This is a genomic window from Pseudomonas sp. ADAK21, assembly GCF_012935735.1.
GTDB lineage: Bacteria > Pseudomonadota > Gammaproteobacteria > Pseudomonadales > Pseudomonadaceae > Aquipseudomonas > Aquipseudomonas proteolytica.
In genome coordinates this window covers 65,172-119,901 of record NZ_CP052857.1, presented here as the reverse complement: position 1 = coordinate 119,901, position 54,730 = coordinate 65,172, and the positions used below count along the sequence as shown (strand labels likewise).

The 54,730-nt window shown below is 60.5% G+C and carries 58 protein-coding genes and 1 pseudogene (2 of these 59 only partly in view); 31 read left to right on the top strand and 28 right to left on the bottom strand.

The annotated features are described in order from the left end of the window. Together HKK57_RS00560 and greB are read left to right on the top strand one after the other, a co-directional pair. On the top strand, positions 1-1,058 hold the 3' portion of the coding sequence (locus HKK57_RS00560) for a hypothetical protein (RefSeq protein ID WP_169389616.1). It extends 127 nt beyond the left edge of the window; 1,058 of the gene's 1,185 nt are visible here — the last part of the coding sequence; its start codon lies beyond the left edge, outside the window; its stop codon occupies positions 1,056-1,058. A gap of 138 nt (positions 1,059-1,196) precedes the next feature. After that, a complete protein-coding gene (gene greB / locus HKK57_RS00555) occupies positions 1,197-1,670 on the top strand; it encodes a transcription elongation factor GreB (protein WP_029297967.1) in 474 nt (157 codons plus the stop codon). A gap of 67 nt (positions 1,671-1,737) precedes the next feature. On the opposite strand, the gene HKK57_RS00550 is transcribed toward greB, so the two are convergent. Together HKK57_RS00550 and HKK57_RS00545 are read right to left on the bottom strand one after the other, a co-directional pair. Then, positions 1,738-4,248 carry an ABC transporter permease gene (locus HKK57_RS00550; protein ID WP_169389615.1) on the bottom strand — a complete coding sequence of 837 codons (2,511 nt, stop codon included), beginning with the start codon at positions 4,246-4,248 and terminating at the stop codon, positions 1,738-1,740. Beyond that, on the bottom strand, positions 4,248-4,931 hold the full coding sequence (locus HKK57_RS00545) for an ABC transporter ATP-binding protein (RefSeq protein ID WP_029297972.1): 684 nt from the start codon (positions 4,929-4,931) through the stop codon (positions 4,248-4,250). The genes HKK57_RS00550 and HKK57_RS00545 overlap by 1 nt, the downstream gene beginning before the upstream one ends. A 10-nt stretch (positions 4,932-4,941) precedes the next feature. Between HKK57_RS00545 and HKK57_RS00540 the strand changes: the two genes are divergently transcribed. Genes HKK57_RS00540 through HKK57_RS00530 form a run of 3 tightly spaced genes read left to right on the top strand, consistent with a single transcriptional unit; the run spans position 4,942 to position 6,928 of the window. Beyond that, complete coding sequence (locus HKK57_RS00540) at positions 4,942-5,547, top strand: arylesterase (RefSeq protein WP_070995449.1); 606 nt, start codon at positions 4,942-4,944, stop codon at positions 5,545-5,547. A 56-nt stretch (positions 5,548-5,603) separates the two neighbouring features. Further along, positions 5,604-5,900 (top strand): hypothetical protein, encoded by a 297-nt coding sequence (locus tag HKK57_RS00535; RefSeq protein ID WP_029297976.1) that lies wholly within the window; start codon positions 5,604-5,606, stop codon positions 5,898-5,900. A gap of 59 nt (positions 5,901-5,959) precedes the next feature. Beyond that, positions 5,960-6,928, top strand: coding sequence for a L,D-transpeptidase family protein (locus HKK57_RS00530; RefSeq protein WP_029297978.1), 969 nt, complete (start codon positions 5,960-5,962; stop codon positions 6,926-6,928). Between the two features lie 134 nt (positions 6,929-7,062). Here HKK57_RS00530 and oprI read toward each other — a convergent pair whose 3' ends face one another. After that, positions 7,063-7,314: an outer membrane lipoprotei OprI gene (gene oprI, locus HKK57_RS00525; protein WP_003172710.1), complete on the bottom strand. Its 252-nt coding sequence runs from the start codon at positions 7,312-7,314 to the stop codon at positions 7,063-7,065. A gap of 614 nt (positions 7,315-7,928) precedes the next feature. Here oprI and HKK57_RS00520 point away from each other — a divergent pair. Continuing rightward, the gene (locus HKK57_RS00520) at positions 7,929-8,210 is read left to right on the top strand and encodes a GNAT family N-acetyltransferase (RefSeq protein WP_029297992.1); all 282 of its coding nucleotides are present in this window, start codon (positions 7,929-7,931) and stop codon (positions 8,208-8,210) included. A 56-nt stretch (positions 8,211-8,266) separates the two neighbouring features. Here HKK57_RS00520 and HKK57_RS00515 read toward each other — a convergent pair whose 3' ends face one another. Beyond that, on the bottom strand, positions 8,267-9,343 hold the full coding sequence (locus tag HKK57_RS00515) for a 3-deoxy-7-phosphoheptulonate synthase (protein WP_029297994.1): 1,077 nt from the start codon (positions 9,341-9,343) through the stop codon (positions 8,267-8,269). Positions 9,344-9,488: 145 nt separating this feature from the next. Between HKK57_RS00515 and HKK57_RS00510 the strand changes: the two genes are divergently transcribed. From HKK57_RS00510 to cysB, 5 genes are all read left to right on the top strand, one after another. After that, positions 9,489-9,866: a hypothetical protein gene (locus HKK57_RS00510; RefSeq protein ID WP_029297997.1), complete on the top strand. Its 378-nt coding sequence runs from the start codon at positions 9,489-9,491 to the stop codon at positions 9,864-9,866. After that, entirely contained in the window at positions 9,863-10,825 is a 963-nt protein-coding gene (locus HKK57_RS00505; protein ID WP_070995450.1) for a putative 2-dehydropantoate 2-reductase, read from the top strand. The genes HKK57_RS00510 and HKK57_RS00505 overlap by 4 nt, the downstream gene beginning before the upstream one ends. A gap of 9 nt (positions 10,826-10,834) precedes the next feature. Then, complete coding sequence (locus HKK57_RS00500) at positions 10,835-11,752, top strand: 5'-nucleotidase (protein ID WP_029298003.1); 918 nt, start codon at positions 10,835-10,837, stop codon at positions 11,750-11,752. A gap of 70 nt (positions 11,753-11,822) precedes the next feature. Continuing rightward, entirely contained in the window at positions 11,823-12,323 is a 501-nt protein-coding gene (locus HKK57_RS00495) for a universal stress protein (protein WP_029298005.1), read from the top strand. A gap of 104 nt (positions 12,324-12,427) precedes the next feature. Then, a complete protein-coding gene (gene cysB / locus HKK57_RS00490) occupies positions 12,428-13,402 on the top strand; it encodes an HTH-type transcriptional regulator CysB (protein WP_010176165.1) in 975 nt (324 codons plus the stop codon). Positions 13,403-13,407: 5 nt separating this feature from the next. On the opposite strand, the gene HKK57_RS00485 is transcribed toward cysB, so the two are convergent. After that, the gene (locus HKK57_RS00485; RefSeq protein ID WP_029298009.1) at positions 13,408-13,890 is read right to left on the bottom strand and encodes a GreA/GreB family elongation factor; all 483 of its coding nucleotides are present in this window, start codon (positions 13,888-13,890) and stop codon (positions 13,408-13,410) included. 13 nt (positions 13,891-13,903) lie between these two features. Further along, the gene (locus tag HKK57_RS00480; RefSeq protein WP_092235220.1) at positions 13,904-14,272 is read right to left on the bottom strand and encodes a hypothetical protein; all 369 of its coding nucleotides are present in this window, start codon (positions 14,270-14,272) and stop codon (positions 13,904-13,906) included. A gap of 133 nt (positions 14,273-14,405) precedes the next feature. On the opposite strand from HKK57_RS00480, the gene earP reads away from it, so the two are divergent. Together earP and HKK57_RS00470 are read left to right on the top strand one after the other, a co-directional pair. Then, complete coding sequence (gene earP / locus HKK57_RS00475; protein ID WP_169389614.1) at positions 14,406-15,539, top strand: elongation factor P maturation arginine rhamnosyltransferase EarP; 1,134 nt, start codon at positions 14,406-14,408, stop codon at positions 15,537-15,539. A 49-nt stretch (positions 15,540-15,588) separates the two neighbouring features. After that, positions 15,589-16,161: an elongation factor P gene (locus HKK57_RS00470; RefSeq protein WP_029298017.1), complete on the top strand. Its 573-nt coding sequence runs from the start codon at positions 15,589-15,591 to the stop codon at positions 16,159-16,161. Between the two features lie 61 nt (positions 16,162-16,222). Here the strand turns inward: HKK57_RS00470 and HKK57_RS00465 are convergent, their stop codons facing one another. The 3 genes from HKK57_RS00465 to HKK57_RS00455 form a co-directional block, all read right to left on the bottom strand. Continuing rightward, the gene (locus tag HKK57_RS00465) at positions 16,223-16,642 is read right to left on the bottom strand and encodes an organic hydroperoxide resistance protein (RefSeq protein ID WP_169389613.1); all 420 of its coding nucleotides are present in this window, start codon (positions 16,640-16,642) and stop codon (positions 16,223-16,225) included. Between the two features lie 180 nt (positions 16,643-16,822). Beyond that, positions 16,823-17,266 (bottom strand): MarR family winged helix-turn-helix transcriptional regulator, encoded by a 444-nt coding sequence (locus tag HKK57_RS00460; protein ID WP_104911986.1) that lies wholly within the window; start codon positions 17,264-17,266, stop codon positions 16,823-16,825. Positions 17,267-17,343: 77 nt separating this feature from the next. Further along, on the bottom strand, positions 17,344-18,294 hold the full coding sequence (locus HKK57_RS00455; RefSeq protein WP_029298022.1) for a LysR family transcriptional regulator: 951 nt from the start codon (positions 18,292-18,294) through the stop codon (positions 17,344-17,346). Between the two features lie 107 nt (positions 18,295-18,401). Here HKK57_RS00455 and HKK57_RS00450 point away from each other — a divergent pair, with 107 nt between their 5' ends. Next, positions 18,402-19,151, top strand: a complete 750-nt coding sequence (locus tag HKK57_RS00450; protein WP_029298023.1) for a sulfite exporter TauE/SafE family protein — start codon at positions 18,402-18,404, stop codon at positions 19,149-19,151. Here HKK57_RS00450 and HKK57_RS00445 read toward each other — a convergent pair. After that, positions 19,141-20,022 (bottom strand): LysR family transcriptional regulator, encoded by an 882-nt coding sequence (locus tag HKK57_RS00445; RefSeq protein WP_169389612.1) that lies wholly within the window; start codon positions 20,020-20,022, stop codon positions 19,141-19,143. The two genes, HKK57_RS00450 and HKK57_RS00445, sit on opposite strands and share 11 nt — an antisense overlap. A 67-nt stretch (positions 20,023-20,089) precedes the next feature. Between HKK57_RS00445 and HKK57_RS00440 the strand changes: the two genes are divergently transcribed. Together HKK57_RS00440 and HKK57_RS00435 are read left to right on the top strand one after the other, a co-directional pair. Continuing rightward, complete coding sequence (locus HKK57_RS00440) at positions 20,090-20,299, top strand: DUF1127 domain-containing protein (protein ID WP_071610041.1); 210 nt, start codon at positions 20,090-20,092, stop codon at positions 20,297-20,299. Between the two features lie 42 nt (positions 20,300-20,341). Further along, on the top strand, positions 20,342-21,574 hold the full coding sequence (locus tag HKK57_RS00435; RefSeq protein WP_029298029.1) for a winged helix-turn-helix domain-containing protein: 1,233 nt from the start codon (positions 20,342-20,344) through the stop codon (positions 21,572-21,574). 43 nt (positions 21,575-21,617) lie between these two features. Here HKK57_RS00435 and HKK57_RS00430 read toward each other — a convergent pair whose 3' ends face one another. Continuing rightward, positions 21,618-22,964, bottom strand: a complete 1,347-nt coding sequence (locus tag HKK57_RS00430) for a class II 3-deoxy-7-phosphoheptulonate synthase (protein WP_029298031.1) — start codon at positions 22,962-22,964, stop codon at positions 21,618-21,620. A gap of 142 nt (positions 22,965-23,106) precedes the next feature. On the opposite strand from HKK57_RS00430, the gene HKK57_RS00425 reads away from it, so the two are divergent. Then, positions 23,107-23,862: a spermidine synthase gene (locus tag HKK57_RS00425; RefSeq protein WP_029298032.1), complete on the top strand. Its 756-nt coding sequence runs from the start codon at positions 23,107-23,109 to the stop codon at positions 23,860-23,862. A gap of 113 nt (positions 23,863-23,975) precedes the next feature. Here the strand turns inward: HKK57_RS00425 and HKK57_RS00420 are convergent, their stop codons facing one another. Further along, positions 23,976-24,767, bottom strand: a complete 792-nt coding sequence (locus tag HKK57_RS00420) for a crotonase/enoyl-CoA hydratase family protein (protein WP_029298036.1) — start codon at positions 24,765-24,767, stop codon at positions 23,976-23,978. Positions 24,768-25,189: 422 nt separating this feature from the next. On the opposite strand from HKK57_RS00420, the gene HKK57_RS00415 reads away from it, so the two are divergent. Beyond that, on the top strand, positions 25,190-26,863 hold the full coding sequence (locus HKK57_RS00415) for a DEAD/DEAH box helicase (RefSeq protein WP_017136163.1): 1,674 nt from the start codon (positions 25,190-25,192) through the stop codon (positions 26,861-26,863). Between the two features lie 116 nt (positions 26,864-26,979). Here the strand turns inward: HKK57_RS00415 and HKK57_RS00410 are convergent, their stop codons facing one another. Continuing rightward, on the bottom strand, positions 26,980-27,747 hold the full coding sequence (locus HKK57_RS00410) for a DODA-type extradiol aromatic ring-opening family dioxygenase (RefSeq protein ID WP_169389611.1): 768 nt from the start codon (positions 27,745-27,747) through the stop codon (positions 26,980-26,982). Positions 27,748-27,850: 103 nt separating this feature from the next. Here HKK57_RS00410 and HKK57_RS00405 point away from each other — a divergent pair, with 103 nt between their 5' ends. After that, positions 27,851-28,507: a thiopurine S-methyltransferase gene (locus tag HKK57_RS00405; RefSeq protein WP_169389610.1), complete on the top strand. Its 657-nt coding sequence runs from the start codon at positions 27,851-27,853 to the stop codon at positions 28,505-28,507. A gap of 55 nt (positions 28,508-28,562) precedes the next feature. Here HKK57_RS00405 and htpX read toward each other — a convergent pair whose 3' ends face one another. Together htpX and HKK57_RS00395 are read right to left on the bottom strand one after the other, a co-directional pair. Next, positions 28,563-29,450: a protease HtpX gene (gene htpX, locus HKK57_RS00400; RefSeq protein WP_029298042.1), complete on the bottom strand. Its 888-nt coding sequence runs from the start codon at positions 29,448-29,450 to the stop codon at positions 28,563-28,565. Positions 29,451-29,763: 313 nt separating this feature from the next. Further along, positions 29,764-30,975 carry a pyridoxal phosphate-dependent aminotransferase gene (locus HKK57_RS00395; RefSeq protein ID WP_169389609.1) on the bottom strand — a complete coding sequence of 404 codons (1,212 nt, stop codon included), beginning with the start codon at positions 30,973-30,975 and terminating at the stop codon, positions 29,764-29,766. A 203-nt stretch (positions 30,976-31,178) separates the two neighbouring features. On the opposite strand from HKK57_RS00395, the gene msrB reads away from it, so the two are divergent. The 3 genes from msrB to HKK57_RS00380 all read left to right on the top strand — a co-directional run bounded on the left by msrB (position 31,179) and on the right by HKK57_RS00380 (position 32,726). After that, positions 31,179-31,571, top strand: a complete 393-nt coding sequence (gene msrB, locus HKK57_RS00390; RefSeq protein ID WP_169389608.1) for a peptide-methionine (R)-S-oxide reductase MsrB — start codon at positions 31,179-31,181, stop codon at positions 31,569-31,571. A gap of 211 nt (positions 31,572-31,782) precedes the next feature. Next, a complete protein-coding gene (locus tag HKK57_RS00385; RefSeq protein WP_169389607.1) occupies positions 31,783-32,268 on the top strand; it encodes a glutathione peroxidase in 486 nt (161 codons plus the stop codon). After that, a complete protein-coding gene (locus HKK57_RS00380; protein ID WP_070995459.1) occupies positions 32,265-32,726 on the top strand; it encodes a MarR family winged helix-turn-helix transcriptional regulator in 462 nt (153 codons plus the stop codon). The genes HKK57_RS00385 and HKK57_RS00380 overlap by 4 nt, the downstream gene beginning before the upstream one ends. Here HKK57_RS00380 and HKK57_RS00375 read toward each other — a convergent pair. Beyond that, positions 32,710-35,034 (bottom strand): hybrid sensor histidine kinase/response regulator, encoded by a 2,325-nt coding sequence (locus HKK57_RS00375; RefSeq protein ID WP_169391163.1) that lies wholly within the window; start codon positions 35,032-35,034, stop codon positions 32,710-32,712. The genes HKK57_RS00380 and HKK57_RS00375 overlap by 17 nt on opposite strands. 165 nt (positions 35,035-35,199) lie before the next feature. On the opposite strand from HKK57_RS00375, the gene HKK57_RS00370 reads away from it, so the two are divergent. Both HKK57_RS00370 and HKK57_RS00365 read left to right on the top strand, forming a co-directional pair. Continuing rightward, positions 35,200-36,090 carry an ATP-binding protein gene (locus HKK57_RS00370; protein WP_029298058.1) on the top strand — a complete coding sequence of 297 codons (891 nt, stop codon included), beginning with the start codon at positions 35,200-35,202 and terminating at the stop codon, positions 36,088-36,090. After that, positions 36,087-36,569 (top strand): GAF domain-containing protein, encoded by a 483-nt coding sequence (locus tag HKK57_RS00365; RefSeq protein WP_092235263.1) that lies wholly within the window; start codon positions 36,087-36,089, stop codon positions 36,567-36,569. The genes HKK57_RS00370 and HKK57_RS00365 overlap by 4 nt, the downstream gene beginning before the upstream one ends. 114 nt (positions 36,570-36,683) lie before the next feature. Here the strand turns inward: HKK57_RS00365 and HKK57_RS00360 are convergent, their stop codons facing one another. The 8 genes from HKK57_RS00360 to HKK57_RS00325 form a co-directional block, all read right to left on the bottom strand. Beyond that, on the bottom strand, positions 36,684-40,310 hold the full coding sequence (locus tag HKK57_RS00360) for a transporter substrate-binding domain-containing protein (RefSeq protein WP_169389606.1): 3,627 nt from the start codon (positions 40,308-40,310) through the stop codon (positions 36,684-36,686). Positions 40,311-40,318: 8 nt separating this feature from the next. Then, positions 40,319-40,945: a response regulator transcription factor gene (locus HKK57_RS00355; RefSeq protein ID WP_029298064.1), complete on the bottom strand. Its 627-nt coding sequence runs from the start codon at positions 40,943-40,945 to the stop codon at positions 40,319-40,321. 353 nt (positions 40,946-41,298) lie between these two features. Next, entirely contained in the window at positions 41,299-41,700 is a 402-nt protein-coding gene (locus tag HKK57_RS00350) for a response regulator (RefSeq protein WP_029298066.1), read from the bottom strand. Positions 41,701-41,946: 246 nt separating this feature from the next. Next, complete coding sequence (locus tag HKK57_RS00345; RefSeq protein ID WP_029298069.1) at positions 41,947-43,278, bottom strand: deoxyguanosinetriphosphate triphosphohydrolase; 1,332 nt, start codon at positions 43,276-43,278, stop codon at positions 41,947-41,949. Positions 43,279-43,350: 72 nt separating this feature from the next. Beyond that, positions 43,351-44,514, bottom strand: a complete 1,164-nt coding sequence (locus HKK57_RS00340; RefSeq protein ID WP_169389605.1) for an EAL domain-containing protein — start codon at positions 44,512-44,514, stop codon at positions 43,351-43,353. 94 nt (positions 44,515-44,608) lie between these two features. Beyond that, positions 44,609-44,950, bottom strand: a complete 342-nt coding sequence (locus HKK57_RS00335) for a hypothetical protein (RefSeq protein ID WP_029298074.1) — start codon at positions 44,948-44,950, stop codon at positions 44,609-44,611. Continuing rightward, positions 44,947-45,333, bottom strand: coding sequence for a phage holin family protein (locus tag HKK57_RS00330; protein ID WP_029298076.1), 387 nt, complete (start codon positions 45,331-45,333; stop codon positions 44,947-44,949). The genes HKK57_RS00335 and HKK57_RS00330 overlap by 4 nt, the downstream gene beginning before the upstream one ends. Before the next feature lie 2 nt (positions 45,334-45,335). Continuing rightward, positions 45,336-45,650 carry a DUF883 family protein gene (locus HKK57_RS00325; RefSeq protein ID WP_169389604.1) on the bottom strand — a complete coding sequence of 105 codons (315 nt, stop codon included), beginning with the start codon at positions 45,648-45,650 and terminating at the stop codon, positions 45,336-45,338. A 354-nt stretch (positions 45,651-46,004) separates the two neighbouring features. Between HKK57_RS00325 and HKK57_RS00320 the strand changes: the two genes are divergently transcribed. Continuing rightward, the gene (locus HKK57_RS00320; RefSeq protein ID WP_029298081.1) at positions 46,005-47,213 is read left to right on the top strand and encodes an ammonium transporter; all 1,209 of its coding nucleotides are present in this window, start codon (positions 46,005-46,007) and stop codon (positions 47,211-47,213) included. Here the strand turns inward: HKK57_RS00320 and HKK57_RS00315 are convergent. Continuing rightward, positions 47,200-48,930, bottom strand: coding sequence for a cation:proton antiporter (locus HKK57_RS00315; RefSeq protein ID WP_029298083.1), 1,731 nt, complete (start codon positions 48,928-48,930; stop codon positions 47,200-47,202). The two genes, HKK57_RS00320 and HKK57_RS00315, sit on opposite strands and share 14 nt — an antisense overlap. 154 nt (positions 48,931-49,084) lie before the next feature. Here HKK57_RS00315 and HKK57_RS00310 point away from each other — a divergent pair, with 154 nt between their 5' ends. The 3 genes from HKK57_RS00310 to HKK57_RS00300 all read left to right on the top strand — a co-directional run bounded on the left by HKK57_RS00310 (position 49,085) and on the right by HKK57_RS00300 (position 50,672). Further along, complete coding sequence (locus tag HKK57_RS00310) at positions 49,085-49,321, top strand: glutaredoxin family protein (protein ID WP_029298085.1); 237 nt, start codon at positions 49,085-49,087, stop codon at positions 49,319-49,321. A 74-nt stretch (positions 49,322-49,395) separates the two neighbouring features. After that, entirely contained in the window at positions 49,396-49,731 is a 336-nt protein-coding gene (locus HKK57_RS00305) for a hypothetical protein (RefSeq protein ID WP_029298086.1), read from the top strand. A 50-nt stretch (positions 49,732-49,781) separates the two neighbouring features. After that, the gene (locus HKK57_RS00300) at positions 49,782-50,672 is read left to right on the top strand and encodes a pseudouridine synthase (RefSeq protein WP_169389603.1); all 891 of its coding nucleotides are present in this window, start codon (positions 49,782-49,784) and stop codon (positions 50,670-50,672) included. A gap of 68 nt (positions 50,673-50,740) precedes the next feature. Here the strand turns inward: HKK57_RS00300 and HKK57_RS00295 are convergent, their stop codons facing one another. Both HKK57_RS00295 and mobA read right to left on the bottom strand, forming a co-directional pair. Beyond that, positions 50,741-50,962, bottom strand: coding sequence for a YgdI/YgdR family lipoprotein (locus tag HKK57_RS00295; protein ID WP_029298091.1), 222 nt, complete (start codon positions 50,960-50,962; stop codon positions 50,741-50,743). A gap of 80 nt (positions 50,963-51,042) precedes the next feature. Continuing rightward, on the bottom strand, positions 51,043-51,645 hold the full coding sequence (mobA, locus tag HKK57_RS00290) for a molybdenum cofactor guanylyltransferase MobA (protein WP_169389602.1): 603 nt from the start codon (positions 51,643-51,645) through the stop codon (positions 51,043-51,045). A 76-nt stretch (positions 51,646-51,721) separates the two neighbouring features. On the opposite strand from mobA, the gene moaB reads away from it, so the two are divergent. The 3 genes and pseudogenes from moaB to yegS all read left to right on the top strand — a co-directional run. After that, entirely contained in the window at positions 51,722-52,261 is a 540-nt protein-coding gene (moaB, locus tag HKK57_RS00285) for a molybdenum cofactor biosynthesis protein B (RefSeq protein WP_029298095.1), read from the top strand. Next, complete coding sequence (locus tag HKK57_RS00280) at positions 52,245-53,471, top strand: molybdopterin molybdotransferase MoeA (protein WP_169389601.1); 1,227 nt, start codon at positions 52,245-52,247, stop codon at positions 53,469-53,471. The genes moaB and HKK57_RS00280 overlap by 17 nt, the downstream gene beginning before the upstream one ends. Before the next feature lie 87 nt (positions 53,472-53,558). Then, positions 53,559-54,483, top strand: a pseudogene (gene yegS / locus HKK57_RS00275) (lipid kinase YegS); the annotation flags it as partial. On the opposite strand, the gene HKK57_RS00270 reads toward yegS, so the two are convergent. Continuing rightward, positions 54,445-54,730, bottom strand: partial view of a response regulator transcription factor gene (locus HKK57_RS00270; protein ID WP_029298099.1) — the final stretch only. Its footprint extends 374 nt past the window's final position; only the last 286 of its 660 coding nucleotides appear in the window; the start codon falls outside the window, past its right edge; it ends in the stop codon at positions 54,445-54,447. The pseudogene yegS and the gene HKK57_RS00270 sit on opposite strands and share 39 nt — an antisense overlap.

Below are 54,730 nucleotides of genomic sequence, written 5' to 3'. Positions count from 1 at the left end.
AGGTCGAGCCTGGGAGTTCGCGGGTCTATATCGCCGCACTGCGCAGAAAGGCCGAGCGGTATTTTCTAGGAGGGATCGAGTCCAAGGAGAACCTGCAACTGGCGATGAGCGTGCTCAAGCAGATCATCACCCTGGCCACCGCATCCGGGGTCAAGGATGGCAATTGCTCGGCGTCGCAGGTGGCGTATCACTTCATTGACTTGAAGGGCAGCAAGCTACCGACGGCGAGGCCTGAGGATCACCACTCGCTGATGATCAAGAAGGTATTGGTGATGAAGGTCATCACCCTGGGGACTTCAGTCATTGGCCTGCCTGCGATCGAGAGCGCCGAGTTGATTGTGCCGTCCATTCGTTTCTCGTCAAAAATGGTGTCGCCGCCCAATCCGGCAAATCGTAATGAGGCTGTGACGCAGGAGCCGGACGATGAACCGGCCGTAGTTCTGCCGGCGTTAATCCCTGAGGAGCCATTACCTACTCCGACGAAGGCGCCGCAGCCCGAGGAGCCGGCTCCGCGAGTGCAGGAGCCTGTGGCACCTTCCGAAGTCGTCCCGCCATCCGTGGTGCCGGATCAGGCGACCCTGCATGAGGTGGATACCACACTGACCAATCTTGCCCGGGTGGCGCAAGAGTTGACGCAACAGAAGCGTGCGGCGTTTGAGCAGCAGGAGGAACTTGAGCAGCAGAGAAGCCAGTTGCTACGGGAAAAAAATGCATTGGCGCAGGCCAATCAACAGTTGGCGGCGCTGGAAACTGACTTGCAGCAAAGAACCCTGGCGTTGAAGGGGCGTGAAGAGCACCAGGCGCAGGTGCAGCAGGCAGAACAACGCCGTCTGGAGGGCTGGGCACGTCAGATCGAAGATGAGTCGTTCAGGCTGCAGGCGCTGGACCGTGCAACCCAGCAACAGGCTGAGCAACTGGCGAGCAGCATGGGGCAGTTATCGGGCCTGAGGGGCGATCTGCAGGCGGTGTTGAATCGCCTGGACGCCACCTTGTTTCCCGAGCAAAAGGTCGAGGTGCAGCGCGGCGTGGATGCAGGCAGTTTGCCTAGTCCCGGTTGACCCTGGGAATCAGGCCTGGCTACTTTCTGGCGTTCATTTATTATCAAGGCCGACCAGTTGCCGTCAGGCAGCCAGTGCATATTTGGTGGGTGTAGCGCTGGTTTGAACCAATGGAAGTTTGCGGGGGATGTGACGCTTTTGAGTACCAAGCTGATTACCAAAGAAGGTCATGAAGCGCTGAAGAAGGAGCTTGATTACCTGTGGCGAGAAAAGCGTCCTGATACCACGCGCAAAGTGACTTGGGCAGCTTCCCTGGGAGACCGCAGCGAGAACGCCGACTACCAGTACAACAAGAAGCTGCTGCGCGAAATCGATCGTCGGGTGCGTTATTTGCGCAAACGCCTGGAAGATATGCGCGTGGTGGAATACATGCCCGAGCAGGAGGGCAAGGTGTTCTTCGGGGCTTGGGTGGATATCGAAAACGAGCAGGGGGAGACCAAGCGTTTTCGAATCGTGGGCTATGACGAGATTTATGAGCGCATGGACTACATTTCCATCGACTCACCCATGGCCAGGGCATTGCTGCGCAAAGAGGTGGACGATGAAGCCATTGTGCAGACGCCAGGCGGTGAAGTGTGCTGGTGGATCACCGGCATCGAGTACATCAAGTAGCAGTCGGCTTGCTGGCGATGGCGCCTGTAGTAAGGCCGGCTCCCAGGGGGAGCCGGCTTTTTTTGTTTCAACCTTCGCGCAATACCGCCAGCGGGCTGGCGTTCAACGCCCGACGCGTACCGAATACCCCGGCACCACCGATCAACACGGCACCAATCACCGGAAGCACCAGCAACCACGGATGGGGGTGCCAGACCAGGTCGAAGGCATAGCGATACAGGACCAGCGTCACCAGTTCGGTACCCAGCGCCGCCAGCAGTCCGCTGACCGCACCCAGTAGCCCGAACTCGATGCGCCGGGCCTTGACCAGCAACTTGCGTTCCGCCCCCAGGGCGCGCAACAAGGCGCCTTGGCGGATACGTTCGTCCAGGGTGGCCTGAAGGCCCGAGAACAGCACCGCCATGCCAGCCGCCAGGACAAACAGCAGCACGTACTCCACAGCCAGCGTGACCTGGGCCAGGATGCTGCGCAATTGGGCCAGCAGCGCCTCGACCTGCAGGATGGTCACTGCTGGAAAGGCTCGGGACAGATCGACGATCTGCTGGTCATGGCCGGCGGCCAGATAAAAGCTGGTCAGGTAGGTGGCCGGCAGGTCCTTGAGGGTGCCCGGTTGGAAGATCATGAAGAAGTTGGGTTGGAAGTTGTCCCAGTTGATCTCCCGCAGGCTGGTGACCCGGGCCTCACGGTTTTCCCCGCCAACGGTGAAGATCAGGTGGTCGTTGAGCTTGAGCTTGAGGCTGTCGGCGACCTTGGCCTCGACCGACACGCCTGGTATGGCATCGCCCGGCTGATCAGACCACCAGGTGCCTGATGTGAGGGTGTTGCCTGGGGGCAGGTTGGCGGCCCAGGTCAGGCTCAGGTCCCGTTGTATCGCACGATCGCCACTGGAGTCCTTGCTGACAATTTCCTGCACCGGCTCGCCGTTGATGCTGATCAGGCGTCCCGGTACCACGGGATACAAGGGCGCTGCCTGCGCCTGTAGTTCAAGCAGGCGGGCACCGAAGGCGTCCTTGTCGGCCGGGAGGATGTTGAGGGCGAAATAGTTGGGAGCATCCTTTGGCAACTGGTTCTGCCAGGTGTCCAGCAACTCGCCACGCAGCAAGGCGATCAAACCCATCGATAGCAGGATCAGGCCAAACGCCAGGGACTGGCCCGCCGCGGCCAATGGGTGGCGTAACAACTGGCCCAGCCCCAGGCGCCAGGGCAGGGAGGCGCGTGCCAGCAGGCGGCGCAGGCTTTGCAACAACAGCAGGAGCAGGCCCCCGAGGATCAACGCGGCGATAACCCCACCGCCCAGTAGGGCGAAGGTCAGCACCAGGTCCAGGCTCAGGCGCCACATGATCAGGCCCAGGGCAAACAACGCGGCGCCATACACCATCCAGGTACTGGAGGGGATCGGCAGCAAGTCGCGCCGCAATACCCGCAGCGGCGGCACTCGGCCCAGGGCCGCCAGAGGGGGCAGGGCAAAACCGGCCAGGGCCACCAGCCCGGTACCGATGCCGGCTACGGCGGGTAGCAGCCCACCCGGCGGTACGTCTGCCGGCAGCAGGTCGTGCAGCAGGTAAAACAGCCCCAATTGTGCGAGCCAGCCCAATGCCGCGCCGGCAAGGCTGGCCAGCAAGCCCAGGACAGTCAGCTGCAGGCTGAACAACAGCATGGTTTCCCGGCGCGACAGGCCCAGGCAGCGCAACAGTGCGCTGGCGTCGAAGCGGCGGCTGGCAAAGCGGTTCGCCGACAGCGCCACGGCCACCCCGGACAGCAGCACGGCAACCAGGCTGGCCATGTTCAGGTAGCGCTCGGCCTTGCCCAACGCACCACCGATCTGCTGGTTGCCGTCCCGTGCGTCCTGCAGGCGCTGGTTGGCGGCCAGCCCCGGCGTTATCTGGTCGCGATAGGTCTGCAGGGCGGTACTGGCTGGTGGCGCACGCCACAGCTCGCGGTAGCTGACCCTGCTGCCCGGCTGGACTACGCCGGTGGCCTCAAGGTCAGCCAGGTTGATCATCACCCGAGGGGTGAGGCTATAGAAGTTGCCCGCCCGATCCGGCTCATAGGTGAGGACGCGCGCCAGGCGCAGGGTTTTCATGCCCACGTCGATGCTGTCGCCGACTTTCAGGTCCAGTGCTGTCAGCAGACGTGCCTCGACCCAGGCTTCACCGGCTTTCGGCCTGCCGCCCGGGGTTTCTTCGGCGAACGGTTCGGCCGCGCTTTTCAGTTGGCCGCGTAGCGGGTACTGCTCGTTGACTGCCTTGATGCTCGACAGCTGAATGCCGTTGTCGGTGGCGATGACGCTGGAAAACTCCACCACCCTGGCGTGCGTCAGGCCCAGTTGCGTGCCGCTGGTGACCTGCTCGGAACGGGCAGGGGAGCTGCCCTCCAGCACCAGGTCGGCGCCGAGGAACTCGGTGGCGCGCAGTAGCATCGCGCCGTTGAGCCGCGCCCCGAAATAACCGATGGCGGTGCTGGCGGCCACGGCCACCAGCAGGGCGAAGAACAACACGCGCAATTCACCGGCGCGGGCATCGCGCAATAACTGGCGTAGGGCAAGGCTGAACAGGCGCAACAGCGGCAAACGTGCCATCAAGGCTCCAGGGGCTCGACCATCAGGCCGGCTTCAAGGCGGATCAGGCGTCGGCAGCGATGGGCCAGGCGCTCGTCGTGGGTCACCAGCACCAGGGTGGTACCGTTTTCTTTATTGAGTTCAAACAGCAGGTCGCTGATGCGCTCGCCGGTGTGGCTGTCGAGGTTGCCGGTGGGTTCATCGGCAAACAGCACGTCCGGCTCGGCCGCGAACGCCCGGGCAATCGCCACGCGTTGCTGCTCGCCGCCGGAGAGCTGGCGGGGTGAATGGGTCAGGCGCTGGCCCAGGCCGACACGTTCGAGCAAGTGCCTGGCGCGCTCGCGGGCGTCTTTGCGCCCGTCCAGCTCCAGGGGCAGCATGACGTTTTCCAGGGCATTGAGGCTGTCGAGCAACTGGAACGACTGGAACACAAAGCCGACGTGTTCAGCGCGGATACGTGCCCGTTGATCCTCGTCCAGGACGCTCAGGGCCTGGCCGGCGAGGGTCACTTCACCGCTGCTGGGCAGGTCGAGCCCGGCCAGCAGGCCAAGGAGCGTGGATTTTCCGGAACCGGAGCTGCCGACAATAGCCAGGCTATCGCCCTTGTTCAGTTCCAGGCTCAGTTCGTGCAGGATGGTCAGTTCACCTTCCGCGCTGGGAACCACTTTGCTAAGGTTCTGCGCGGTGAGAATGCATGCGCCCATGGAGAATCCGATGCGAATATGGTTTTTGAGTGCTGGCCTGGCCCTGATGTGCATGGCCCAGAACGCAGCGGCGGGTACTGTCCTGATCGTTGGCGATAGTATCAGTGCCGGTTTCGGCCTGGATACCAGCAAAGGGTGGGTCGCACTGCTGGAGCAACGCCTCAAGAAGGAGGGTTTCGCCGATAAAGTGGTCAACGCCTCCATCAGCGGCGACACCAGTGCCGGAGGCTTGGCGCGGCTGCCGGCGGCGCTTGCAGAGCATAAGCCCGACGTGGTGGTTATCGAGTTGGGGGGGAACGACGGCTTGCGTGGGCAGCCGCCTGCGCAATTGCAACAAAATCTTGCGTCGATGATTGACCAGTCCAAGGCCGGTGGCGCCAAGGTGTTGCTGCTGGGGATGCAGTTGCCGCCCAATTATGGCCCGCGATATACCACTGCGTTTGCCCAAGTCTATGGTGCGCTGGCCAAGGAAAAAAACGTTCCGCTGGTGCCGTTTTTCCTTGAGGGCGTGGGCGGTCATCCGGACATGATGCAGGCCGATCAACTGCACCCGGCAGTCGGTGCCCAGGCCAAGTTGCTGGAAAATGTCTGGCCGACGCTAAAACCGCTGTTATGACGCTTTTCTAGCAGCGGTCTTTCGGCTAAGGTGGCGCCCCCGATTTGGAGCCCCCGATGTCGTCGCGTCCTGCCTGGTCCTTGTTTGCCTACCAACTGATCGAGCCCGACGAGCAGCTGGATCTGTTCGCCTGCCAGGAAGTGAAGGTGCATCTGGTGACGCGCCAGTTGGAGCTGGGCGGTACCATCGATCGCACGCTCTGCGGCACATTGCTGCCGGCCCAGCCACGCTGGTCTTCGGTGGATCGTTCGATCTTCCAGGACCAGCGCCTCTGCCCCTTGTGCCGGGCGATTCTCGAATCGCAAAAGCGGGGTACGCCGCCTATCTGGCCTGAACTGCGCTTCGAGCTTTAAGGGCAGGTACACGCTACAATCGCCATTTTACCCCCGTCGATCTGCGAAGGATTTTCCGGATGTTGTCGCGCCTGCCTGTCGTCACCCGCTGCCTGTCTCTCGCTGCCTTGTGTGCAGCCGGTCCTGTTGCGGCCCTGCAACTGCCCCTGCCACCACCGGGTGAAGACATTGTCGGCCAGGTCCAGGTGATCAAGGCCAAGTACGAAGACACCTTTGCCGACCTGGGGGTGACTTATGACCTGGGCTATTCGGAGATGGTCGCGGCCAATCCCGGCGTCGATGCCTGGTTGCCGGGTGCCGGGGCCGAGATTGTGCTGCCGACCCGTTTCATTTTGCCGCCGGGTCCCCGGGAGGGCATCGTGATCAACCTGGCCGAGTACCGTCTTTACTACTACCCCAAGGGCCAGGACGTGGTGTACACCTTCCCGCTTGGAATCGGTCGTGAAGGCTGGGGCTCGCCGATTGCCCATACCAGCATCATCGCCAAGACTCCCAATCCGACCTGGACCCCGCCAGCGTCAATCAAGGCCGAGCACGCTGCCGACGGCGACCCGTTGCCCAACGTGGTGCCGGCAGGTCCCGACAACCCCCTGGGGCCGTTCAAGTTCACCCTGGGCACGCCGGGCTACCTGATTCATGGTTCCAACAAGAAGTTCGGCATTGGTACCCGTACCAGCCATGGATGCTTCCGGATGTTCAACAACAACGTGCTGGAGATGGCCAAGATGGTCCCGGTGGGCACGCCTGTGCGAATCATCAATGATGCCTACAAGTTCGGCATCAGCGGCGGCAAGGTCTATCTGGAAGCCCATGCGCCATTGAACGACGATGGCACGCCGTCGGTGGTCGACAAGCACACGGCAGTCATCAATGCGATGCTCAAGCGCGAAGACCTGGCCAACAACCTGCGGGTCAACTGGGATGAAGTGCGTGATGTCGTCGCGGCCGAAGATGGCTTGCCGGCGCAGATCGGCGAGCCGGGAGCGGCGCCGATGGTCACCAGCATGCCGGTCGATTTGCAGCAGTAACACCTGCCGTCAATCGAAGCCCGCCATGGATTGCTCCTGGCGGGCTTTTTATTGCCTTGGATCCATAGCTGAATCCCAGGCAATAAAAAGCCGATCCAAAAATGGATCGGCTTGATAACAACCCCGAAGGATTATTACTTGCGGCTAGCTTTTTCAAGCATACGCAGAGCGCGCTCGTTAGCTTCGTCAGCAGTCTGTTGTGCTTTTTGAGCAGCAGCCAGAGCTTCATCAGCTTTACGGTAGGCTTCGTCTGCACGGGCCTGGGAGCGAGCTGCTGCGTCTTCAGTTGCAGTCAGACGAGCTTCGGTTTCTTTGGAGACGCTGCTGCAACCGGTAGCCAGAACTGCGGCCAGAGCCAGAGCAGAGAATTTCAGAACGTTGTTCATCGTGTTCCCCTTCAAGGACTTTCTATTTAATGGCTACTATCTCAGAGTGAGCTAATAGCCGGCGTACATACTACCCATTACTTGTAGTAAGTAAACTGACGTAGCGCAAGAAGCAAAAAAAATTCTTGTGCCGAATCTATTTTGGCTAATCTTTAGCGAGTTTGTATAAAAAATATCCAGTTTTTGCTGCGCAGGCAAACATTGGATCCAGGCTGAAAGCACCGCCTGGCAAGTGTTAAACGTTGTAAGCCGATGTCAATTTATATATCTGCGCAAATACTATTGTTCAGATTGCCCGGGCGCTGACGGGCATCTTTCGCGCATGTAGAGGTGACTTTAAAAGCGTCGGTTCGTCTCAAGCTTCAACTGCCGGCAATGTTCAGGCTATCGACCATCGGATGTTCGATCAGCCCTTTCTATGTCCGCCAGCCTGATGGATGACGAGCGTCCCTTGAGCAATGACAGGATTGGTGCCTACTATTCCTTGGTGCGGGGCGTGAGTGCTGTAGGGCTTTTCTCGTTGTCGAAACCGGCACGGGGTGGCGTAGATGTTCCTTCGCCGGAAAAACATCGGTAAGGTAGGGGTCAGAAACCAAGACCCGCGAGGAGTAGTGATGAGCGAGGCGTTGTCCATCCACCATGACCAGGCTGGTCATCAGTTCGAGACCAATGTGGACGGTCATCGTGCCTATCTGACCTACATGGACCTGGGGAAACAGACCCTGGATATCTACCGCACGTTTGTGCCCAATGCCCTGCGTGGGCGCGGCATTGCTGCTGCGCTGACCGAAGAGGCGCTGCAATACGCCGAGAGCATGGGTTATACGGTGATCCCGTCCTGTTCCTATGTGGAGCGCTACATGGAGCGCCACCAGCGCCATGCCGCGAAGCTGTGAAAGCAAATTTGCGCACATAAAAAAACGCCGGGCTTAGCCCGGCGTTTTTGTGTGCGTCAGGTACGTTTGCGCTTGGGCAATACGTCCTTGAGCTTGGCGTGCATGCTGCGCAGGGTGGTCTCGGTGGCAGACCAGTCGATGCAGGCATCGGTGATCGACACGCCGTATTGCAGGTCGGCCAGATCTTTTGGAATCGCCTGGCAACCCCAGTTCAGGTGACTCTCGACCATCAGGCCGATAATCGACTGGTTGCCTTCCAGGATCTGGTTGGCCACGTTCTCCATCACCAGCGGTTGCAGTGCCGGATCTTTATTGGAATTGGCGTGACTGCAATCAACCATGATGTTTGGCTTGATCTTCGCCTTGGTCAGCGCCTGTTCGCACAAGGCCACGCTGACCGAATCGTAGTTGGGCTTGCCATTACCGCCACGCAGTACTACGTGGCCATAGGCGTTGCCCTTGGTGGTGACGATGGACACGCCACCTTCCTGGTTGATCCCCAGGAAACGATGCGGGCTGGAAACCGACTGCAAGGCGTTGATCGCCACGGTCAGGCCGCCATCGGTACCGTTCTTGAAACCCACGGCCGAGGACAGGCCGGAGGCCATTTCGCGGTGGGTTTGCGATTCGGTGGTACGTGCACCGATCGCCGACCAGCTGATCAGGTCTTGCAAGTACTGCGGGGAAATCGGGTCCAGGGCTTCGGTGGCCGTGGGCAGGCCCATTTCAGCCAGGTCCAGCAGCAACTTGCGGCCGATATGCAAGCCGTCCTGAATCTTGAACGAGTCGTCCAGGTACGGATCGTTGATCAGGCCTTTCCAGCCGACGGTAGTACGCGGCTTCTCGAAATACACGCGCATCACTAGGTACAGGGTGTCGGACACTTCCGCAGCCAGCACCTTGAGGCGTTCGGCGTACTCATGGGCAGCCTTGAGGTCGTGGATCGAGCAAGGGCCGATCACCACGAACAGGCGGTGGTCAGTGCCGTCGAGGATGTCACGAATGACTTCGCGGCCCTTGGTGACAGTCTGCAGGGCAGCGTCGCTCAAAGGGATTTCGCGCTTGAGCTGATCGGGCGTGATCAGGGTCTCGTTGGATTCGACGTTTAGGTCGTTGATCGGTAAATCAGCCATCGTGTTACTCGTCAGGGTCACGGGTGCCGGCCGCCAGCGAACCCCGTGCGGCGGAGCACAGCATGATTTAAATGCAGCGGGGAGCCGAACCTTAGCGCGTACAAGCCTGCTCGACAATGGGCAATTGCGCGTGTTGTCGTGTGGCCTGATAGTGTGTTGCCTGGTTAAAGGTGGTGGTGCGGATCGAGTGAAAGCGTTTGAATTGACGGATTTGGATATCGACCAGCAGTTGCTGGCGCTGCCTGGTGCTTCGCTGCTGGTGTTTACCAGTGTCGGCTGTTCCAGTTGCCGTTGGGCGCGCCAGCAGCTACCCGGCTGGAATCTGCCGGTGGCGCGCATCTGCTGGGTCGACGCTGGGCACAATGGCGGCGCGGTTGCGCGCTACGGGATCTTTCATTTGCCGGCTTTATTTGTAGTGTGCGAGGGTCAACTCCACGGCGCACTACAGGTGGGCCTGAACCCGAGTGACCTCAGCGACGCTATAAATGAGGCGCTCCAACAAGAACCAGAGGAGTTGCCATGACGAGTGCAGTTGAACCTGGGCCGCGCATCGGGATTATCGGCACCGGTGCCATCGGTGGTTTTTACGGGTTGATGCTGGCGCGTGCCGGTTTTGACGTGCATTTCCTGTTGCGCAGCGAATATGCGGCGGTGAGCGAACGTGGCTTGCAACTCAATAGTTCGGTGCATGGGGCCTTGAGCCTGCACCCGGTCCAGGCCTATGCCAATGCGGCCGACATGCCGCCTTGCGACTGGCTGCTGGTGGGCACCAAAACCACCGGCAACGTTGAGCTGGCACCGACCATTGCCCAGGTGGCGGCGCCGGATGCCAAAGTCGTGCTGTTGCAAAATGGCCTGGGTGTCGAGGACGGCCTGCGCGAACATTTGCCTGAGTCCCTGCATTTGCTCGGCGGGCTTTGTTATATCTGCGTACACCGTTCCGGGCCGGGGATCGTCGAGCACCAGGCCATGGGCCGGGTCAGTCTTGGCTATCACAGTGGCAATGCCGCACAGGATGCAGACCGCCGCCAGGCGATTGTGGAGGAGGGCGCCGGGCTGTTCCGCCAGGCCGGGATCGACTCCCAGGCCATGCCTGACCTGGACCAGGCACGCTGGCATAAGCTGGTGTGGAATGTGCCATACAACGGCCTGTCGGTGCTGCTCGGTGCCAATACCTCGGAGTTGATGGCTGACCAATCCAGCCGGGAATTGATCCAGGGCCTGATGGCCGAAGTGGTGCAAGGCGCCCATGCATGCGGCCATGAAATCGCACCTGGCTACGCCGCGCAGATGTTCAACATGACCGAGCGTTTGACGGACTATTGGCCCAGCATGTATCACGATCATCTGCACCAGCGCCCCCTGGAACTGGCTGCGATCTACGCCCGTCCGCTGGCTGCCGCCCAGGCCGCCGGCTGTGAAATGCCGCGGATGCAGGCGCTGTATCAAGCCTTGGGCTTTATTGATCGACGCAACGGCTGAGGAACAGACATGGCCAAAGGCATGAGCGACAAACTGGTACTGGCGATTTCCTCGCGGGCACTGTTCGACCTGGGCGAAAGCCACAAGGTTTATCTGGCCCAGGGCGTCGAGGCGTACCGCAAGTACCAGATCGACCACGAGGAAGAAATCCTTGAGCCCGGGGATGCGTTCCCTCTGGTCAAGAAGCTCCTGACCCTCAATGCCAGCCTGGGCCGCGCGCGGGTCGAGGTGGTGCTGGTGTCGCGCAACAGTGCCGATACCGGTTTGCGCGTGTTCAATTCGATCCAGCATTACGGCCTGGATATTTCCCGCGCGGCCTTTGTCGGTGGGCGCAACCCCCACCCTTACCTGGCGGCGTTTGGCTGCCACCTGTTCCTCTCCACCCATGCCGAAGATGTGCGCAGCGCACTGGATGCCGGTTTTGCGGCGGCGACCATTCTGTCTGGCGGCGCCCGCCGGGCTTGCAGTGCCGAATTGCGGATTGCCTTCGATGGCGATGCGGTGCTGTTTTCCGACGAATCCGAGCGCGTCTACCAGAGCGGCGGCCTGGAAGCCTTCCAGGCCAGCGAGCGGCAAGCGGCCCGCGAACCGCTGCGCGGCGGGCCATTCAAAGGGTTCCTGGCCGCCCTCAATCTGTTGCAACGTGAGTTCCCCGATGAGTCCTGCCCGATCCGCACGGCGTTGGTGACGGCGCGTTCGGCCCCGTCCCACGAACGGGTGATCCGTACGTTGCGCGAGTGGGACATCCGCCTGGATGAGTCGCTGTTTCTTGGCGGCCTGGAAAAATCCGCGTTCCTTGAGGCGTTCGCCGCCGACGTGTTTTTTGACGACCAGGCCGGCCATTGCGAGAAAGCCAGGGAGGTTGTGGCCACCGGGCATGTGCCCCATGGTGTGAGCAATGAGCCAAAAGTCCAGGTCCAGAGCTAAGTTCATCGCAGTCGCGGAGGCGCTGCTAAGCTGAAACAATCCCCGCCATCCTGGCAGCCCGGGAGGTTCTATGATTCGGTCGATGTTGTACGCCTCAGACCTGGGTGTGTATGCGCCTTACGTGATGCAGCATGCGCTGGCGATGGCACGTACGTTCAAGGCGGATCTGTATGTGATTCATGTGGTAGAGCCGATCGGGCTGTTCGCAGAGTCGGTGCTTCAAACCTATCTTGATGAACAGGCCTTGAGCGAATGGCAGAGCCAGGGGCTCAATACAGTAATGGCGAACATCGAGCAGCGGGTGCTGGACAGTTTTCGTGAAGAGTTGCAGGACGGCGAGCAGGACTTGCAGGCGATTCGTTCGGTGCGGGTGATCCAGGGGGATCCCGCCCAAGTGATTCTCGACCAGGCGCAGAAACTCTCGGTGGATTTGTTGATCGTAGGGAGTCATAGCCAGGGCGCAGGGATCTCGACGCCACTGGGGCGTACCGCGGCGCGGGTGTTGCAGTTGTCTCAGGTACCGGTCTATCTGGTGCCTTTGCTGCAGCGTCGGCGCAGTGATGATGTGTGATGGGGCGTAAACGATAAAAAGTTCTAGATTTATCAATCCAACCTTTAATATAGTTATATACCGTCGCTGATATCCGTGGCGTCTATCTGCTTTGAGGGACACATATGAAGCTTCAACAATTGCGCTACATCTGGGAAGTGGCGCACCACGACCTCAACGTTTCCGCCACGGCTCAAAGCCTCTACACCTCGCAACCGGGTATCAGTAAACAGATCCGCCTGCTCGAAGACGAATTGGGCGTCGAAGTGTTCGCCCGCAGCGGCAAGCATCTGACCCGCGTCACACCCGCTGGTGAGCGCATCATCACCACGGCCGGTGAGATCCTGCGCAAGGTTGAAAGCATCAAGCAGATTGCCCAGGAATTCTCCAACGAGAAAAAAGGCACCCTGTCGATCGCCACCACCCACACCCAGGCCCGTTACGCGCTGCCGCCGGTGATCAGTTCGTTCATCAAGCAGTACCCGGACGTGGCCTTGCACATGCACCAGGGTTCGCCGATGCAGATCGCGGAAATGGCAGCTGACGGTACTGTCGATTTTGCCATCGCCACCGAAGCCCTGGAGCTGTTCGGCGACCTGGTGATGATGCCGTGCTATCGCTGGAACCGCTGCGTCGTGGTGCCCCAGGGGCACCCATTGGCTAAGCTGCCGAAGCTGACCCTGGAAGCGCTGGCGGAATATCCGATTGTCACCTACGTGTTTGGCTTCACCGGCCGTTCCAAGCTCGACGAAGCCTTCAGTCATCGCGGCCTCACGCCCAAAGTGGTGTTCACCGCGGCTGATGCCGACGTGATCAAGACTTACGTGCGCCTGGGTCTGGGCGTCGGCATCGTGGCCAAGATGGCCGTCGATACCAAGCTCGACAGCGACCTGGTGGTGCTCGATGCCAGTGAACTGTTCGAGTCCAGCGTGACCAAGATCGGCTTCCGTCGTGGCACGTTCCTGCGTGGCTTCATGTGCGATTTCATCGAGAAGTTCGCCCCGCACCTGACCCGTGAAGTCATGGCCAAGGCGATCCAGTGCCACAACAAGCAGGAACTGGAAGAGCTGTTCGACGGCGTTGAACTGCCGGTTCACTGACCGACCTAGCGGGCCTCGGTCACCACGAATTGTTGCCGGGCGCCCGCTACCAGAATCTCTACCTCATCCCCCTCGAACTTGCCCAGCAGGCTTTTGCCCAGCGGCGAGCGAGGGGTGATGACGGTCACCAACTGCCCCACCACATAGACTTTCAGGCCTGCCGCGTCCGGCGCGAGGAACAGCCATTGCTGGCGGCCGTTGTCATCTTCGAGGCCGAGCAGGGTGCCCACTTCGATACCCCGTTGCTCATCGTAGGGTCGCAGGTTCAGGTTCTGGCACAACACCAGTGACTGCCTTATTTCCTCCACGCGCTTGGCTTGCCCGGCGGCGAGGTAAGACGCCTCCAGGCCCAGGGTGTCGTATTTGTTCTCGGCGATGTTTTCTTCGTGGGTCGCGGTCTCGTAGGCGGTTTGCGCGGCGCGTTGCGCCACATCCAGGTCGGCGGCGAGTTTTTCCAGGATCAACTGGAGGACGGCATGTTTATTCATGGGGGCTTGCGGCTCAATCACAGAATTGCAGGACGTTGGCCCGGCTCTTGTCGCTGGGGGCGTTCTGGTCCTGTTGGAGCCAGAACTGGCATTTGGGGTTGGACAGGTTGCGCGGGTTGGCCCGCGCCTGGTCCAGCGTCTGTTGTTGTTCCTGCTTGTGCAGGTTCTGTTGGTATTGCTCAAACATTTGGTTGGGCGGCTCTGGCGTCACGGTCGGCGGCGTGCCCAGTTGTTGCACGGCCTGGGTGACGGCGGCCACGGGTTGTTCAAGCAGGTAGCGCGAGGCCAGCCAGCCTGTCAGCGCGATGGCGACAAAGCCCAGCCACAGGCCCAGGGCCACGGCAATACTGAGTTTGAACAGCGACATCGGGCGATCGGACATGGCGGGTCTCCTGGCGGACGGTTGCGGTGAGCGAGGGATTGTCGCATAGCCAGCGTGCAGAATAATCGCGATCAACCCTTCTGCATGACGGCATTTATGCGGACAATCGAGCCTTTGAATGATGGAGCCCGGAATGAAAGCCCGCTGGGATATTTTTTGCAGCGTCGTCGACAACTACGGCGACATCGGCGTGACCTGGCGCCTGGCCCGGCAATTGGCAGCAGAACACGCCTGCGCTGTGCGCCTATGGGTCGATGACTTGCGGGCGTTCGAGCGCATGTGCCCAGAGGTGGAGGTGCAGTTGGACCAGCAGTGGCAAGAGGGCGTCGACGTACGTCACTGGTCACAGGACTGGGCGCCTACGCCAGCGGCTGATGTGGTGATTGCCGCATTTGCCTGCCAATTGCCCCATGACTATATGGAGGCCATGGCGGGGTGCGAGCACTCGCCACTGTGGATGAACCTCGACTATTTAAGCGCCGAGGAATGGGTCGTTGGTTGCCACGGCCTGCCGTCGGTGAAGTTCAAAGGTGTACAAAAGTATTTCTTCTTCCCGGGATTTCGCCCAGGCACGGGGGGCTTGCTGCGTGAGGCCGGGCTGATCGAGCGGCGCCAGGCCTTTCAGCGTGATTTGCAGGGTCGGCAAAAATTCCTGCAAGGGCTGGGCGTCTTTCCCGCAAAGGGCGCGCGGTTGATGTCGCTGTTTGCCTATGAAAACGCCGGGCTGGCCAGTTGGCTGGACGTGTTGGCGGCTGATGGGCAAGCCACTCATCTGTTGGTGCCGGAAGGGCGCATTCTTGGCGACGTGCAGCGCTGGTTGGGTGTCGAGGCGTTGGCCGCAGGGGATATTCACCTGCGCGGGGCGCTGACGGTACAGGTGCTGGCGTTCGTGCGGCAGGAACAATACGACCGCCTGCTGTGGTGTTGCGACTTCAATGCGGTGCGCGGCGAAGACTCCTTTGTGCGTGCGCAATGGGCTGGGCGCCCGTTGCTATGGCACATCTACCGCCAGGACGAAGATATCCACCTGGACAAGCTCGATGCCTTCCTCGCGCTCTATACCCAGGCCCTGTCGGCACCCGCAAAAGCCGCGCTGATCGCCCTATGGCAAGCCTGGAACACCGACAGCGATATGGCCTCAAGCTGGAAAATCCTGCTGGGGCATTGGCCGGAACTGACCGAGCACGCCGAAAAATGGTGTCTGGAACAGGCCTTGCAGGCTGATCTTGCGACGGCGCTGGTACAGTTTTATGAAAATTGGATATGATACGCGACCTTGATTTTTGTAAATCCCATCCAAATTTCGGATATTCGTAATGAAAACTGGTAAAGAACTGAAACCCGGTACCGTGATCCGTATCGACAACGACCCTTGGTTGGTTCAGAAAGCTGAGTTCACCAAGTCTGGTCGTAACAGCGCAATCATGAAGACCAAGCTGAAGAACCTGCTGACCGGTTACAAGACCGAAACCGTATACAGCGCCGATGACAAGCTGGACGACGTAATCCTCGACCGTAAAGAAGCGACCCTGTCGTTCATCAGCGGCGACACCTACACGTTCATGGACACCACCGACTACACCATGTACGAGCTGAACGCTGAAGACATCGAAGCCGTTCTGCCATTTATCGAAGAAGGCATGACCGACGTCTGCGAAGCGATTTTCTTCGAAGAGCGCCTGGTTTCCGTAGAGCTGCCGACCACCATCGTGCGTAAGGTTGCCTACACCGAAGGTTCCGCTCGCGGCGACACTTCGGGCAAAGTGATGAAGCCGGCCAAGCTGGCTAACGGTACCGAACTGCAAGTGGCTGACTTCATCGAAATCGACGACCTGATCGAGATCGACACCCGTGAAGGTGGTTCGTACAAAGGTCGCGCCAAGAAGTAATTCTGGCGTTACTGATAAAAAACCCGACCAAGAGTCGGGTTTTTTTATGCCTGGTGACCAGTCACACCGTGATATGCAAACGCACATCGACGTTGCCACGGGTGGCATTGGAGTAAGGGCAGACCTGGTGTGCGGCATCCACCAGGCTTCGCGCCTCATCTTGTTCCAGGCCGGGCAGGGACACGTGAAGGTCGATGTCCAGGCCAAAACCACCGGGGATCTGGCCGATGCCCACATGGGCGGTGATCGAGGCGTCATCGGGGATTTTGCGTTTGCTCTGGCTGGCGACGAATTTCAGGGCGCCGATAAAGCAGGCCGAATAGCCAGCGGCGAACAGTTGCTCGGGGTTGGTGGTCTGGCCGCCAGCGCCGCCCAACTCTTTGGGTGTAGAAAGTTTGACGTCGAGGATGTTGTCGCTGGAAACGGCACGACCATCACGGCCGCCAGTGGCGGTGGCTACTGCGGTATACAGAGTTTGCATGGGAGATTCCTCGCGGTTTGGTTTGCGCTAAAAGTTTGCGCGCTAAGTAAGTGGCGAGGTGAATGTATCGCGCAAATGTTTAGTGCGCAATATAAATTTCCAAGCTAATCCCAATCCCTGTAGGAGCCGGCTTGCCGGCTCCTACAGGGGGGGGATGTTCGGTCGAAAACAGTGTGAGGGTCAGACGCTACCCTGCAGGTTCCTGCGCAATTCCAGCAAATCCGCCTGCAGCTTTTGCAGTTGCTCCATCTGCATACCGCTGGCGCCGAGAATGCATTGGGGGATATCCATGGCCTTGTCCCGCAGCGCTTGGCCGGTTGCGGTCAGCTCTACGACGACTACGCGCTCATCGTTGCGGCTACGGGTGCGACTCAACAGGCCCTCGGCTTCCAGGCGTTTGAGCAGTGGTGTCAGTGAGCCGGGATCGGTCAGCAGGCGGCTACTGATTTCGCCTACGGTCAAACCATCTTCTTCCCACAACACCATCATCGCCAAATACTGTGGGTAGGTCAGGCCAATGGCTTGCAGCAGGGGTTTGTAGACCTTGGTCATCAACAACGATGTGGAGTGCAAGGCAAAACACAGTTGGTTGTTGAGGAGCAGGGAATCGCAAGTGTCGGTCATGGCAGTGCCTTAAAACGTATTTGCTCTGGAATCTAGCGGCCAAACCTTTAACGCGCCAGATAATTCTGTGGCAGCGGTCAGCCCCAGCCGCTTTGTAACGCCAGATCCCACGGTGGAACAGGGCTGAAACGGCTCTTGAGGTACTCCAGCAGCAGGCGGCTGCGGGCGTTGGCCTGCTGTTCCAGGCGCAGGGCGTAGATGCCAGCGGTTTCTGCCGTAGGCAGGCCGTTTTCGCAGAACAGCGGTACCAGTTCACCGCGCACCAGATACTCGCTGGCCAGCCAGGTGGGCAGGTGTGCGATGCCCAGCCCGGCCAGGGCGCCGGATAGCAGGGCTTCGGCATTGTTGGCGCTCATGCGGATGCGCTGCGGACGGTAGGTGTTTTTGCGGCCATCGAGTTCAAAGCGCCAGGCGAACATTGGCGCCAAGCCTTCCCAGTCCAGGCCATCGTGCTCGTTGAGCTGGCTGGGATGGGTCGGAGTGCCGCGGTTCTTCAGGTAGGCCGGGCTGGCGCAGGCGATGCGCACGATGCTGGCCAGCGGCGTGGCGATCAGCCGTGTATCGACGATATGCCCCGCGCGCAGCACCAGATCAACCTTGCCCAAGTGCTCGCCCTGCATGTCGACAAAGCTGTCGATCAGGTGCAAGTGCACATCCAGCCCCGGGTAGACCGTCAGAAAGTCTGCGATTGCGGGCGCCAGGTGCCGCCGCCCAAACGCGGCGGGTGCATCCACGCGAATCAGGCCTTCGGGCGCATGGCTCAAGGACACGGCCTCGGCTCGGGCCAGTTGCAGTTCCCGGACAATCCGCCGTGCACGCTCGGCAAACGCCGTGCCTGCTGGCGTGGGGAGCACCGCATGGGTACTGCGCAGGAAGAGCCGGCTACCGACGGCACTTTCCAGGCTGTCGATCCGGCGAGCCACGGCGGAGGGCGTGAGGGGGTGGCGGCGCGCGGCAGCAGAAAAACTGCCTGCCTCCAACACATCGAGGAACAGGCCCAGTTGATCAGTCAAGGTGGTGGGGTTCATGGGGGCTCGCTTGTGCGGATTTGGCATAGCCATTGTGCGTTGCTGTGCGTTTCCATGCCAGAGGGGACTGCGTAGCATGCAGGGCTTGAGACGGTGGGGGTGTAGTTGTGGTGGATATGGCGATGTATGTGGTGCTGGGCGTAGCCTTGGGTACCGTTGGTGGTCTGTTTGGCATCGGCGGCGGGCTGATCGCGATCCCGGTGCTGGGCGTGCTGTTCGGCCTGGATCAGCAAATCGCCCAAGGGACTGCGTTGGTGATGGTCGTGCCCAATGTGATGCTGGCGTTGTGGCGTTATCACCAGCGCAATCGGATCGAGCTGCGTCATGCCTTGCCACTGGGGCTCATGGGCTTTTGTTTTGCCTGGTTGGGGTCGATCTGGGCGGTGGGGATCGATGCGGGGATCATGCGTATTGGCTTTATTGCGTTTCTGGTGGCGCTGTCGGCATACAACCTGTTGCGCATGGTCACCAGCAATGCGCCACCGTCACCGCAGATGCGCTATTCCTGGCCATGGCTCGGGGTGTTGGGGGCGGTGTCCGGCTCCATGGGCGGGTTGTTCGGCGTCGGTGGTGCGGTGGTTGCAACCCCGGTGTTGACCAGTATTTTCGGCACCACCCAAGTGGTCGCCCAAGGCTTGTCCCTGGCGCTGGCTTTGCCCAGTACCAGCGTCACCCTGGTGACCTATGCCTGGCATCAGGAAGTGGATTGGCTGATCGGCGTGCCCCTGGCCGTTGGTGGGTTGCTCAGCATCAGTTGGGGAGTGAAGATCGCCCACGCGTTGCCGGAGCGATTGCTGCGCGGGTTGTTCTGCGGCTTCCTGGTGGTGTGCGCGGTGATGTTGACCTTTAAGGTCTGAAGCCCTCAACAATGTACTGCGCCAGGCATTCGGTGATCGGAGAGGCCATGGCGGGATTGCGCAACAGCCGCAAATTGACCATCGGCAGCGTGCCGAAGCCCTCGTCGCTGCCGAGTATGCGCAGATCGTCGGTGACCAGGCTTTCCATCATCACCATCGCGGCCAGGCCTGCACCGACTACCGCCTGAATCGCTGCGCCATTGGAGCTGTGATAGGCCAGGCGATACGGACGCCCCGCGGCATCCAGCGCCGCGGTGGCCCAGTGCGTGCAATAACTGTCCATGCCGGAAATTGCCAGGGGCAGGACTTCATGTTCGTCCACGCAGAAGCAGTGGGAGGCCACCCAGACCATGCGTTCGGTGCGCAGCAGTTCACCAACTTCGCTCCCCGGTTCGCGACTGATAACGGTCAATGCCAGGTCACGTCGCTGCATCAGCACTGGCGTGCCTTCGCAGTGCATCTCGATCTGGATCAGCGGGTACGCCTTGGAAAAGCGCTGGAGAATGCCGGGCAGGTAGCGCATCACGTAGTCGTCCGGCGTACCGATGCGCACCAGCCCGACCATGTGCGGTTCACGCAAGGTATTGAACACCTCGCTGTGCAGCTTCAGGATGCGCCGCGCATACCCCAGCAGCACCTGGCCTTCGGGCGTGAGCTTGACCTGTCGGCCGTCACGCTCGAACAGCTTGCGTTGCAGCACGTCCTCTTCCAGGCGCTTCATCTGCATGCTTACCGCTGACTGAGTGCGATTGATCTGCTCGCCAGCCCGGGTAAAACCACCCAGGTCGGCAATGGCGACGAAGGTGCGCAGCACTTCGGTATCGATACTGGGGTAGTTGGGCAATTGATCAATCCCTGAGATGTATTTCATAAAAAACATTCGTTGGATTGATGTTAGCGCCAGGCACAGACTTTAGTCATCCCCAGTGGAGGGCGAGATGATGAAAGGTCGAATCGATCATGGGTTACTGGCGAAGCGCCGCTTTGCTGGGCTGTTTCAAAGGGTTTCGCGTTGGTACGCCCTGCAGTGCGAGCGGCAGTTGCTGGCAGAGTTGAGTGATGAATCCCTCAAGGATATCGGCTTGACCCGCAGGGATGTCGAGCATGAGCGCCACCGGCATTCCTGGAACGATCCTTTGGGTAAATGACGGCTTCGCGCTACAGTCTGTGGGCCAAATCAGGAGATGCACATGCCCGCAGATCTGAGTTTCTCCCTTAAGCAGGCGCGTCGCATGGCGTTGGCGGCCCAGGGCTTTTCCGGGCGCCAACCGCCTGTGCAGGTCAAGGCTGTGCAGGTCAATCGCTTGATCGAGCGCCTGGGGGTGTTGCAGATCGACTCGGTCAATGCCGTGGTGCGTTCGCACTATCTGCCGCTGTTTTCCCGCCTGGGCAATTATTCGCCGCTGCTGCTCGAACAGGCCGCCTGGAGTCAGGGGCGGCGGCGCACGTTGTTTGAATATTGGGGGCATGAGGCCTCGCTGCTGCCCATGGCCCTGTATCCGCTGATGCGCTGGCGTATGCAACGTGCGTCCGAGGGGCTGGGGATCTATCAGCAGATGGCGCGTTTTGGACGCGAGCAACAGGCCACCATCCGCCGGGTATTGGCCATCGTCGAGCAGCAAGGCGCGCTGGGGGCTGGCAGCCTGTCGACCCGTCAGGAACGCGCCGGGCCCTGGTGGGACTGGAGTGACGAAAAGCACGCGCTGGAGTGGTTATTCGCCGCCGGCCTGGTGACGGTGGCCGGGCGTCGCGGTTTCGAGCGTTTGTACGACCTTCCGGAGCGCGTCATTGCCCCGGCGATTCTGCAACAGGCGCCCTTGAGTGAGCACAGTGCCCAACGTGGGTTGCTGCTGCATGCCGCGACGGCGTTGGGCGTGGGGACGGAAAAGGACCTGCGTGATTATTTTCGCCTGGAACCGGCAGACAGTCGCGGGCGCCTTGCCGAGCTGGTCGAGGATGGGCAATTGCAGGCCTGCCAGGTCCAGGGTTGGAAACAGCCGGCGTACTGCCTGCCCGAGCCAAGCGTCCCGCGCAAAGTCACGGCCAGCGCCTTGCTGTCGCCCTTTGATTCACTGATCTGGGAGCGTAGCCGTACCGAGCGGCTGTTCGAATTCCGTTATCGGTTGGAGATCTACACCCCGCAGGACAAAAGGGTGTACGGCTATTACGTGCTGCCATTCCTGCACAACGAACGGATTGCGGCGCGCGTGGATTTGCGGGCCGAGCGAGCCAACGGGCGGCTGGCGGTCCATGCGGTGCACGAAGAAGAGCCGGGGTTGGACGAGGCGGGGATGTTGGCGTTGGCGTTGAATTTGCGGCAGATGGCTGATTGGCTGGGGTTGGAACAGGTGCAGATCAACTGTCAGCGGCCCAGTGCGGCCCGGTTGCGGGTGGCGATGCTGGCAATGGAGGCGGGCAGGTAGGGCTGCTGTGGCGAGGCAGATCGCCACAGCAGGCTTCGTGGTCCTAGCGTTTGACCTGCTTCAGCGTCTCGGCAATCAGGAACGCCAGCTCCAGCGACTGATCGGCATTCATCCGCGGGTCGCAGTGGGTGTGGTAGCGGTCCGACAAGCCATCTTCGGTAATCGGTCGCGCACCACCAATGCACTCGGTGACATTTTGCCCGGTCATTTCGATATGAATCCCGCCGGCGTAAGTACCTTCGGCTTCATGGACCTGGAAGAATTCCTTCACTTCGCTGAGGATCTGCGCGAAGTCCCGGGTCTTGTAGCCACTGCTGGCCTTGATGGTGTTGCCATGCATCGGGTCGCTGCTCCACAGCACCTGCTTGCCTTCGCGCTGCACGGCACGGATCAGGTTGGGCAGGTGATCGCCGACCTTGCTGGCGCCCATGCGTGCGATCAGGTTCAGGCGGCCGGGGTCGTTGTCCGGGTTGAGGATGTCGATCAAGCGAATCAGGTCGTCGGGGTTCATGCTCGGGCCGACCTTGACCCCGATCGGGTTGTTCACCCCGCGCAGGAACTCGACGTGTGCGCCATCGAGCTGGCGCGTGCGGTCGCCGATCCACAGCATGTGGGCCGAGCAGTCGTAGTAATCATTGGTCAGGCTGTCGCGGCGCACGAAGGCTTGCTCGTAGTTGAGCAGCAGCGCTTCGTGGGCGGTGAAGAAGCTGGTCTCGCGCAATTGTGGCGAGGTGTCCATGCCGCAGGCGCGCATGAAGGCCAGGGTCTCGTCGATGCGATCCGCCAGTTGGCTGTACTTGTCGGCCAGGGCGGAGTTGGCGATAAAGTCCAGGTTCCACTTGTGCACCTGATGCAGGTCGGCAAAACCGCCCTGGGCGAAGGCCCGCAGCAGGTTCAAGGTGGCGGTGGACTGGTGGTAGGACTGCAACAGGCGGTCGGGGTCCGGGACGCGGCTTTTCTCGTCGAAACCGATGCCATTGACGATATCGCCACGGTAAGCGGGCAGGGTGATGCCGTCGATGGTTTCATCGTTGGCCGAGCGCGGCTTGGCGAACTGGCCAGCCATGCGCCCGACTTTGACCACCGGGCAGCCAGCGGCGAAGGTCATGACAATGGCCATTTGCAGCAACACTTTAAACGTGTCACGGATCTTTGCGGCGGAGAACTCGGCAAAGCTCTCGGCGCAGTCGCCACCTTGCAGCAGGAACGCGCGACCCTGGGTCACCTCGGCAAACTGGCGGCGCAACTCCCGGGCTTCGCCGGCGAAGACCAGTGGCGGGTAACTGGCCAGGCTCTGCTCGACCTGCAGCAAATGTGCGGCGTCGGGGTAGCGGGGTTGTTGCTGGATCGGCAGGGCGCGCCAGCTGTCGGGGCTCCAAGGTTGGCTCATCGTGAACTCGAATGAATGTCGGGAGTGTGCATGTTATCAGCAATTAGTACGTGACCTGCTGGCGCTGCTTGGCCGACAATCGCGCCTTTCCCGCTTGCTACCAGGCGGCTTGAACCCGTGCCCGGGCCCGTTAGGAGATGAAATGACTGAGGAGCGCGTCGAGCGCCTGTTGGCTGAGGTCCATGATGACTTCGGCATGATTCGCGTGCTGGAAGTGGCTGACTACCGCTTTCTCGAGTTTGGCGATGCCATCGAGCAGAGCTGTGTGTTCACCGCCGACCCCAGCTGGCTCGAGTACGACTACACCCGCGCCATGTTGATTGGCGCCTTGTGCCATGAGCAGCCCGAAAGCGCGCTGTTTCTCGGCCTGGGGGCCGGGACGCTGACCCAGGCGTGCCTCAAGTTCCTGCCCCTGGAGGATGTCGAGGCCATTGAGCTGCGTCCGGACGTGCCGCGCCTGGCTATCGAGTATCTAGGGTTGGATGATGACCCGCGGTTGTACATCCGCGTGGGCGATGCGTTGGAGTTGCTGGAGACGGCAGAGCCGGCAGACCTGATTTTCGTCGACCTGTATACCGATGTGGGGCCTGGGGTTGGCCACTTGGCCTGGACCTTCCTGGAAAACTGCCAGAAGAAACTCAACCCCGGCGGTTGGTTGGTGATCAACCAGTGGGCGACCGACGATGGCAAGCCGCTGGGTGCTGCACTGCTGCGCGGGCTTTATCATCGACATTATTGGGAATTGCCGGTGAAGGAGGGCAACGTGATCCTGCTGGTGCCGGCGGATCTGGACCAGACGCTGGACCTGGCGGCGGTTTCTGCGCGGGCCGAGGCGCTGGCGCCGCGCCTGGGGTATTCGTTGCAGGCGTTGATCAAGGCTGTTCGGCCGGCCACGTAGGTGTCTGTACTGGCCCATCGCGGGCAAGTCGAATCGTCGCACCGCCGCTCCCACAGGTGTATGCGGTCAAATGTGGGAGCGGGCTTGCCCGCGATGAGGCCATCACTGACTGCTTACAAACCTTTGAACACCCCCGGCCGCTTCTCCAGCATCGCTCGCACTCCTTCCTTGGCATCCTCGCTGTTAAGCAGTTTTTCGACCAGCACCGGCAACCCGGCCGCCGCCGCAGTCTCGCCTTCATCCCGCGCCTGGCGCGCCGATGTCAAAGTCGCCTGCACGCCCAGCGGCGCCTGGCTGGCGATCCGGTTGGCCAGGGCCAGCGCCCGCGGCAGCAGGTCTTCGCTGGCCATGACCTCCTGCACCAGCCCCAGGCGCAGGGCCTCATGGGCATCGAACTCATCGCCAGTCAGTAGCCAGCGCATGGCATTGCCCCAGCCGGCGATCTGGTGCAGGCGCAAGGTGGCACCACCAAAAGGGAAGATCCCACGCTGGACTTCCATCTGCGCAAAGCGCGTATTGCTGGCGCACAGGTTGATGTCCGCTGCGAGCATCAGCTCGATACCGATGGTCAGGCAATAGCCCTGGGCGGCAACGATCACCGGCTTGCTGACCCGCGGCCCGGCAAATACACCCCACGGATCGCAGCCTCCCAGCGGCGGTTGCCAGCCCTGGGCCATGGTGTGTGCGACGTTGATCAGGTCCAGCCCGGCGGTGAAGTGGTCGCCATGGCCGAACACCACGGCTACGCGGGCTTCTTCATTGCGATCGAATTCGCCGTAGGCCAGGCTCAGTTCGTTGAGCAGGTCGAGGTCAAAGGCGTTGCGCTTGGCGACCCGATCGAGCCCCAGCAGCAGGACATGCCCTTGTAGTTCACGGCTGACGCGGCTGCTGCTGGCTTGATTCATGGGGAGATCCTCGGGCGCGAAAGGCAGTTTCGGACCGAAGGGCCCACTGCAAAAGGTGAAGCGTTTAAGCGCAATGACCAACAGGGCCGGGCCTTTGAAAAATAGACGCTCCTGCAAGGATGCGCAAAGCCTGTGACACAGAGCACTTGAATGGGCTTTTCCGATAAAAAAAGCTCCCTTTTTCAGGGATTTCCGGTATAGTGCGCGCCGGCCTTTAACCGGGCCGCGTTTAGGTAGCGCAATTCCCCGAAGTCAGCTTCGGCTGCACGTCCGCACAGCGGACTCTCCCTTGACGAATCTTTTTCATTCATTCGTTTTCGCAAATCCCCGCCGACAAAGCAGCCAGGGCGACTCTTGAGTCTCAACACGGCATGCGCAGCTTTGGAGCATGGGTCTTTGCGGATGCACTTAGAGGCAGACCCATGACCCAGGAAACCGGCGGCTTCGCCGCTTTTAATCTTAACCCGAACATTCTTGCTGCCGTCATCGCGACCGGCTACGAAGAACCTTCGGCTATTCAGCAGCAATCGATCCCGATCATCATGGCCGGCCAAGACATGATTGGCCAGGCGCAAACCGGTACCGGTAAAACCGCCGCGTTCGCTCTGCCTATCCTGCATTGCATCGATCCTGCCAAGCGCGAGCCGCAAGCCCTGATCCTGGCGCCAACCCGTGAGTTGGCGCTGCAAGTAGCAACCGCTTTCGAAACCTACGCCAAGCAAATGCCGGGCGTTACCGTTGTGGCCGTTTACGGCGGCGCGCCTATGGGCCCACAACTCAAAGCAATCCGTAATGGCGCACAGATCGTTGTCGCCACCCCGGGCCGTCTGTGCGACCACCTGCGTCGCGACGAAAAAGTGCTGTCGACCGTGAACCACCTGGTTCTCGACGAAGCTGACGAAATGTTGAAGCTGGGCTTCATGGATGACCTGGAAGTCATCTTCAAGGCGCTGCCACCGACCCGTCAGACCGTATTGTTCTCGGCCACCCTGCCACAGTCGATCCGTGCCATTGCCGAACGCCACCTGCGCGATCCGCAACACGTGAAGATCCAGACCAAGACTCAGACCGTTACCGCGATCGAACAGGCTCACCTGTTGGTTCACGCTGACCAGAAGACCTCGGCTGTATTGAGCCTGCTGGAAGTCGAAGACTTCGACGCCCTGATCATGTTCGTGCGCACCAAGCAAGCGACCCTGGATTTGGCCAGTGCCCTGGAAGCCAAAGGCTACAAAGCCGCTGCGCTGAACGGTGACATTGCCCAGAACCAACGTGAGCGCGTGATCGACTCCCTCAAGGATGGCCGTCTGGACATCGTTGTAGCGACCGACGTAGCTGCTCGTGGTCTCGACGTTCCGCGTATCACCCACGTGTTCAACGTTGACATGCCTTACGATCCAGAGTCCTACGTTCACCGTATCGGCCGTACTGGCCGTGCCGGGCGCGAAGGTCGTGCACTGCTGCTGGTGACTCCGCGTGAGCGCCGCATGCTGCAAGTGATCGAGCGTGTAACCGGTCAGAAAGTTGCCGAAGTCCGCCTGCCGGATGCCCAGGCCGTTCTCGATGCCCGCATCAAGAAACTGACCAACAGCCTGTCGCCGCTGGTGGCTGACGCTGAATCGACCCACGGCGACCTGCTGGACCGCCTGACTGCCGATATCGGTTGCACCCCGCGTGCCCTGGCTGCAGCCCTGCTGCGCAAGGCTACCAACGGTCAGGCCCTGACCCTGGCGGCGATCGAGAAAGAACGTCCACTGGTGCCGAACAACGCTCCGCGCGGTGATCGTCCAGAACGTACGGGTGACCGTCCGGACCGTGGTGATCGCGAGCGTCGCGCTCCGGTTCCATTGGCTGAAGGCCGTGCCCGCTGCCGTACCGCGCTGGGCGCGCGTGATGGCATCGCCGCCAAGAACCTGCTGGGCGCTATCCTCAACGAGGGTGGCCTGGCACGTGAAGCGATCGGTCGCATCCAGGTGCGTGACAGCTTCTCCCTGGTGGAGCTGCCGGAAGATGGCCTGGAGAAGTTGCTGGCCAAGCTGAAGGACACTCGCGTTGCCGGCAAGCAGCTCAAGCTGCGTCGCTATCGCGAAGATTGATCGGCCTGCAGGCTGATTGATCGAACATAAAAAATCCCCGACTGGTTCGGGGATTTTTTTTGCCTGGGATTTCACCTGGCCCTGGGTGTTGTGGGGAAGGGGGCAAGCCAGCGCTGTTAGTCAAATCGATAGATATCCATCCCCAAGGCGCCCAGGGTGAACCCCTGGTGCGCCACACTGAACTGCCCACCCGCGCCGCGTGCGAAGTACAACGGCAGCAAGTGCTCATCGCTGGGATGGCTGCGTACCGCATAAGGCGCTTGCTGGCGGTAGTCGTGCAACGCGGCCTCATCCTGTGTGGACAGTTTGTCGACCACCCAGTCGCGAAATTCCCGCGCCCAGGGCTCAATGCTTTCCGGGCCGGCGCGCCAGTCCAGCTCACCGAGGTTATGGGTAATGCTGCCGGAACCGATCAGTAGAACGCCTTCTGTGCGTAAGCTCGCGAGAGCCTGCCCGATCCGGGTTTGCAGCGCGGGGCCCATATGGCTGGGCAAGGACACCTGCACCACGGGGATATCGGCCGCCGGATACATCAACGACAGCGGCACCCAAGTGCCATGGTCAAAAGGGCGCTGGTTGTCGAGGCGGGCCTGTAGGTCATCGGCGGCGAGCAACTCGACGATCTGCCGCGCGAGTGCCGGGTTGCCGGGCGCTGGATACTGCACCGCAAACAGTTCCCGGGGGAAGCCGCCGAAGTCGTGCCAGGTTTCTGGGGCGGGACTGCTACTGACCAGTAACTCATGGCTTTCCCAGTGCGCGGACATCACCACGATTGCCTTGGGCCGGGACAGGGCGCCAGCCAGTCGCTCAAGGGCCGGCCCGCTGGCGCCGGGTTGCAGGGCCAGCATGGGCGAGCCGTGGGAAATAAACAGGCTGGGGAGCATGGGCGGGGTCCTCAAGGTTAAGATGGGACCATCTTCAATCAGATCATTGATCTAAATCTAATATAAGTTTTAGTGCTATTTGATCGAATTTTCAGGACTACTCATGGACTCCACCTTTTGGCATGACCGCTGGGCAAGCAATCAGATCGGTTTTCACCTGCCCGAGGTCAACCCCTACCTGCTGCGGCACTGGCCGGGCCTCGGGTTGGCCACTCAGGCACGGGTACTGGTGCCGCTGTGTGGCAAAAGCCTGGACCTGATGTGGCTGGTGCAGCAGGGGTATGGGGTGCTGGGTGTGGAGCTCTCGGAAAAGGCCGTCCAAGAGTTCTTCCAGGAGCATTGCCTGGTTGCGCAAGTCAGCCAGCGGGGAAGCTTCAAGGTTTATCAGGCGGGCGCTATCGAGTTGTGGTGCGGCGATTTTTTTGAGTTGAGTCGCGAGGATGCAGCGGGCTGCACGGCCCTCTATGACCGGGCGGCGCTGATTGCCTTGCCGCCGTTGATGCGCGAGCGTTATGCCGCGCATTTGCAGGCCATTACGCCGCAGGTGGATAGAGGCTTGCTGATCAGCCTGGACTATCAGCAGGCCCAGAAAGCAGGCCCGCCATTTGCGGTCAGCGACGATGAGGTCCATAGGCTGCTGGGAGCGCACTGGCGGCTGAGCACCCTGGAGCAGCGGGATATCCTGGCCGAGAGTCCGAAGTTCGCCCAGGCTGGCGTCACGCGGCTGGAGGAGCGGGTTTACCAACTGGCGGGGTGTTAAACCTGTGCCCACAAAAAAAGGGCGATTGAATCGCCCCTTTTTTACTTGCTGGCTGTCAGCCGCGACGACGCAGTGCATCGATCCGCTCTTCCAGCGGCGGGTGGCTCATGAACATCCGCGCCAGGCCTTGCTTGACGCCGCCGTTGATGCCGAAGGCATTCAGGGTGTCAGGCATATGCACCGGCAGGCCCTGTTCGGAGCGCAGGCGTTGCAGGGCGCCGATCATGGCGGCAGTACCGGCCAGTTGGGCACCGGCTTCGTCGGCGCGGAATTCGCGTTTGCGCGAGAACCACATCACGATGGAGCTGGCGAGGAAGCCCAGTACCAGTTCGGCAAAGATGGTCGCCACGTAGTAGGCGATACCCTGGCCGCCTTCGTTCTTGAAAATCACCTTGTCGACAAAGTTACCGATGATCCGCGCGAAGAACATCACAAAGGTGTTCACCACGCCCTGGACCAGTGCCAGGGTCACCATGTCGCCGTTGGCGACGTGGCCGATCTCGTGGGCCAGCACAGCCTTGACTTCGTCGGGCGAGAAACGCTCCAGCAAACCCTGGCTGACGGCAACAAGAGCATCGTTCTTGTTCCAGCCGGTGGCGAAGGCGTTGGCCTCGTAGGCCGGGAAGATCCCGACTTCCGGCATCTTGATCCCGGCTTCGCGGGACAGTTGCTCGACGGTCTGCAGCAGCCATTGCTCATGCCGGGTGCGCGGCTGGGTGATGATCTGGGTGCTGGTGCTCATCTTCGCCATCCACTTGGAGATGAACAGCGAGAAGATCGAGCCGGCAAAACCAAAGACGGCACAGAAAACCAGCAGCTGATTGAGGTTCAGATCAACCCCGTTGGCCGCCATGAACCCGTTGAAGCCGAAAAGGCTCAGGGTGATGCTGGCAATCAGCACGACCGCCAGGTTAGTGGCCAAGAACAGCAGGATGCGCATCATGGTTGTAGAATTCTCCTCATGCTTAATATGTCGCTTACTGCGGGGTATATAAGGTGCGGCACTGGGCTATTCAACCGGGCGACTATTTCAAACTGTGTCCTACAGCGTGAATGTAGAGCCTTGAAGGGAATTTCTGACTCTGGATGCAGCTGGAAATTCCCGTTCGGCAGCCTTTGGGCCCCGTGATTGTTGGGACGTACAGAGTAGAGGGGAAGCGGGGCAGGGCAGAAGGTGTTTCTACGCGAGGCGGGCACAGATGTGTTGCCAGATACTCGCTGTACGACCTGTAGCGGGTCGTACAGCGAAAGCACAGTTACTGGCGATAGGACTTCAGGAAGTTGCCGATGCGCCCGATGGCCATGTCCAGGTCATCCACGCGCGGCAGGGTCACTACGCGGAAGTGATCAGGCCGCGGCCAGTTGAACGCCGTGCCCTGGACCACCAGCAGCTTTTCCGACAGCAGCAGGTCGAGGACGAACTTCTCGTCGTTGTGGATCGGGCACACTTTCGGGTCGATCCGTGGGAAGGCATACAGGGCGCCCATGGGTTTGACGCAACTGACGCCGGGAATGTCGTTGAGCAGCTCCCAGGTACGGTTGCGCTGCTCCAACAGACGGCCAGCGGGCAGCACCAGGTCGTTGATGCTCTGGTAACCCCCCAGTGCCGTCTGGATCGCGTGTTGGCTCGGCACGTTGGCGCACAGGCGCATATTGGCCAGCATATCGATGCCTTCGATATAGCTCTGGGCATTGTGCTTGGGCCCGGAGATGGCGACCCAACCGGAGCGGAAGCCCGCCACCCGGTAGGACTTGGACAGGCCGTTGAAGGTCAGGCACAACAGGTCCGGGGCGAGCGAGGCCGTGCAGATGTGCACCGCGTCGTCATAGAGGATCTTGTCGTAGATCTCGTCGGAGAACACCACCAGGTTGTGCTGGCGCGCCAGTTCCAGCATGCCCAGCAGGACTTCCTTGGAATACACCGCGCCGGTCGGGTTGTTGGGGTTGATGATGACCAGTGCCTTGGTGTTGGGCGTGATCTTGGCCTTGATGTCGGCCAGGTCCGGCCACCAGTTGGCTTGCTCGTCGCACAGGTAATGCACCGGATGGCCACCGGCCAGGGTCACGGCGGCCGTCCACAGCGGGTAGTCCGGCGCGGGCACTAGCACTTCGTCGCCATTGTTGAGCAAGGCTTGCATGGCCATCACGATCAGCTCGGAGACGCCATTGCCCAGGTAGATATCTTCGATACCCACCCCTTCCACCTGCTTCTGCTGGTAATACTGCATCACCGCCTTGCGCGCGCTGAAAAGACCTTTGGAGTCGCTGTAGCCTTGGGCGGTGGGCAGGTTGCGGATCACATCCTGGAGAATTTCATCCGGCGCTTCGAAACCAAAGGGCGCCGGGTTGCCAATGTTCAGCTTGAGGATGCGATGGCCTTCCTCTTCCAGGCGTTTGGCGTGCTTGAGCACTGGGCCGCGAATGTCGTAGCAGACGTTGGCGAGCTTGTTCGATTTGCTGACCTGCATGGCGATGTGATCCCGAAAATGAACGATCCAGACGATGTGAAGACTACCGTGCTGGGAATCCTGCGTGTGGCCTGACCCATAAATACGTTTGAATGCCGATAACGCGGGTGCCAGACTGGCGTTTTGAAGAGGCGCAATCATACGTGCCGCCTGATCCATGGAAAAGACACAGATCAGGCTTTTTCAGTTGTCGAGGTGTATTGATGGAAAAGTTGGATAAGACCCTGGATGAATGGCGGGAAATGCTCGATCCGGCGCAGTACCAGGTGTGCCGCCTCAAGGGCACCGAACGGCCGTTTTCCGGTAAGTACAACGCCACCACCACCGATGGTGTGTATCACTGTATTTGCTGCAATGAGCCGCTGTTCGATTCCAAGACCAAGTTCGATGCCGGTTGTGGCTGGCCCAGTTTTTATGAGCCGATTGCCGACAGCGCGATGATCGAGATTCGCGATGTCAGCCACGGGATGATTCGCACCGAAGTGACCTGTGCCAAGTGCGATGCGCATTTGGGGCACGTGTTCCCTGATGGACCGCTGCCTACTGGCTTGCGTTACTGCATCAACTCGGTGTGCCTGGACCTGGTTCCCCGTTGAAACCCTGCGTTGTGTAGGAGCGGACTTGCCCGCGAAGATCGTTAACGGTGACGCGGGCTGCCTGGGTGAACGCAGCGTCTGGGCGTTTTTCGCGGGCAAGCCCGCTCCTATAAGGGGAGAATGTCGGGATATCGGTTTGGTTAATCATATTGTGTGCAATTGAATTGCTCGCTATGTTTATCTTGTCTTCTTTACTTCTTGAGGCCTTGTCATGAGCGACAACCTGCTGACCATTCCCTGCACCACCATCAAGGGCGAGCAAAAGACCCTGGCGGACTTCGCCGGTAAGGCGATCCTCGTGGTCAACACCGCCAGCAAGTGCGGGTTTACCCCCCAGTACAAAGGCCTTGAGCAGCTCTGGCAGCAGTACAAGGACCTGGGGTTGGTGGTGTTGGGGTTTCCGTGCAACCAGTTCGGCAAGCAGGAGCCGGGCAACGAGGGGGCGATTTCTGAGTTCTGTGAGCTGAACTTCGGTGTCAGTTTCCCGCTGTTCAAGAAGGTCGATGTCAATGGGGGTGAGGCCCATCCGCTGTTTGTGCAGTTGAAGCAGCGTGCGCCAGGCCTGCTGGGTTCCAAGGGCATCAAGTGGAACTTCACCAAGTTCCTGATCGGCCGCGATGGCCAGGTGGTCAAGCGTTTTGCCCCGACCACCAAGCCCCAGGAACTGACCCAAGAGATCGAAGCGTTGCTTAAATGACAGACTTGCCTAGCGTATCCCTGGCCTTGGATGACCAGTTGTGTTTCAAGCTGTACGCCGCCTCCCGGGCGGTGACGCGTGCCTATAAGCCGATGCTTGACCAGTTGGGCCTGACGTATCCGCAATACCTGGTCATGTTAGTGCTGTGGGAATGGCACGCCTGCGCGCCGCACCCGCCGACGGTCAAGGCGCTGGGGGAGCGCTTGTTGCTCGACTCCGGCACTTTGACGCCGCTGCTCAAGCGCCTGGAACAGCTGGCGCTGATCAAACGTCGCCGTAGCGCGGCCGATGAGCGTGAAGTGCACCTCAGTCTTAGCGAAGCAGGCCAGGCGCTGCGTGATCGCGTCCAGCCGCTGAAGGCTCGCCTGTTGTGTGACAGCGGCGTGGACCTGAGCCACGCCGACGCCCTGCGCCAGGGGCTGGACCAGCTGTTGCGGCAAATCAAAGCGTTGTCGTAGTCGGCACCCAGAGCTCGAGCAGGGCGTTGAGTTCTTCGCGGCGAAAGGGCTTGGCCAGGTAGTCGTTCATCCCGGCGGCCCTGCACCGTTCGCGCTCCTCGGCCAGGGCATTGGCGGTCAGTGCGACAATCGGCAGCTCTGGCCAGCGCCCGCTGCGGCGAATCTGCCGGCTTGCCTCGTAGCCGTCCATGACCGGCATGTTGCAGTCCATCAGCACCATATCGAAACGTTGTTCCTCCAACTGTTTCAACGCCTCGCCGCCGTGGGCGGCGACCACTACCTCGCAGCCAAGCTTGCTGAGCATGCCTTTTGCCACCAGTTGATTGACCGGGTTGTCTTCCACCAACAGGATGCGCGCCCGGTGGGCGACCGGGCTGGTTTCCAATTGGGCCAGGTCGAGGACGATTTCACTGTCGGCGCGCAGGGTGCGGTGCAAAACCTGATACAACGCCGCGCGGCTCAGCGGGCGTGCCTGCTGTTGCAGGGGCGCCAGCGCGGCCACTTCCTCGCTGGGCATGAAGCTGCCGTAGGCGGTGACCAGCAGGATCGGTGCGCGGATGCTCGGGCGCAGGCGGAACAGGCATTCGGGGCAGTCGGTGATGAGGACGTCCGGTGCCAGGCCGCTCAAGTCATCGTCGATCGTATAGCTGTGCGGCGTTAGTCCCCAGTGCGGCAGCAGGGTCTGCAGCAGTTCCGCCAAGCCGCTGCTGGCCCCGGTAATGACTGCAACTTCGCCGCTCAACGGCCCGAACCGCACGGCCGGTGTGTGGGCGGGGAGTGGCAGTTCGGCACAGAACTGGCTGCCGAAGCCGGTTTCTGAACTGATGGTCAGCCGGCCTTGCATGGCCTCGCAAAGATTATGGGTCAGGGCCAGGCCCAGGCCAGTCCCGCCGAACTGTCGGGTAATACCCGCACCCGCCTGGGTGAAGGGTTTGAAGATCCGCGCCTGGGCCTCCTGGGCAATGCCGATACCGGTGTCGCACACTTCTATGCGCACGCCATCGGGTTGCGCATTGAGTCGTACATCGACGCGGCCGAAGCGGGTGAACTTCAAGGCATTGGACAGCAGGTTACTGACAATCTGCCGAACCCGGGTCGGATCACCCACGACTTGGGCGGGAAACTGTGGGTCGATCAGGCAGGTCAATTCCACGCTGGGCGCGGCGTTTTGTGACAGCAGGTTGGCGGTGTCTTCCACCAGGGACCCGAGGTCGAAGGGGATGCTCTCCAGTTCCAGTTGCCCGGCATCGAACTTGGACAGGTCGAGAATATCGTTGAGCAACTCTACCAGGACTTTGCCGGAGTCATGGGCAATCGACAGTTGTTGGCGTTGCTCGGCATTCAGCGCGCTGTCCAGGGATAGCGCGATCATGCCCAGCAAGCCATTGAGCGGGGTGCGGATCTCATGGCTCATGTTGGCGAGGAAGGCCGCCCGTGCCTGGGCCATGCCCAGGGCGGTCATTTTCGAGGCCTCCAGTTCTTCGTTGGATTGGCTTAGCCGCTGGTTGATCGCCTTGAGCTCGGTGGTACGCGCCGAAACAATGTCTTCCAACTGGCCAAGGTACTCGGTCAGGCGGTCTTCGGCGTGGCGTCGTTGCTGGATTTCGGTCTCCATATTCTCGAACTGTTGGTTGGCGACGTTGACCAGCACACCGATCTCATCGTGTTCGTGCCCGGGCGGGCAATCCAGGCGGGCCTGGGGTGCACTGCCGGGGCTGCGCGTACTCAGTTCGTGGATGATGCGCACCAATGGCTGGGTCAGCATCACGTAGAACAGGCCCAGGAGGATGCCGGTCAGGATCAGGCTGCGGGCAAAGCCATTGAGCAGGGTGATCTCGGCGCGGCGCAGGAAACGGCTGCCAAATGCGTAGGTATCGACGTCAAGACGCAGCACGCCGAGGGATTCGCCGGGCATATGGGTGAGGTACAGGCGGTCTTCGAACTGGCGGTTGGCGCCGAACAGGAAGTCGCTGATGGGGCGGTAGCGGCTCTCCTTGCGCGGCCGATCAACATCAGCCAGCACCAGGCCATTGTTATCGACCAGTTGCGCCCGGGTAATGGCGGGGGAGTGCAGCAGGCCCAGGGTCAGTTCCTGGGCCAGTTCGGCGTCGATGTTGTAGGCGATGCGTGAGGCCGGGTTGTGACTGATTTCCAGCAACGCATGTATTTCACGGTTGATGGAAGCATCTTCGCTGGCATAATCAATGCCGATTTGGATCAGGCTGAGCAAGGTTCCCAATACGAAACCGACCAGCACAGTCAGTCTGGCTTGTTTATAAGACAAGCGGTGGGCGAACTTGATATCCATTGGGTGCTGAGCCACTTTACGTTTCCCTTCGCCCGGCAAGCATAGCTGAACATCCTCAGCGCCAGCCTTGCCCGGTATGAATCGTTTTTCAGGTGCAACCGTCTGGCAGCTGCGTCAGGGTTGCCAATACGCCATCTTTTACAAAAACTTGCCACAGGAATAGTCATGGATTCTCGATTGAATGCCTTTCTTGAGCGGGCCGATGCGGTGCTTGCTCGTCTGGAACCCCTGTTGCCAGCCCCTCGCGCGGTGATTGACTGGAATCACTGCCTGGCAGCCCGCTGGCAGCGCGAGGGCCGCAGCGGCTTTCTGTTGCCACTGGAAGTCAGCCTGGATATGCGCCTGTCCGACCTGATCGGCGTCGACAAGCAGCGCGAGCAATTGGCGCGCAATACCCAACAGTTTCTCGACGGCCTGCCTGCCAACCATGCGTTGCTCTGGGGCTCGCGTGGTACTGGCAAATCGTCCATGGTCCGCGCGTTGCTGGCCCAGCATGCCAAGGCCGGCTTGCGCTTGATCGAAATCGAGCGTGATCACCTGGCTGACCTGCCGCGTGTGGTCGAACAGCTACTCAAGCTGCCACAGCGTTTTATCCTGTTCTGCGACGACCTGTCGTTTGAGGCTGGCGAAGGCGATTATCGTGTGCTCAAGAGCGTGCTCGACGGCTCGCTGGAGCAGGCCCCGGAAAACGTGTTGCTGTACGCCACCTCGAACCGTCGTCACTTGGTGCCGGAAAACCAGAGCGACAACGACAACTGGAAGCGCGTGGACGGTGAGCTGCATCCCAGTGAGGCAGTGGAAGACAAGATTGCCTTGTCCGACCGTTTTGGCTTGTGGTTGTCGTTCTACCCGTTCACCCAGGAGCATTTCCTGGACGTGGTGGAGCACTGGATCGGTGAGTTGGCGAACAAGGCCGGCTTGCAGTGGCAGCGTGATGAAGCACTCGACATCCTTGCGGTGCGCTGGGCGACGGGCCGTGGCAATCGCAACGGCCGCTGTGCCTACCAATTTGCCCGCTACTGGGTGGGCCTTAAACTGCTGGAGCGCCAGCCATGATCGACTTGCAAGAGGCCGGCAGCGGCCTTGATGGATACGCCATGCTTTGTGCACAGCTGGAATCGCTGCTGGCCGATGAGCGTGACTTTATCGCCAACGCGGCGCAGTTTTCCGCGTTCCTGTACAACCAGCTCGATGACTTGAACTGGGCTGGTTTTTATCTCAACCGTGATGAAGAACTAGTGCTCGGGCCTTTCCAGGGGCAGATCGCCTGCGTGCGGATTCCGTTCGGCCGGGGTGTGTGTGGTGCCGCGGCGGCTTCGCGACAAACCCAGCGGGTGGAAGATGTGCATGCGTTTGCCGGGCACATTGCCTGTGACAGTGCCTCCAACAGTGAACTGGTGGTGCCGTTGATCAAGGATGGGACGTTGATTGGGGTGCTGGATCTGGATAGTCCGAAACTGGCGCGTTTCAGTGCTGAGGATCAGGTGGGGATTGAGCGGCTGGCAGCGATCTTCCTGCGGTTGACTGCCTGCTGAGTAAGCGCCATCCCCTGTGGGAGCAGGCTTGCCTGCGATGGTGCCCGTAAGAGTACATGGGGGGTGTCAGGAACCCCACGTCTTCGTTAGCGACCATCGCCGGCAAGCCGGCTCCTACAGTGGAGCGAGGGTGTCCAGCTGCTCCTGCAGTACGTGCTCAAGGTCGAGCATGGCTTTTTCGATGGCCTTGACCCAGGTCTCGAATTGCGCCAGGTCGGCATCCTCGCCAGCCTGTTCCAGCACCTCACATTGTTCGGCCAATACGCCGGCCTGGGCGATCCTGGCGGCGCCCTTGATCTTGTGGGCCTGGTCGATCAGGCCCTGGCGGGCACCTTGCAGGAGCAATGCCATGAGTTCGTCGCGATCGCGCCGGCTGCTGCTCAACAGTTCTTCCAGCAGACGCTGGCTCAGCAGTGGATCACCGCCGGTAAGGGCGTTCAGGCCGTCGAGGTCAAAGATCCGCGATGGCGCGTATGGGGTGATTTCGGCCAGTTGGCGCTCCAGTGTCGTGAGGCTGATGGGCTTGAACAGGCAGTCATTCATGCCCGCGTCCCGGCAGCGCTGTTTTTCCTCCGGTTGGGCATTGGCGGTGAAGCCCAGAATGACACAGGGCGTGATGCTCTCCCGTCGCTCATGTTCACGGATTGAACGGGTCAGTTCATAACCGTTCATTACCGGCATATTGCAGTCGGCAATGATCAGGTCGAAGTGTTCCTGGCGCCAGGCCTGGAAGCCCGCCGCACCATTGTGGACTGCGGTGAAGCGATGCCCGAGGAAGCCCAGTTGCTGGCACATGAGCAGGCGGTTGGCCGGATGGTCGTCCACCACCAGTACATTCAGCACGGCTGCGGCATCCTGGGCCGCGGGCTTGAGTTCGATCAGCGGGTAGGCAGGAGGCAGGCTGGTCAGTTGCAGCGAGACAAACACCTGGGTGCCCACGCTGGGGACGCTGCTCAGGGCCAGCTCTCCGCCCATCATCTCGCACAAGCTGCGACAGATCACCAGGCCAAGACCGGCGCCGCTCCTGGCCAGGTGCCCGGAATTGTCGGCTTGGGAAAAAGGTTCGAACAGGCGTTGCTGGTCATCCCGGCTGATACCGATACCGGTGTCCTCGACCACCAGTTTCATCTGGATCTGTTGTGGCTGTCCGGTGGCCTGGATATCTACCTTGATCTTCACGTCTCCCTGCTCGGTGAACTTGATGGCGTTGCTCACCAGGTTCGACAGGACCTGTTTGAAGCGCAGTGGATCGATCTGCACGTCACGTTCTTCGACGCCGGGATTGAACTCCAGCAGCAGGTTGAGGTTTTTCTGGCGTGCCAGGCCATCGAACACCCGCACGACGGACTCGATCAGCTCCCGCAGGTCGACGCGCTCCGGCGCCAGGCTCAGGCGGCCCGACTCAATGCGCGCGATGTCGAGGATATCGCCAATCAACTCCAGCAAGTCCTTGGCCGAGTTGTAGGCCACCTCGATCGCCGGACGGTCCAGGTGCCCCTGGTCGGCCCGTTTCAGGGTCAATTCCAGCATGCCGATCACCGCGTTCATGGGCGTGCGGATCTCATGGCTCATGGTCGCCAGGAACGTGCTCTTTGCGCGATTGGCTTCATCTGCGCGGTCCTTGGCGGCGCGCAGGTCATCGAATAATTGGCGACGTTCGCTGATATCGATCCAGCCGCCGATGATGCCCTGCACCTTACCGACCGAATCCCGGTAAGGCAGGATCCAGTGATAGATCGTCAGGTGCTGCCCGCCAATGTCCAGGGAGCGGTCAAGGATCAGTGGCGTGCCTTCGGCCACCACTCGCAGATAGTCGGCATGGTACTGGTTGGCCTGGGCCGCATCCGCCAGGCTGATTTGCATGACACTCTTGCCAATGACCTCTTCGCGCCTGACGCCGAAGACCTGCAGGTAACTGTCATTGCACGTCTGCAGCAAACCATTACGATCGCGCACGTAGATGGGGTGAGGAGTTTCATTGACCAGGGCACGCATGAATTCGTATTGGTCGCTCAAGGCCCGCTCTGCCATCTGCCGGTGCTTGATCTGCCTGCGCATGTAGCCGTTCCAGGCCAGCGAGGTGAGCAGCAGCAGCCCGGCAGCGCTGATGATCTGGATAATCAGGCGGTGGTAGTTGCGCCAATAGCTGTCGGATGCGGCCGTGTAGCCACGCCAGCGGTTGTTGATAACCCCCAGTTCATCCGGCGCGATGCTGAGCAGGGCCTTGTCCAGAATGGAGGCCAGTTCTGTAGCGCTGCGCGACGTTGCCAGGGAAAAAGAGGCCAGTTGCGTACCGATACTTGAACTGATCTGCAATCGGTCCTGAAAGAACTGGGACGAAAGGAAGTAGTTGGCGACCACCAAGGAATTGACGGCCCCATCCACTTGCCCCTGTGCGAGCATTTCCGAGGCCTTGAAAGTATCGTCGGCCTGTACCAGGGTGATCTGTGCAAATTCCCGATGCAGATAATCCACCAGGGGGTTGCCTTGGGTGATAGCCAGTTTTTTTCCTGCCAGTTGCTCAAGGCTGGAAGGGGCGCCGGGCTCCTTGCGTGTGAGCAGGACGTAGGAGTTCTGCAGGTAGGGACGGCTGAAATTGAGCCTGGTTTCACGTTCGCGGGTCGGGCTGATGGCGGCAATGATGTCGGCGCTGCCGTTCTCGACCTGCTCGATCATCTGGTTGACGTTGCGGGTGTGCTGGAACTCCAGGCGCAAGCCCGTGCGCAGGCGGATCAGTTCCAGCAGGTCGGCGGTCATGCCCCGCAATTGGCCGTCTGAATCGACGAACGTCAGTGGCGCGAAGGTTTCGTTGATGACCACTTTCACCACCGGATGGTCCTTGAGCCAGCGTTCTTCACGCCGGCTCAACTGCAGCTTGTGGTCGCTCAACAGGATATCGCTGCCTGCGCTCCAGCGTTTGGCGATGCTTTCGCGCTCGTAGGGCTCGACGCTGGCGAGGACCGCATCGACGATGCCCAGCAGGGTTTGCTGGCCGCGATGTACGGCAAAACTGAAGCCGTAGGCTTCGTGCTTGCCGAAATTGGCCATGCGGATGTTCTTCAGGTAGCCCTTGTTGATCATGTAGTGGGTGGAAATGGTATCGCCGAGAAATACATCGGCCTGGTCGAACGCTACGGCGTTCAGCGCATTCAAGTAAGACGGATAGACCTGGATGATCGCGTTGGGGTACAGCGCTTCGACTTCCTTGAGCGGCAGGTAGTGGTAGACGAGGCTCAGGCGCATGCCCGCCAGCCCCTCGTCGAGCGGGCGGGTTTCTGCGTCACGGGTGACCAGCACTGGCTGGTCGACCGCGTAGGGTGTTGATAGGACAATGTCGGCGTTGTTCGCTTCAAAGCCGTTGGCGCTACCCAGCAAATCGATTTTCCCGTCTTCCAGCGCCTGCATTGCCGCTTCCCGCGACGGGTAGCGCATCACGGTGACGGGCACTGCCAGGGCTTTGGCGAGGATGCCTGCGTAATCGGCAGTAATACCTTCGTAGTCATGCCCGCTGGCGGTGATGTCGAAAGGCGGGTAGTCGGGTATCGAGGTGCCTAGCACCAGTTCGCGCTTGTTTTGTAGCCATTGGCGCTGGCTAGGGTCCAGTTGAACGTCCAACTGAGCGATACCGGCACGGCTGAGCAGAGAGTAGCGTTCTGGAGCGGTTTGAGTGGCTGGCACGGCTGTACTCAAGCACAGCCCGATACTCAAAATGATTAGATAGTCCTTTAAACGCCTTGGCATCCTGTTTCTCACACTAACGCGTTGCGTTTTGCCATCTCGATAAGTTCTACCAAAGACTTGGCTTTGAGTTTTTGCATTAAACGTTTTTTATAAGTGCTGACAGTTTTGTTGCTGAGGAACATGCCTTTGGCAATTTCCTTGTTTGTGCGACCTTGCGCAAAAAGTTGTAAGACCATAAGTTCTCGGTCATTGACTGATTTGAAAAGTATCAATTCTTCGTTTTCGCCCAGTTCGGCGTCTGTGGTATTCAAGGCCTGGCTTGGGAAATAGTTGTAACCTGAAAGTACAGCCCTGATTGCACTTAGCAGTTCGCTTAAGTCACCTTTTTTGCAGACATAACCGTCGGCACCTGAACGCATGCAGCGTGTAGCAAAAAGTGTCGGGGATTGGGCCGTTAGAATCAGGGTTTTCATTGGCGTGCTCATGGCGTTGAACCTGCAAAGGACCTCCAGACCGTCGAGCTTGGGAATACTGATATCAAGTATGATGAGGTCTGGAAGGCATTCGCGGACCATTTGTATCGCGTCGCAACCGTTATCTGTTTCACCGACTACTTTGTAACCTTCATGTTCCAGCAACATTCGGATTGCAAGTCGAATAACCGGATGGTCGTCAATAATAAAAACTGTATTCATGAGGCAATTCCATACTAGTGCAAATTAGCGCGCACATTAGCTCAGAAGGTAGGTCAGGAGCATGAAGGGAAGGCTGAGTAGGTATAAAACAGGAAAAATCCTACGCATAAAAAGGTGTTGGACTACGATGTGCTAAGGCTTTCTTGGTCGTATTGTAAGAGTTTCTTAGGTGGAACGCTTTAAAGTTGTGCGGTGTTATTGATAGGTTGGAGAAGGGCGATATTTCATTTGCAGAAGTGTTTAATGTCCTACGTAGAAATTTGAAAAGTTACCTTGGGAATAACAGAGTGCGGGTGCGGCGGCGTGCTTCAGGTTTGACCCACGGTTTTAGCTCAAGTCCAGGGCCACACTCTTTAGTCCTGGCCGAGCCCTGATTGGCTGATCAACTCGATCCAGGCTTCTTTGTTCAAGGGCTTGGGCAAATACCCAAGCAGACGCAAGTCGCGTTGTATGGCGAGGGTTTTCAGATATTCCAGTTCAACGGCCGGTAGGCTACTTAGCAATACCGCACTTTTGACAAAACCTGCATGGCTGGCGATCTCCACCAGCTCCAAGCCGGTGAGGTCGGGCAGGCATTGATCACATAACATGACATCGAAGGGGGCCTCGGTCGTCCTCATCAACTTGATCGCCTGTTCGGCATTTTCAGCGGGGGTCAGTTGGCTGAAACCGAAACTCTTGAGCAGGCATTGGATGGCCAGGAGTTGGAACGGGTGATCTTCCACCAACAGGATGCGCAATTGTCGTTCTGGCATAGGAAGTTCCGTGGAAGTAGCTGCAGGCGGAAAGTGCAGGCCATTGCCTGTGTTGAATTGCCCAATGAACCAGGCGCTGGGCGATCGTGGGTTGGCGTGAATGTAGGAGCTGATCGCTGGGTTGGATCAGAGAGGAGTGATTATTCATCGGGTGTTGGGGCGAATTCGATCAGGCCGCTCTGGTGCCAGCGTAGGTCGATTCTTCGAGGTAAGTGCCCAGGCAGGAAAGCCTGCCCGGGCCACGGTTCATTGAGGGTGCGAACGCCCAGTCATCTCGCGGGCCATTTCGCTGGCGTAGCTGTCGGTCATGCCGGCGATGAAGTCGATCATGCGCAGGAATGAACGGTGCAGCGACCAATCAGGATGGGGTGCGCTATTACCCAGTAAATCGAGGACGCGTCGATTCTTGAAAGACGGGGTACGTCCGCCATGTTGTTCCAGGGCAGCCCCACAAAAGGTGTTCAGGAGGATCTCCAGGGTGGTGTAGGCGCCGATCTCATGCAGCGTCTTGCGCTTGTCCTGGAAGATTTTCTTGCGCGCCATGTCCTTGGCATTCAGTACACAACGTTTGGCCGGGCCATGCATATGCTCCACCAGGTCGCCTTGCAGGGTCCCGGCCAGCAGCGCCGGCTGTTGTTCGACGAACGCCCGTGCGGCGGCGTTGGTCAGGTGCTCGATCGCCTTGCCACGCAGAATCGCGAGTTTGCGGCGCCGGGAATCCTGGGGCCCCAGTTGCCGGTAGGTTTGCGGCAAGTCATCGCCCACCAGGTTCAACAGCAGTGATTCGACCTCGGCATACTCCAGCAAGTCCATTTCCAGGCCGTCTTCCAGATCGATCAAGGCGTAGCAGATGTCGTCGGCCGCCTCCATCAGGTAGACCAGTGGGTGGCGCGCCCAGCGTTGTTCCTCCAGTTGAGGCAAGCCGAGTTTCTGGGCGATCTGTTCAAGGATCGGCAGCTCGCTCTGGTAGCAGCCGAACTTGTGTTTCTTGTAGCCCAGGGAGTCGGCATGACGGGCGGTCCAGGGGTACTTGAGGTAAGTGCCCAGGGTTGCATAGGTCAGGCGTGTGCCGCCGTCGAACTGGTGGTACTCCAATTGCGTCAGCACGCGGAACCCTTGCGCATTGCCTTCGAAGTTGAGGAAGTCGTTGCGCTCGGCGCCGCTCATGTCATCCAACCAGCCACGGCCTGCCGCCTGCTGGAACCAGTGGCGAATCGCATCTTCGCCAGAATGGCCGAACGGCGGGTTGCCGATGTCATGGGCCAGGCAGGCCGATTGCACCACCATCCCCAGGTCACTGGGGTCGCACCAGTCGGGCAGGGCGCTGCGAATGGTCTCGCCGACGCGCATACCCAGGGAACGCCCCACGCAGCTGACTTCCAGCGAGTGGGTGAGCCGCGTGTGGATATGATCGTTGCTCGTCACCGGATGAACCTGGGTCTTGCGGCCCAAGCGGCGAAAGGCCCCGGAGAAGATGATCCGGTCATGGTCTTTGTGAAACGGGCTGCGGCCCAACTCTTCCGGGCTGTGCAGGGATTTTCCGAGGCGTTCGCGGGTAAGCAGGGTAGGCCAATCCAAGGCGGGGGCTCTCCGTGGGATGAATATCGGGCTCCAGCTTCCCGGTTCGGCGTGCCCGGAGCAAGCGAAAAACTACAGGCCGGCAGCGTCAATATCGATTAACAGCAAGCGCTGACTGTTATCGAAGAATTGTCCTGCTGTCAGGCAGTATTGATTGGTCGTGGCATCGCGGTAGGTGCTGGACAGAATCAAGCGGCGTTCCTCCCAGCCCTCGGCCAGCAGATGATAGAAATAAGGCCGCCATGACCAGTTGTGGCCCAGGTAGCGGCTGTCGGCTTGCCAGGCATCCTGGCGCCATTCGAAGTTTGGCGTCAGTTGGGTGCCGTGGCGATCGCACTGATAAAACCGCAATAACCTGGGAAACCCCGGCAGCCATGGCAGCCGGCTGAGTGGCGCCTGGGCCAGGGCCCAGCCTTGCAGGATCTGCATCAGTTCGATCAGTTGCTGGCGCAGCAGCATGATGCGCCCGCGCTCGGCCAGTTTCTGCTGCACGTAAGCCTGGCGTAGTACGGCGAAACGCGGGACGAATGCATCGGCAGCGAACCAGTCCAGTTGCGCCTGGGCAAACAGGTAGCCCTGGACATAACGTGCCCCGCATTCAAGGGCAAAACTGAGTTGCGCCTCGGTTTCCACGCCTTCGGCAATGATCCAGCAGCCGGTTTTTTCCGCCATTTGCGCCAGGGCGCGCACCACCTCACCGCTCGGGCCGCCCAACGCGGCGGCCTGGAACAGGCGCATATCCAGCTTGAGGATGTCCGGGCGCAAGGCCAGGACCCGATCCAGTTGTGAATACCCGGCACCAAAATCATCAATGGCAATTCGTGCGCCGGCCTCACGGTAGCGGGATACGACTTCTGCCAGGCGCCGGCTATCACCTCCCAGTTCGGTAATCTCAAACACGATGCGCCTTGGATCGACGTCATGGGCTTGCAACTGCTTCAGGCTGGGCAGAGCTTGGCCCGGTCGCAGCAGGGAGATCCAGCGCGGCGAGATATTAAGGCTCAGGAACCAGTCTTCAGGCGCTTCGTGCAGGCGGCTCAGGGCGTTGTCGCGGATCTTGCGGTCCAGGCGCCGCAACGCCGAGGTGGGCGTGCGAGCGTCGGCGAACAACGGGCCGACCGACTGCAGTTGGCCATCTGCCTGCAGCAGGCGGCCCAATGCTTCCACCCCGGCGATGCGGCCGGTAGCGGTGTCGATAAAGGGTTGGAAACAGGCGAGCGGTTGCCCGTCAATCACAGAGCCTCCTTAAAATGCTTGGGCATGAAAAAGGCCCGGCCCCTACAGGGAGGGAACCGGGCCTGATCCGTTTGCAAGAATGCAGCCAGTTACCTCAGGGCTTGCGGGAGGCACCCTGCATGGCCAGCTTGATCAAGGGGATCAGGCCTGCGCCGAGCCGTACCAGGCGGGTCATGGTGCCGATACTGCCACCTTTGGCGCCTTTGCCGGTGAAGAATCCCAGGAGGGTCACCGCCGCGACGCCCCACAGCGGCGCATGCTTGATGCCAAACCCGTCTTGCCAGCTCTGGCCCATGTTGCGCACCTTTTGCAGGGGCAGCAGCAATTGCTGTGACTCGTGGCGAATTTCCTGGCGGTGCATTTCCATGCGCAGGCGGATCAAGGCCTTGCGCATCTCCCGCCGGGAGTTGGTTTGCGGCAGTTCAGTCAGGCTCATGGCAGCAGGCGCTCCCGGTCGTTGGCCAGCTCTTCGAGGGTGGCATGGAAAGGCGTGGATTCATCAAACACCGCCGCCTTCAACCGCAGCCCGCAGAACGCTGCGGCCAGTACGTAGAACACACAAAGGCTGATGATCCCGGTCAGGCGGTAGGTGTCCCAGACGAGGATCATGACCAGCGCCGATAACCCCACCAGCAGCAACAGGGCAAATACCAGCGCCAGGCCGGCAAACAGCAGCAGGCTGACGGTGCGTGCCTTCTGTTCCTGTAACTCGATGCCGAACAGCTCGACATGGCTGTGCAGCAAGCCCAGGACTGCTGCGCCGAGGCGCCGCGATGTGGAGCTTGGGCCCGAGGACGAGCCGGTTTCGCCGATAGACATGATTAGCGCCTTGTAGCCAGCAGGCCGATCAGAAAGCCCACGCCGGCAGCGATGCCAACGGATTGCCACGGGTTGGCCTGGACGTAGTCTTCGGTGGCGGTGACTGCCGCCTTGCCGCGTTCGCGCAGGGAATCTTCGGTCAACTTCAAGGTTTCACGAGCCTGTAGCAGGCTGTCGTGGATCTTTGAACGCAGCTCATCAGCCTGGTCACCGGCGAGAACCGCGGTGTCGTCCAGCAGCTTTTCAGTGTCACTGACCAAGGTCTGGAAATCTTCCATCAGTATCTCTTGAGCAGTCTTTGCCGTTTTTCTGGCCATGGTTATCTCCGTGAGTGGCTGTCTGATGCTTTTGCAAGGTTTTGGTTGAGAGTCGCCGGCATCGGTGAAGGTTCACTGCAATTGTCTGGTACAGCTTTTGCTTTGCCTTGGTGCGCCAGCCGCAAGGCTTGCGCGCAATGTGGGCGGTTTCGGCCAAAGCCTTGAAAAACCTTACCCTAAATCACTAAAACCCGTGGAAAAACCCGCAAGTCACTGCCTTATTCAATCGTCATTGCGCCAAAGCGGCTCATACCCTCTGAGAAGGGTGGGGTGCGCAGTGCCAATTTAGTGCGCGATCATCCGGCAATGACCTGCTTTGGTGCTTTTTCCTGAACTGCAGGCCTGCCAATCCCCATGGAAAATGTGCAAAGCGCGGTGGACACCCTGGTCCACAGCTCCAATACGCTGTTTATTCTGATCGGCGCGGTGATGGTCCTGGCGATGCATGCCGGCTTCGCGTTCCTGGAAGTCGGGACGGTGCGGCAGAAGAACCAAGTCAACGCATTGTCGAAAATCCTCAGTGATTTTGCAGTGTCGACCCTGGCCTATTTCTTTATAGGCTATTGGATCTCCTATGGGGTCAGCTTTATGCAGCCGGCCGCCGTGCTCAGTGCCGACCACGGGTATGGGCTGGTGAAGTTCTTTTTCCTGCTGACCTTCGCGGCCGCCATCCCGGCGATCATCTCCGGCGGCATTGCCGAGCGTGCACGTTTTGTTCCTCAGCTGTGCGCCACGGCGTTGATCGTGGCGTTTATCTACCCGTTTTTCGAGGGCATGGTGTGGAATGGCAACTTCGGTCTGCAAGCCTGGTTGCTGGCGACTTTTGGCGCAGCATTCCATGACTTTGCCGGCTCCGTGGTGGTCCATGCCATGGGCGGCTGGCTGGCGCTGGCGGCGGTGTTGCTGCTGGGCCCGCGCCAGGGCCGTTATCGCGATGGGCGCCTGGTGGCGTTCGCGCCTTCGAGCATTCCGTTCCTGGCGCTGGGCTCGTGGATATTGATCGTCGGCTGGTTCGGCTTCAACGTAATGAGCGCGCAGACCCTGTCCGGGGTGAGCGGCCTGGTGGCGGTCAACTCGCTGATGGCCATGGTCGGTGGTACGGTCGCGGCGCTGGTGATTGGGCGTAACGACCCGGGCTTCTTGCACAATGGTCCGTTGGCCGGGCTGGTGGCGATTTGCGCGGGTTCCGACCTGATGCACCCGGTCGGCGCATTGGTTACCGGTGTGGTGGCCGGTGGCTTGTTCGTCTGGTGCTTTATCGCCGCCCAGGCTCGCTGGAAGATCGATGATGTGCTGGGTGTGTGGCCGCTGCATGGCCTGTGTGGTGTGTGGGGCGGGATTGCCTGCGGGATCTTCGGCCAGAGTGCCTTGGGTGGGCTGGGCGGTGTGAGCCTGATCAGCCAGTTGATCGGTACCGCCCTGGGGGTTGTGGTGGCCCTGGCTGGCGGGTTGTTGGTGTACGGGGTGCTCAAGCGCCTTTGCGGCCTGCGCTTGAGCCAGGAAGAGGAGTACTACGGTGCGGACTTGTCGATCCATAAGATCGGCGCAGTCAGTCAGGATTGATCGGGGCTTCACGGGTGTCGTCCGTGTGCGGGTAGAAACCGTGGAGCAAGCGGTAGCGATTGCGCCGCACCTCGTCGACCCGGTCGCGTACCTGCTGGTCGGGCAGGCCGAGCATGATCATTGCGTGCGACGCGAGCATCAGGCTCGACTCCAGCAGCTCCGGCACCACTTCACTGGCGCCGGCGGCTTTCAGTTCAGTCAACTGGCTGTCGTCGCGGGTGCGCACCAGGATCGGCACTTTATGGTTGATCCGTCGTGCCTCCTTGAGCACTGTCAGGGCCACGTCGCTGTTGTCCACGGCAATCACCACCAGGCGCGCGCGTTCCAGGCCAACGGCGCTGAGCAGGGCGCCGCGCCGGCAATCACCATAATGCACGCTGCTGTCCTCGGTAGCGGCTTCCTGCACGCGCTCGGGGTTATCGTCCAAGGCAATGAACGCCTGTTGTTCACGGCGCAGGAAGCGCCCGATGGATTGACCGACCCGGCCATAGCCGCAGATCACTACATGCCCGCGTAACTCTGCGTTAAGCGCGGTGATAGCTTCCAGTTGCACTTGCTGGTTGGGTTTGCGATGCAGGCGCAGCGCGATAGCGGGGGCAGCCCGCAATAGCAGGGGCGTGAGTAGCATGGAGCAGAAAGTGGCTGCCAGCAGCAGGCTGCTGATTTCGCCTGGCAGCATATTGCTCAGTTGCATCTGTGCCATCAGTGCAAAGCAGAACTCGCCGCCCTGGGCCAGGGCCAGGCCGCTGCGCCAGGCGGTTTCGCTATCGCTGCCGCGCAGCTTGACCAGAGCGGCTACGACGCAGCCCTTGATCAACATCAGCGCCAGGGTCAGCCCGAGGATCTGCAGGCTGTGACTGACGAACAACTGCAGGTCGATCAGCATGCCGATACTGACAAAAAACAGCCCCAGCAGGATGTCGCGAAATGGTCGGATATCGGCTTCGATCTGGTGCCGGTAGTGGCTTTCACCTAGCAGCATCCCCGCCAGGAACGCGCCGAGGGCCGGCGACAGGCCCAGCAAGTGCGTGAGCCAGGCGGTGAGCAAGACGATCACCAGGGCCAGGAGCACGAACAGTTCCGCCGAATGGGAGGCGGCCACTTCGTGGAACAGGCGCGGCAGCAGCCAGCGGCTGGCGAGCAGCAGGCCGAGGAACAACACCACGGTCTTGCCCAGGGTCAGGGGCAGGGCCCAGTACCAGGCCTGCTCGCTGCTGCCGGCAAATACCGGGACCAGGGTCAGCAGCAGCACCGCGACCACATCCTGGAACAACAGCACGCCAATCGCGTTCTGCCCATGGCTGCTGAAAATCTCCCCCAGGCTGGTCAACTCCTTGCTCACAATGGCGGTGGATGACAGTGCCAGCCCGGCCCCCAGCAGCAACGCGGCGACTGGCGACATGCCCATCAGTAGCAGCAAGGCCCCCAGCAATACGCCGCAGCACAACACTTGCAGACTGCCAAGACCAAATACTACCCGACGCAGGGTGAGCATCTTGGACAGGGAAAACTCCAGGCCCAGGGAAAACAGCAGGAACACCACTCCCAGTTCGGCGAGGTCGGGCAGGTCTTCGCTGTCATTGACCCAGTCCAGGGCCGTTGGCCCCACGGCCAGGCCCACGCACAGGTAGCCGAGCACCGGCGGCAGTTGCAGGCGGCGGAACAGTGCAATGACGACCAGGGATGAGGCAAGAATGATCAGCAGGTTGGCAAACACAGACATCTCCGTCGGGGTGTTGCAGGAAAAAAGCCGCGAGAATCGCTGAATCAGTTATAGGCCATGGTGATCTGGATCAGGTCTTTGTCATGACTCGACGAGGTTTTTCGTGGGGCCTAGAATGAGTACCTGTTTCTTATCGGGTCTGTAAGTCATGCCTCCTGAATGCCAGTTGTTCGGCACCCTGGGCTGCCATCTGTGTGAGCTTGCCGAAGCTGAAATCATGCCGTTGGTCGAACACGGGCTGTTGGTCGAGTTGGTGGATATCGCTGATTCGCAAGCGCTGTTCGAAGCCTATGGCCTAAGCATTCCGGTGCTGCGCCGGGTTGATACCGGCGCGGAACTGGGCTGGCCGTTCGACACTGAACAGGTGGTTGCCTTTCTAATCTAGCGCCAACCCATGGCAGGTTGCTGATTATTCGGTTACTGTATGTTTGTACAGCGATTGAGTGAGAGGGAACGCCCGTGGTGAATGTTGAACAATTGAAAAGCAGCGTCAACCGCATGTCCGTCGATATCGTGCGTGATGCTGTGAATGAGCTGCGGCTCGATGGCCTGGTCACGGAAGGCAAGACGCCGTTCAACAAAGTGCATTTCAATACCTGCTTTGCCGAAATCGAAGCGTTGTTCCAGCGCGCCGGTTATCACAAGCAGTTGGACGTGGTGGGATACCAGGGCCTGTTGTATGCGTTGTACGACCCTGGCCGCTGGGAGGCGGTGGACGTACTGCGCTGGCTCAAGGAGTTCACCGAGGCTGCCAGTGCCTCGCCGGTGCTGCGGGCCGAATTGGTCAGGGCTTGAGCTTCTGGGGGATAATGCCCCCTTAGTCTTTCCAGGCCTTGAGCGTACGCATGTCCGATACCGGTTTTTCCGCTGCCCAGAACCAAGCCAGTACGCTGTACCTGCCGCCTGGCCCTTGGGCGACGGTGCTCGATTGCCTGTGCGAGCACTTTCGCGCCATTGGCCGCGAGCAGTGGCTGGACCGTATCGCCCGTGGCCGGGTGCTGGATGGCAATGGCCAGCCCATCGGCGTGGACCTGGCCTACAAGGAAGGTTTGCGCATCCACTACTTTCGCGAAGTGCCGGATGAAAAACCGATTCCGGTGCATGAGACCATCCTGTACGCCGATGAGCATCTGGTGGTGGCCGACAAGCCGCACTTCCTGCCAGTGACCCCTGCCGGCGAGTATGTCGAGCAGACATTGCTGCACCGCCTGATCCGCCGCCTGGACAACCCGTCCCTGGTGCCGTTGCATCGTATTGATCGCCATACCGCCGGGCTGGTGCTGTTCTCTGCCAACCCGCAAAGCCGATCGGCGTATCAACAACTGTTCCCCACCCGGCGGATCGATAAATTCTACGAAGCCATTGCGCCGGCCTTGCCTGCACTGACATTTCCGCTGGTGCACAAGAGCCGCCTAGTGGAGGGTGAACCGTTCTTTCGCATGCAGGAAGGACCTGGTGTGAGCAACACGGAAACCGCGGTGCAGGTTCGCGAAAAAAACGGCGACCTATGGCGTTATGGCCTGTTTCCGGTGACGGGCAAGAAGCATCAACTGCGCGTGCATATGACGGCGTTGGGCGCGAGCATCTGTAATGATCCGTTTTACCCCGAGGTCGTCAAGGATGCCGTGGATGATTATGCCAACCCGCTCAAGTTGCTGGCCCAGGGCGTACGGTTTATCGACCCGGTGACGGGCGAGGAGCGCAGTTTCAGCAGTAGGATCGTGCTTGAGTGGTGATGTTTCCTACACCCCAGATACAACAAAGCCCGCTCAAAAGCGGGCTTCGTCGTATCTGGCGTTAAGACTTACAGGTCTTTAACGGTGCGAACCTGATCCTTGTTGATGCGGGTACGCTTGCCATCCAGTTGTTCGAATTCGTAGAAGCCCGAATCCTGATCGAATTTAGGGGTGTCGACAGCCTGGATTTCGCGACCGTCATTCAGGGTGATCACTGTTGGCGAGGCGCAACCGGCGAGGGTAGCAAGGCCCAGTGCAAGCATGAGAGCGGCGATGGTCCGTTGGGTCATGAGTCTTCTCCGAGAGTAATGCTGTGTTGAGTTCTGACCTTGTGACGTATGCAACGTCGGCAAAGTTCCTTGTATAGCGCTCATTCTGACACGCCGGGGCGTGGGTGCAACAACTCTGGTGTATTGAGGTTGGCCAGGCGCGGGTCATTTTCTGCGCAGTCGAGCGCCTGGGCCCCCAATTTCAGGAGGATCTGACGCGGGCTGCGCTCTGCGGCCCGCCAGGCATCTTCCACTGCGTCGCGCAGGCGCGTCGGTATGACGCAGAGCAGAGGTTCCCAGAATGCGCCATGACGGATCATCACCGGCACCTGTGGGTGTTGGCGGGCGGTTTCGAGCAGGTCTGCCAGCAACTGCCCGTCGATGTGCGGCACATCACAGGGCAATACCAATAGGTGTTCATGGCGCGCGGCGGCCAGCCCGGCACGGATGCCGGCCAAGGGGCCCGGGAAGTCGGGACTGTCGTCGCTAACCAACTGGTCGCCATAGGTGGCGTACTGCGCCTGGTTGCGGTTGCAGGAGATGATCAGGTCGTCGGTCAACGCTCGCACCCGCTGATGCAGGTGGGCAATCAGCGGTTGTCCGTGCCAGTCGAGCAGGCCCTTGTCCAGCCCGCCCATGCGCTGGCCGCGACCGCCGGCCAGCAATAGGATGGAGCAGGGCACGGGCGAAGAATTGAGTGGCATGACGGCTCCGCAGCGGCAGTGAAATAGGGGGCTGTGATATAACATCGGGCTGTTCCTTCGACAACCGGACCGAGCCATGAAAGCCAAGGCTGATGCGCCTTTCGTACCTCTTAACATCGCTGTACTGACCGTCAGCGACACCCGCACCCTGGAAACCGACACCTCCGGGCAGGTATTCGTTGACCGCCTGCTTGCGGCCGGCCATCGCCTGGCCGAACGGGTACTGCTCAAAGATGACCTCTACAAAATCCGTGCGCAAGTGGCGCACTGGATCGCCGAGGACGTGGTGCAAGTGGTGCTGATTACCGGTGGGACCGGCTTCACTGGCCGCGACAGCACCCCGGAAGCTGTCAGTTGCCTGCTGGACAAGCAAGTGGACGGGTTTGGCGAGCTGTTCCGGCAGATTTCGGTCGCCGATATCGGCACTTCCACTGTGCAGTCCCGCGCCTTGGCCGGCCTGGCCAATGGCACCCTGGTGTGCTGCCTGCCGGGTTCCACCAATGCAGTGCGTACCGGTTGGGATGGGATCCTCGCTGAGCAATTGGATGCCCGTCACCGCCCGTGCAATTTCGTGCCGCACCTCAAGCTGGCCGAGCCGTGTGAATCCCGTGGGTAAGCCGGGTAAAACCGGTGCGTTGATGCCGGTAGAAGAAGCACTCGCGCGCCTGTTGAGCATGGCTGAGGCCGCACCAATCCGTGAGCAGGAACACCTGCCATTGGCCGAGTGCGACGGCCGCGTGTTGGCTGAGGCGCTGGTGTCCACCCTCGACCTGCCGCCCTGGCCCAACAGTGCCATGGATGGCTACGCCTTGCGCACGGCCGACTGGAAGGGTGAGCCGCTGGTGGTGAGCCAGCGCATTTTCGCCGGCCAGGCCCCCGAGCCTTTGACGGCGGGAACCTGTGCGCGGATCTTCACCGGTGCCCCGGTACCTGAAGGCGCCGACTGCGTCGAAATGCAGGAAAATGCCGAGGTGCAATCCGATCAGCGCGTGAGCTTTACCCAGGCGCTGCACGTAGGGCAAAACATTCGGCCCAAGGGTCAGGAAACCACGGTCGGCGAAGAAGTCCTGGCAGCCGGTACGCGGCTCGGCCCGATTGAGCTGGGCCTGGCGGCCTCGCTGGGGCGCGATCGCCTGGCGGTGGTGCGGCGCGTGCGTGTGGCAGTGCTGTCCACCGGCGACGAGTTGATCGAACCGGGCCTGCCCCTGGGGCCGGGGCAAATCTACAACAGCAACCGGCGGGTGTTGTGCAGTTGGTTGCAACGCCTGGGTTGCGAGGTAATCGACGCCGGTATCTTGCCCGATGACCTGGAATTGACCCGTAGCCGCCTGGGGGCACTGGGTTCGGTTGACCTGATCATGTCCACCGGTGGTGTTTCGGTGGGGGAAGCCGACTTCCTCGGGATCGCACTACGCGAGGAGGGCGAGCTGGCCTTGTGGAAGCTGGCGATCAAGCCTGGCAAACCCCTGACATTCGGCCACTTCCGTGGGGTGCCGGTGATCGGCCTGCCGGGGAATCCGGCGTCCACCCTGGTCACGTTCGCCCTGCTGGCACGGCCCTACCTGCTGCGCCGCCAAGGTGTCGAAGCGGTGCAGCCCCTGCGTTTCGAGGTCTCGGTTGGGTTCGTCTGGGCCAAACCGGGCAACCGTCGCGAATACCTGCGCGGGCGCCTGGAGCAAGGGCGGGCAGTGATCTACCAGAACCAGAGCTCCGGCGTATTGCGCAGTGCCGCTTGGGCCGAGGGTTTGGTGGAAGTCCTGGAGGGCACCACCCTGGCGATCGGCGACCGGGTGAACTTCATTGCGTTGAGTGAACTGCTGGGCTGAAGAATTAATTTACAGCCCAATGGCTTTTTTCTGACTGCCGAAGGTCAACATCCCTCAGGTACCCTCCAACGATAGGAGCTTCACTCCATGAGCAAACCCAAGGCACTGCTGATTCTGCACGGCAAGCAAGCGCTCAACGAAGACGTGCGGGCGGCAGTGCAAGGCAAGCGCGAGCAGGGGTGGGAGTTGGCGGTGCGCGTCACCTGGGAGGGTGGCGATGCCCAACGCCTGGTGGGGGAGGCCCTGGAGGCCGGCTACACACGCCTGATTGCGGGCGGCGGCGATGGCACCTTGCGCGACGTGGCAGAGGCCATGGCCCGGGCGAAAACTGACGCCAGCCTGGTGCTGATGCCCCTGGGTACTGCCAATGACTTCGCCCGTGCAGCCGGTGTACCGCTGGAGCCGCGCCTGGCCCTGGAGCTGTTGGATACTGCGCCACGGGCCATCGATCTGGGGGAGGTTGGCGGGCAGGTTTTCCTCAATATGGCCACCGGTGGTTTTGGCAGCCAGGTCACGGCCAATACTTCCGAAGACCTGAAAAAGGTGTTGGGCGGCGCTGCCTATCTGTTCACCGGCCTGTCGCGGTTCAGCGAGCTGCGGGCGGCCTATGGGGAGCTGGTGGGCCCGGACTTTCACTGGCGTGGCGAGTTGCTGGCCTTGGGCATTGGCAACGGTCGCCAGGCTGGGGGCGGGCATGAGCTGTGTCCAGGCGCCCTGGCCGATGATGGCCTGCTGGATATCAGCATCTTGCCCGCGCCCCAGGAAGTGGTCGGCACGCTGCGTAGCCTGATGACCGACGGCTGGGGCCTGGACAACATGTTTGTGCGGGCGCGCCTGCCGTGGGTAGAGATCAAGGTGGCCGAAGGGCTGGCGATCAACCTCGATGGCGAGCCGCTCAAGGGCGATGACTTGCGTTTTTGCGCGTTGCCCAAGGCTTTGCGGGTGCACTTGCCGGTGGATTCGCCGTTACTGGCTAATCGTCCAGGCTGATGATCTGCTCGCGCACCGCGAACAGCACCAGGCCGGCGACATCGAAAATCTGCAGGCGCTTCATGATTTGCGAGCGGTGAGCTTCCACGGTCTTGATGCTCAGGCCCAGGCCGTGGGCGATCTCCCGGGTCGACTTGCCGCGTACGATCAGGCGCAGGATTTCCAGTTGCCGTGCCGTCAGGTTGTGGCGTTGCGCCGGCGGGGCCGGGTGGGACTGGCTGTGGATCAGGGCCTGGTTGATCACCGTGTGGGCGATGGCCGGGCTCAGG

Coding starts and splice junctions, on each gene's coding strand:
- HKK57_RS00550 (WP_169389615.1), bottom strand. CDS start 4,248: ATGGCACGTTTGCCGCTGTTGCGCCTGTTCAGCCTTGCCCTACGCCAG.
- HKK57_RS00545 (WP_029297972.1), bottom strand. CDS start 4,931: ATGGGCGCATGCATTCTCACCGCGCAGAACCTTAGCAAAGTGGTTCCC.
- HKK57_RS00540 (WP_070995449.1), top strand. CDS start 4,942: ATGCGAATATGGTTTTTGAGTGCTGGCCTGGCCCTGATGTGCATGGCC.
- HKK57_RS00535 (WP_029297976.1), top strand. CDS start 5,604: ATGTCGTCGCGTCCTGCCTGGTCCTTGTTTGCCTACCAACTGATCGAG.
- HKK57_RS00530 (WP_029297978.1), top strand. CDS start 5,960: ATGTTGTCGCGCCTGCCTGTCGTCACCCGCTGCCTGTCTCTCGCTGCC.
- oprI (WP_003172710.1), bottom strand. CDS start 7,314: ATGAACAACGTTCTGAAATTCTCTGCTCTGGCTCTGGCCGCAGTTCTG.
- HKK57_RS00520 (WP_029297992.1), top strand. CDS start 7,929: ATGAGCGAGGCGTTGTCCATCCACCATGACCAGGCTGGTCATCAGTTC.
- HKK57_RS00515 (WP_029297994.1), bottom strand. CDS start 9,343: ATGGCTGATTTACCGATCAACGACCTAAACGTCGAATCCAACGAGACC.
- HKK57_RS00505 (WP_070995450.1), top strand. CDS start 9,863: ATGACGAGTGCAGTTGAACCTGGGCCGCGCATCGGGATTATCGGCACC.
- HKK57_RS00500 (WP_029298003.1), top strand. CDS start 10,835: ATGGCCAAAGGCATGAGCGACAAACTGGTACTGGCGATTTCCTCGCGG.
- HKK57_RS00495 (WP_029298005.1), top strand. CDS start 11,823: ATGATTCGGTCGATGTTGTACGCCTCAGACCTGGGTGTGTATGCGCCT.
- cysB (WP_010176165.1), top strand. CDS start 12,428: ATGAAGCTTCAACAATTGCGCTACATCTGGGAAGTGGCGCACCACGAC.
- HKK57_RS00485 (WP_029298009.1), bottom strand. CDS start 13,890: ATGAATAAACATGCCGTCCTCCAGTTGATCCTGGAAAAACTCGCCGCC.
- HKK57_RS00480 (WP_092235220.1), bottom strand. CDS start 14,272: ATGTCCGATCGCCCGATGTCGCTGTTCAAACTCAGTATTGCCGTGGCC.
- earP (WP_169389614.1), top strand. CDS start 14,406: ATGAAAGCCCGCTGGGATATTTTTTGCAGCGTCGTCGACAACTACGGC.
- HKK57_RS00470 (WP_029298017.1), top strand. CDS start 15,589: ATGAAAACTGGTAAAGAACTGAAACCCGGTACCGTGATCCGTATCGAC.
- HKK57_RS00465 (WP_169389613.1), bottom strand. CDS start 16,642: ATGCAAACTCTGTATACCGCAGTAGCCACCGCCACTGGCGGCCGTGAT.
- HKK57_RS00460 (WP_104911986.1), bottom strand. CDS start 17,266: ATGACCGACACTTGCGATTCCCTGCTCCTCAACAACCAACTGTGTTTT.
- HKK57_RS00455 (WP_029298022.1), bottom strand. CDS start 18,294: ATGAACCCCACCACCTTGACTGATCAACTGGGCCTGTTCCTCGATGTG.
- HKK57_RS00445 (WP_169389612.1), bottom strand. CDS start 20,022: ATGAAATACATCTCAGGGATTGATCAATTGCCCAACTACCCCAGTATC.
- HKK57_RS00440 (WP_071610041.1), top strand. CDS start 20,090: ATGATGAAAGGTCGAATCGATCATGGGTTACTGGCGAAGCGCCGCTTT.
- HKK57_RS00435 (WP_029298029.1), top strand. CDS start 20,342: ATGCCCGCAGATCTGAGTTTCTCCCTTAAGCAGGCGCGTCGCATGGCG.
- HKK57_RS00430 (WP_029298031.1), bottom strand. CDS start 22,964: ATGAGCCAACCTTGGAGCCCCGACAGCTGGCGCGCCCTGCCGATCCAG.
- HKK57_RS00425 (WP_029298032.1), top strand. CDS start 23,107: ATGACTGAGGAGCGCGTCGAGCGCCTGTTGGCTGAGGTCCATGATGAC.
- HKK57_RS00420 (WP_029298036.1), bottom strand. CDS start 24,767: ATGAATCAAGCCAGCAGCAGCCGCGTCAGCCGTGAACTACAAGGGCAT.
- HKK57_RS00415 (WP_017136163.1), top strand. CDS start 25,190: ATGACCCAGGAAACCGGCGGCTTCGCCGCTTTTAATCTTAACCCGAAC.
- HKK57_RS00410 (WP_169389611.1), bottom strand. CDS start 27,747: ATGCTCCCCAGCCTGTTTATTTCCCACGGCTCGCCCATGCTGGCCCTG.
- HKK57_RS00405 (WP_169389610.1), top strand. CDS start 27,851: ATGGACTCCACCTTTTGGCATGACCGCTGGGCAAGCAATCAGATCGGT.
- htpX (WP_029298042.1), bottom strand. CDS start 29,450: ATGATGCGCATCCTGCTGTTCTTGGCCACTAACCTGGCGGTCGTGCTG.
- HKK57_RS00395 (WP_169389609.1), bottom strand. CDS start 30,975: ATGCAGGTCAGCAAATCGAACAAGCTCGCCAACGTCTGCTACGACATT.
- msrB (WP_169389608.1), top strand. CDS start 31,179: ATGGAAAAGTTGGATAAGACCCTGGATGAATGGCGGGAAATGCTCGAT.
- HKK57_RS00385 (WP_169389607.1), top strand. CDS start 31,783: ATGAGCGACAACCTGCTGACCATTCCCTGCACCACCATCAAGGGCGAG.
- HKK57_RS00380 (WP_070995459.1), top strand. CDS start 32,265: ATGACAGACTTGCCTAGCGTATCCCTGGCCTTGGATGACCAGTTGTGT.
- HKK57_RS00375 (WP_169391163.1), bottom strand. CDS start 35,034: ATGGATATCAAGTTCGCCCACCGCTTGTCTTATAAACAAGCCAGACTG.
- HKK57_RS00370 (WP_029298058.1), top strand. CDS start 35,200: ATGGATTCTCGATTGAATGCCTTTCTTGAGCGGGCCGATGCGGTGCTT.
- HKK57_RS00365 (WP_092235263.1), top strand. CDS start 36,087: ATGATCGACTTGCAAGAGGCCGGCAGCGGCCTTGATGGATACGCCATG.
- HKK57_RS00360 (WP_169389606.1), bottom strand. CDS start 40,310: ATGCCAAGGCGTTTAAAGGACTATCTAATCATTTTGAGTATCGGGCTG.
- HKK57_RS00355 (WP_029298064.1), bottom strand. CDS start 40,945: ATGAATACAGTTTTTATTATTGACGACCATCCGGTTATTCGACTTGCA.
- HKK57_RS00350 (WP_029298066.1), bottom strand. CDS start 41,700: ATGCCAGAACGACAATTGCGCATCCTGTTGGTGGAAGATCACCCGTTC.
- HKK57_RS00335 (WP_029298074.1), bottom strand. CDS start 44,950: ATGAGCCTGACTGAACTGCCGCAAACCAACTCCCGGCGGGAGATGCGC.
- HKK57_RS00330 (WP_029298076.1), bottom strand. CDS start 45,333: ATGTCTATCGGCGAAACCGGCTCGTCCTCGGGCCCAAGCTCCACATCG.
- HKK57_RS00325 (WP_169389604.1), bottom strand. CDS start 45,650: ATGGCCAGAAAAACGGCAAAGACTGCTCAAGAGATACTGATGGAAGAT.
- HKK57_RS00320 (WP_029298081.1), top strand. CDS start 46,005: ATGGAAAATGTGCAAAGCGCGGTGGACACCCTGGTCCACAGCTCCAAT.
- HKK57_RS00310 (WP_029298085.1), top strand. CDS start 49,085: ATGCCTCCTGAATGCCAGTTGTTCGGCACCCTGGGCTGCCATCTGTGT.
- HKK57_RS00300 (WP_169389603.1), top strand. CDS start 49,782: ATGTCCGATACCGGTTTTTCCGCTGCCCAGAACCAAGCCAGTACGCTG.
- HKK57_RS00295 (WP_029298091.1), bottom strand. CDS start 50,962: ATGACCCAACGGACCATCGCCGCTCTCATGCTTGCACTGGGCCTTGCT.
- mobA (WP_169389602.1), bottom strand. CDS start 51,645: ATGCCACTCAATTCTTCGCCCGTGCCCTGCTCCATCCTATTGCTGGCC.
- moaB (WP_029298095.1), top strand. CDS start 51,722: ATGAAAGCCAAGGCTGATGCGCCTTTCGTACCTCTTAACATCGCTGTA.